The following is a 57671-nucleotide window of genomic DNA, read 5'->3' on the forward strand; positions in this document are numbered from 1 at the left end:
CACTCGCGCCCGAGATCACCTATGACGTGGAGGAGGTGCGCGAGGCCCATCAGCGTGTCACGCGGGAGAAGCTGGCGGACCCGCGCAAGCGGTATCCCGACGTGCCGGTGCGCGAGGAGCTCGCCTACGGACATCCCGTCGACGCGCTCGTCCAGGCGTCACGCACGGCGGGTCTGCTCGTGGTCGGCTCCCACGGCAGGGGCGCGGTGGGCTCGGCGATGCTCGGCTCGGTCAGCCGGGGGGTGCTGCACCACGCCGAGTGCCCGGTCGCCGTCGTACGGTCCCCGTCGGCGCCTTCAGCCCCCCTCGTCCCCTGAGCCCCCCTCGTCCCCTGAGCCGGACAAGCCTTGAGCCGGAGCCTGCTGCCGGCATTGAGACCGGAGCGAGCCCTTGAGACCGGAGCGAGCCCTGAGCCGGAGCGAGCCCTGAGCCGGAGTGAGCGCTGAGCCGCCGGGCGAACTTCGCGCCGAACGAGCGCGGGCCCGTCCGCGCGGCGCGGACGGGCCCGGTGTGAGCCGCTCAGCTCTTCTTCTTCCCCTGCTCGGCCCCCGGCATTTCGATGGGGATGCGCTTGCGCTCCTCCTTCTCATCGGCGAGTCGCACGCTCACCTCGAGGATCCCCTTGTCGTAGGTGGCCTTCACGTCGTTCTCGTCCGCGTTCGGCGGCAGCATGACCGACCGGGTGAAGGCTCCGTACCGGAACTCGGTGCGGTGCCCCTGCCGCTCCTCGTGGCGCCGCTCCGCGTGGATGGTCAGCATGCCGTTCGACACGCTGATCTCCACGTCCCTTTCCGGGTCGATCCCGGGTAGTTCGGCGCGCAGCACGTATCGGCCGTCCTCTACGTAGTCCTCAAGCCGCATCTGCTGTCCGGTCATCGGCCGGAGCGCGGCCAGCGGTGCCTCCAGCAGGTCGAACAGGTCGGGAACAAGGCCCCTGGACTCACGTCTCATCGGAAGGCTCATGCCTGTCACCTCCGTCCGGAAAACTCATCATTGAAGACGTACCCGGAAGGAATCGGGACAAATCGCCACGACTGGGCAGCTCCTGATGCAGGATGATGATCGAATCGTGGGGACCGGCGATGGGTGAGGGCGGTGGCGGCATGACGCGACCGGCCCCGGTGAAAGGAGTGCGCGATGAGGTTCGTACGCGAAGGCGACATCAAGGCCATCCGGCCGGGACCGGAAAGGTTCACCGGCGGCGTGTGGGAGGCGCCGACGCTGGAGGAGGTGGAGCCGGATGGCCTGCGCGCCCAGCGTTTCTCCTACGACCCACAGGCACGTTCGGGCTGGCACACCCACGACGGGGAGCAGGCGCTGTACGTGCTGTCGGGGCGCGGAGTGGTGACGCGCTGGGGCGAGACCACGGGCACGCGCATCGGGCCGGGCGACTGGGTCCACGTGCAGCCGGGCGAGAAGCACTGGCACGGCGCCGTCGACGACGACACGCTGGTGCACATCGCCGTCACGGCGAGCGGCGCGACGCACTGGCACGGGCCGGTGACCGACGAGGAGTATCGCGCCGGCCTCGGCTGAGCGGCGCTCCGCTGAGCCGGTCACGATCCAGGCCGTGAGGATCCAGGCCGTGAGGATCCAGGCCGTGACGATTCAGCCGGTGACGATGACGAGACCGGCCCGGGAGCGTACCTCGTGGCGGGCGTAGTAGCGCTCCTCCTGCTCGGCCCAGCGCCGCCAGTGGGGCGCGTACAGCTCGCCGTCGCGGGCGAGCGCCCGCGCCCTGCGGACCTCCTCGCGGGCCTCCAGCCACACCAGCCCGCTGAGGTACGGCTCCGCCTCGCGGGGCCCGCAGCCCACGCCCTCGATCACGACGGTGTCCGCCTCGGGGAGCTCGTGCCATTCGGCGTACCGGCCCCGCGTCCAGTCGTAGCGCCGCCAGCGCGCCCGGCACCCGCGGCCCAGAGGGCGCAGCACCCATTCCAGCAGGGCGTCCACCCCGGCCTGCAGGCCGTCCCAGCCGTCGTACAGGTCGTCCATGCGGACGACCGGCGCGTCGAGCGCCGCGGCCACGGCGGCGGCGAGCGTCGACTTGCCCGCACCCGAGCGTCCCTCGACGGCCAGGACGCGGGTGCCGGCCGCGCGGGCGGGCCGCGTGCGCAGCCAGCGCGCGACGGCGGCGGGATCGGGGGTCACGCGCGCCGAGCCTAACGGAGCATCTGCGCGCCGAGTCCGGTCGCCTCCGGCGGGGACCGGTCGCCCCCGGCATGGCACCCGCCGGAAGCACACCCGGGCCCTGGGCGGGCGGCCGGAGAGAACAGCCGGGAGCGCGCGAAGCGGCCCGGAGGGGCCGGTTTGTCCCTCCGGGCCGCTCGTGGAAGCCCTTGCCCGGCCCCGCTACACGCCGGCGCGGGTGGGGCGGCGGATGTCGCTGCTCTGCTCCTGCCACTCGGGGGTCTCCCGCCCCTTCTCCTCGGTCATCTCCTCAATCCGCAGGGCGATTCCGATCGCGAAGAAGGTCGGCGCCCACTCGCCGACGAACAGCGCCCAGCGGTCGGCGCGCTCGATGCCGGCCGCCTCGTACTTGTTGGAGATGATCCAGGAGGCGATCGACATGCCGATCGACCCCATAGCGGCGCCGTACATCATGCTGGAGCGCAGTCCCATTTTGTGGAGTGTGCTGATCATGCGTGTCCCCCTTGAGGTGTTTTGCCCCGATTCGGGGCGTACCCGGCCTGACCTCCCGTAACCCGGCCGGTCCCACGACGCCGTGCGATACTCGCGACCGCGCATGAGGCGGGGGCGGCCGGGTAGCCGTCCGGCCGGACCGGGAGGGGAGTCATGGAAGTTCTGGGCATCGACATCGGCGGTTCCGGGATCAAGGGCGCCACGGTGGACACGGCCGCCGGTGTGCTCACCCGGGAGCGCCTGCGCATCCCCACGCCGCAGCCCGCCGTGCCGGGAGCCGTCGCCCAGGCCGTTCGCGAGATCGTGACGCACTTCGACTGGTCCGGCCCGATGGGCGTCACCTTCCCCGGCGTGGTCCTCGACGGGGTCGTCAGGACGGCGGCCAACGTGGACAGGTCGTGGATCGGCGTGCGGGGCGCCGACCTGTTCGGCGGGCAGGCGGTCGTGCTCAACGACGCGGACGCCGCAGGCGTCGCCGAGATGACCTTCGGCGCGGGCCGGGGCCGGCGTGGGGTCGTGCTCATGCTGACCTTCGGCACCGGCATCGGCAGCGCGCTCTTCGTGGACGGCGTGCTGGTGCCCAACACCGAGTTCGGCCATATCGAGATCCGCGGCAAGGAGGCCGAGCACCGCGCCTCCGACCGGGTGCGCGAGGAGAAGGACCTGAGCTGGGACAAGTGGGCCCGGCGCGTGGAGGAGTACCTCAGGCGCATGCGCGACCTGCTGTCGCCCACCCTGATCGTCATCGGTGCGGCGATGGCCGCCGCGGAGACCGCGCACACGCCGCGAACATCCGCTGCGCACGCCTGAACATCCGCTGGGCACGCCTGAACCGCCGCCGCATCCCCGCATCCCCGCATCCCCGCATCCCCCGCATCCCCGGCAGGCCCCGAGCACTCGCCGGCCATCCGCGAGTATCCCCCGGGCGTTCCCCGCGCGTTCCCTGGGAGATAGAAGTCCCTTATTCCTACCTGGACAGCGGGTAATATCGCTGTCATGATGACCTCATGAACTCCTCGGGGAGGTTGACCCAGCGCCGGCACATCGACCTGCTGCGCGTCTGCGCCGCCGCCTGTTGACGACCGCGGTCACCACCGTCCGGTACGCCACGAGGCAAGGAGAGGGGCATGTCCCACCAGAACGTGATCGACTTTGTGGAGCGCAGGCGCGAGCAGGGCCACGAGCCCCCCGATCTCGGGCAGGGGTCCGTGCTCGGCGTGCTGCCGGTGCCGGAGACCGGCGCCGCGCTGATGATCGTGGGCTACCTGGTGCCCGCCGGGGGCGCGGCGGAGGCGCCGGAGCAGCCGGCCGCCGCCCTGCAGAGGCGGGCGGCCGCGGGCGAGGAGGACCTGGTCCTGGACCGCGCCGCGCGGGTGGCCCGGGCCGGCGGCGAGGAGATCGAGCTGACCTTCCGGGAGTTCGAGCTGCTCGACTATCTCAGCTCGGCCCCCGGCCGGGTCTACAACCGCCGTCAGCTCATGGCCGCCGTCTGGGACCGCTACGACGACGAGGGCGGCCGTACGGTCGACGTGCACGTCCTGCGGCTGCGCCGCAAACTGGGCCGCCACGCGGGCCGTATCGTCACCGTCCGCAACGTCGGGTACAAGTACCAGCCCGCGCGCCGCCGCTGACACCACCCCGGAAGGGCCGCCGGAAAACCGCTGGCAGATCGGCGGGGGGCGTTGCCTATCCTTGAGCATGGAATGAACACGCTCGCCGATCTCCAGGCCCGCCTCCCCGACCTGATGCTGCGCGACCAGCGCAGGCTGCGCCGCCGTCTCGACGGCATGCGCCGGGTCCGCGACCGCGCCGCCCGCCAGTCCGTCGTCCAGGAGATCGCGGGGGACGTGGAGGCCGCGGAACTCCGCGTGGCCGCGCGCCGCGCCGCCGTCCCCGCTCTCAGCTACCCACCCGAGCTGCCGGTCAGCCGGCACAAGGACGACCTGCTCACCGCGATCAGGGACCATCAGGTCGTCATCGTCGCCGGCGAGACCGGCTCGGGGAAGACCACCCAGATCCCCAAGATCTGCCTGGAGCTCGGCCGGGGGGTCCACGGGGTCATCGGCCACACCCAGCCGCGCCGCATCGCCGCCCGCACGGTCGCCGAGCGCATCGCCGAGGAGCTGTCGATCGAGCTGGGGGAGGCGGTCGGCTACAAGGTCCGCTTCACCGACCACTCCAGCGACGGGACCCTCGTCAAGCTGATGACCGACGGCATCCTGCTCGCCGAGATGCAGACCGACCCGCTGCTGCTGCAGTACGACACGCTGATCATCGACGAGGCGCACGAACGCAGCCTCAACATCGACTTCATCCTCGGCTATCTCAAGCAGCTCCTCCCCAAGCGGCCCGATCTGAAGGTCGTCATCACCTCCGCGACCATCGACCCCGAGCGGTTCGCCCGGCACTTCGCCCAGCCGGGCGGGGAGCCGGCGCCCGTGATCGAGGTGTCCGGGCGCACCTATCCGGTGGAGGTGCGCTACCGCCCGGTCGACGAGGACGACGACCAGACCCAGGCCATCGTCGACGCCGTCGACGAGCTGTGCGCCGAGGGGCCGGGCGACATCCTGGTCTTCCTCAGCGGCGAGCGGGAGATCCGCGACACCGCAGACGCGCTCAAGGGCCGTCCCGAGGAGGTCCTCCCGCTGTACGCGCGGCTGTCGGCCGCCGAGCAGCACCGGGTCTTCCAGCCCCACCGTGGCCGGCGGATCGTGCTGGCCACCAACGTCGCCGAGACCTCGCTGACCGTTCCCGGCATCAAATACGTGGTCGATCCGGGCACGGCGCGCATCTCCCGTTACAGCCACCGCCTGAAGGTGCAGCGGCTGCCGATCGAGCCGATCTCCCAGGCGTCGGCCAACCAGCGCAAGGGCCGCTGCGGCCGTACGTCGGACGGCGTGTGCATCCGGCTCTACTCGGAGGAGGACTTCCTCTCCCGGCCGGAGTTCACCGACCCCGAGATCCTCCGTACGAACCTGGCGAGCGTCATCCTGCAGATGACGTCGCTGGGCCTGGGGGACATCGCGGCGTTCCCGTTCGTGGAGCCGCCGGACAGCCGTCAGGTCAGGGACGGCGTCAACCTGCTGCTCGAACTCGGCGCCCTCGCGGACAAGGGCGCCGACAAGGGCACGGGCCAGGAGGCGGACAAGGGCGCGGACAAGGGTGCGAGCCGGGAGGCGAAGAAGGGCGCGCAGCTCACGCCGCTCGGGCGCAAGCTGGCCCAGCTCCCGGTCGACCCCCGCCTCGCCCGGATGGTGCTGGAGGCCGACAAGAACGGCTGCGCCCGCGAGGTCATGATCATCGCGGCCGCGCTGTCGATCCAGGACCCGCGCGAGCGGCCGGCCGACAAGCAGCAGGCGGCCGACGAGAAGCACCGCCGCTTCGCCGACAAGGAATCGGACTTCCTGACCTATCTCAACCTCTGGAACTACCTGCGGGACAAGCAGAAGGAGCTGTCGTCGAGCGCGTTCCGGCGGCTGTGCAAGGCCGAATTCCTCAACTACCTGCGCGTACGCGAGTGGCAGGACATCGACAGCCAGATCCGCCAGGTGGCCAGGACGCTGAACGTCGTGCCCAACAGCGTTCCCGCCGACCCCCAGCGGATCCACCAGTCGCTGCTGGCCGGCCTGCTGTCGCACATCGGGGTCAAGGACGTCGTCGAGAAGCGCAGGCAGGACGGCCGCAGGCCGATCACGGAGTACATCGGCGCCCGCAACGCCCGCTTCGCGATCTTCCCCGGCTCGGCCCTGGCCAAGGCGCAGCCGCAGTGGGTGATGTCGGCCGAGCTGGTGGAGACCTCCCGGCTGTGGGCGCGGGTCAACGCCAAGATCGAGCCCGGCTGGATCGAACCCCTCGCGCAGCACGTGGTCAAGCGCACCTACAGCGAGCCGCACTGGGAGAAGGACCAGGCCGCCGTCGTCGCGCTGGAGAAGGTCACGCTGTACGGCGTGCCGATCGTGACCGAGCGGAAGGTCAACTACGGCCGCATCGACCCCGAGCTGAGCCGGGAGCTGTTCATCCGGCACGCGCTGGTCGACGGCGACTGGCGCACCCACCACAAGTTCTTCCACGAGAACCGCAAGCTGCTCGAAGAGGTCGAGCGGCTGGAGGAGAAGGCCCGCCGCCGCGACATCCTCGTGGACGACGAGACGCTGTTCGACTTCTACGACCAGCGGATCCCCGACGACGTGGTCTCGGGCAGGCACTTCGACAGCTGGTGGAAGAAGGCGTCGCGGGAGACGCCCGACCTGCTGACGTTCTCGCCGGAGATGCTGGTCAACGACAGCGCCGGGGTCAGCGCCAGGGACTACCCCGACGCCTGGCGGCAGAACGGCCAGCGGATGCGGCTGACCTACCGCTTCGAGCCCGGCGCGGTGGAGACGGGCGAGGCCGACGGCGTGACCGTCCACATCCCGCTCGCGGTGCTCAACCAGGTCGACCCGACCGGCTTCGACTGGCAGATCCCCGGCCTGCGCGAGGACCTCGTCACCGCGCTCATCCGGTCGCTGCCGAAGAACCTGCGCCGCAACTTCGTGCCCGCCCCCAACTACGCCAAGGCCGTGCTGGAACGCGTACGGCCCGGCGGCGAGCCGATCCTGGAGGCGCTGGAGCGCGAGCTGCGGGCGCTGACCGGGGTGGAGGTGCCGCGCGACGCGTGGGCCCTCGACCAGCTCCCCGCCCACCTGCGGATCACCTACCGGGTGATCGACGACCGCAAGCGCACGGTGGACGAGGACAAGGACCTGGAGGCGCTCAAGCGGCGGCTCGCGCCGAAGCTGCGCGCCACGCTGTCGAGGGCCGCCGACGACCTCGAACGCGACGGCCTGCACGGCTGGACGATCGGCACGCTGCCGCAGGTGTTCGAGCAGGGCAGGCTGCGGGCCTATCCGGCCCTCGTGGACGAGGGCACGAGCGTCGCGGTCCGGATGTTCGAGACCGTGCGCGAGCGTGACCGGGCCATGTGGGCGGGCACCAGGAGGCTGCTGCTGCTCAACGTGGTCAACCCGGCCAAGGCCATCCTGCGCACTCTGACCACCGCGCAGAAGCTCGCGCTCAGCCGGAGCCCGCACGGCGGGGCCGCCGCCCTGTTCGACGACTGCACGGCGTGCGCCGCCGACAAACTCATGGCCCAGGCGGGCGGGCCCGTCTGGGACGAGGCCGGGTTCGAGCGCCTGCGCGACCACGTGCGCGCCTCGCTGTTCGAGACGACCGAGGAGGTCGTCTCCCGCGTGGAGCGCGTGCTGGCGGCCTGGCACGCCGCGCAGAACCGGCTCGGCGCGCTGGGCGGCGGGGCGGCCGACCTCAGGGCCGACATCGCCGACCAGCTCGACGGGCTGGTGCACGACGGGTTCGTCACCGAGACGGGCTACGACCGGCTGCCCGACGTGCACCGCTATCTGCGGGCGGTCGAGCGCCGGCTCGACAAGCTCCCCGACGACCCCCGGCGCGACCGCGAGTGGATGCACCGGGTGCATGACATCGAGGACGAGTATCGCGACCTGCTCGACCGGCTGAAGCCCGAAGAACGGGACGCCACGGCCGTACGGGACATCCGGTGGATGATCGAGGAGCTGCGGGTGAGCTTCTTCGCCCAGCAGCTCGGCACTCCCACCCCGGTCTCCGAGAAGCGCATCCGCAAGGCCATGCAGCAGGTCGAGGCCGCCGCCCGGACCGCCTGACCCGGGCGCCGGGCCCTGCCGCCGGGCCCTGCTGCCGGACTTAGCGGCAGGGATTCGGCAGCGGGGACCCCGGTGAGACGACTCAGCGGCCGAGAGCGGCGCCGATCAGCGCGCGGGGGTCGGCCGCCCCGGCGAGCACGCCCGACGGGAGCAGGTCGATCAGGTGGGCGTGGCCGAAGCCGGAGCCCCACTCCACCGGCTCGACCGTGTGCCCGCGCTCGCGCAGGCCGTCGGCCCACGGCGCACCCTCCTCGACCTCCACGACGGGCGTGGACCGCCAGGTGTCGAAGCCGGTGCCGCTGCCGAGCGCCCAGCGGGGGGCGCCGATCGCCTCGCCGGGCGTCTGGTCGTGCGCGAGCAGCCGGGTCACGAGCTGCAACAGGATCTGCGGCTGCGCGTCGCCGCCCATCGTGCCGATGACCGTGCGCAGCGCCCCGTCAGGCCGGGTGATCAGCGCCGGGCACAGCGTGTGGGGCGGCCGGCGGCCCGGGCCGTACTCCGCGGGATGGCCGGGCGTGAGCGAGAAGCCGATGCCGCGGTTGTGCAGGTTGATCCCGGTGTTGGGCTCGAAGAGCAGGCTGCCGAAGCCCGACGCGTTCGACTGGATGAGCGAGACGCCCATGCCGTCGCCGTCGACCACGCACAGGTACGTCGTGTCGCCCGGCCCTACGGGAGCGTCGGGCACGGGGGAGCGCCGCTCGGGGTCGATCAGCGCACGGCGCGCGGCGGCCGTGCCGAGCGGTGCGACGGCGGCCTCGTGCAGGACGTCCGGCCGGTCGTGCCCGGCCGCCCTGGCCGCCTCCACCAGCAGATGGGCCCAGCGCGGGTCGGCCGGGTCGGCGGGCGGATCCAGTTCGGCGAGGATCTCCAGCGCCAGCAGGAGCAGGTAGCCCTGGGAGTTCGGCGGAACGGTCCAGACCCGGTGCCCGAACGCCTCGACGCTCAGCGGCTCCACCCAGTCGGCGTTCGGCCGGGCCAGGTCCTCCTCGGTGTATTCACCGCGGCCCAGTTCCAGCAGGCCCTTGCCGAACTCGCCCTGGTAGAACGCCGCGCGCCCGTCCTCGGCGAGCGCGGTGAGCGCTCTGGCGACGCCGGGCCTGCGGATCACGTCCCCGGCGCGGCGGGCGGCCGCGAAGTCCCCGGCTCCGGGCAGCGAGCCGATGAACTCCCCGCCAGGGGCGAGCAGCGGCGAGGCGGGGAAGCCCTCCACCGCGAGGCGGATCGCGGGGGCCAGCAGGTCGGCGAGCGGCAGGCGGGCCCACCGCTCGTGCAGCGCCAGCCACCCGTCGGCGCAGCCGGGCACCGGCACCGAGCGGATGTCGTGCAGGTGGGGCATCCGGTCGAGACCCTCGGCGCGCAGCCGGTCGGGATCGGCGCCCGAGCCCGCCCGGCCCGAGGCGTTGAGCGCGCTCACGGTGCCGTCGTGGACGAGGGCGAACAGGTCGCCGCCGAGACCGCACATATGCGGGGCGGTGACCGCCAGCACGGCGTTGGCGGCGATGGCCGCGTCCACCGCGTTTCCGCCCTTGTCCAGCATGGCGACGCCCGCCGCCGAGGCCAGATGATCGACTGTGCACACCATGCCGTTCAGGGCATACCGAGTCTCGCTCACGTTGGGCGATGTTACGGCACACCGTAGAGTTGCGGCCGTAACAGGACGAAAGGGAGAGGCGGTTATGGTCCGGGCGCTCGTGTTCGACGTGGGGGAGACGCTCATCGACGAGACCCGGATCTGGTCCCGGTGGGCCGACCGGCTGGGCGTGCCGCGCCTGACCTTCATGGGGGTCCTCGGGGGCATGGCCGCGCTCGACCGCAGCCACCGGGAGGCGTTCGAGCTGATCAGGCCGGGGATCGACCTCGACGCCGAGATCGAGGCGTGGCGGCGCGAGGACCCGGACGGGCTGCGCGAGAACTTCGACGCCGACGACCTCTACCCGGACGTGCGGCCCGGCCTGGCGGCCCTGCGGGAGGCCGGCTACGACCTGGTCGTCGCGGGCAACCAGCCGCCCCAGGCGTACGACGCCCTGGTCGCGATGGACCTGCCGGTGGACGCGATCCACACCTCGGCGGGATGGGGGGTGGAGAAGCCCGACCCCGGGTTCTTCGCGAAGGTCGCGGCCGTCTGCGGCCACGCGCCGGGGGAGATCCTCTACGTCGGCGACCGTCTCGACAACGACGTCCTGCCGGCCGCGCGCGCCGGGATGCGTACGGCCCTGCTGCGCCGGGGGCCCTGGGGCTACCTGCACTCCGAGCGCCCGGAGGCGGCCCGGGCCGACCTCGTCGCCGACGGCCTCACCGGCCTCGTCCGCCTGGTCCCCACCCTCACCTGACCGCCCGGGCACCACCGAAGGGAAGCCGAACACCCACGACGTCTCCGGCCGGTGTTGCCTCCGGCGGGACAAGGTCGTCGATACGCAATCCAGCGGAACGATCTACCTGACACTGTCAGTAGCAATAGCATCACAATGTGTCAGTGGACGTCGGCAGGAACCGGCTACGCGTGAGCTTCTCCGTTCAGAGAGATGCCGCGCTGTCGATGCCTGACGGCTCACCGGCGGCTCTTCTCACCTTCTACGGCGCAGAATGCGGTATGAAAGCGGCCGTCCTGGACCGCCTCGGATTGCGGTCCACCGCGCAGCTCCCCGAGCACCTGAGAAATCATGATCTGCATCGGCTGGCCAAGGAGCTGAGACTTCCTCCTTCTTTGTGCAAGCGGATGCAACCCTGCGCGAGTCAGAACGCACATGGACAGGTGGCGTTCGCCCAGCTGCATCAGGCGTGGAGGTACGGCCGCACTCTGCGGCGGGATCACGAGAAAGAGGCTCGTGCCGTGTTGCGGGAGCTGCTGGACTGGTGTCGGCAAGAATTGAGGACATGATCGTGCCGGACGAGACATCGGTCCCTGAGCGCCTTTACACCTGGGTTGACGTCGACGCTCATCTCGCCAATCTCGCTGTACGCAACCAGTGGCCCGACTGGCTTCACGAGTGCGACGCGTTCTGGGACGGGGTGGAGCTGACCGTCGACCCGGACGCGTCGCCTGAAGAGGCACTCTCCTGGCTGGGGGAGAAGTTCGGCGTGGGCTCGATCGTGCGTGACGAGGAGGTCGCGGCACTCCGGCTCGACGATGTCCCCGGGCGGTTGTCCACCAGACTGCTTCCGATCATGGTCCGGCATCGGGAGCCGGATCTGCCGAGACGAGAGCCGCGTTGGCGTGAGCGTCGCATCGTCCGTTCCCTCGGTCAGCCGCTACCTCCCCCGGAGGGTCCGTTTCCCGGCGACGTGCGGATCGCTGCTCTGCACTCCTTTAAGGGCGGCGTAGGGCGCACACTGCATGGAGTCGCTCTCGCGGAGGCCATCGCCCAGCGTGGCGAGCGCGTGCTCCTGGTCGACGCCGATCTGGAAGCGCCCGGGATCACCTGGATGTTCAGCGCCCATGGCCGACGGGTGGACTTCTCTTACGAAGATTTCCTGTCGCTGCTGCACTCGTCGGAGGACGGGCGGCCTGACGATGCGGTGACGCTCGGGTCGGCCTATCTGCCGAACCAGGCGATCGACAACGTGATCGTCATGCCCACAAGGCGTACTCCGCAGGACATCGCCCCACCGCGCATCCAGCCCACCGACCTGCTGACCCCCGAACGGTCGATCTACTACCTGACGGAGTCCCTGGCTCAACTGGCTGTTCAGCTCGGCGCGCGGGCCGTTCTGATCGACCTGCGAGCCGGCGGCAGCGAGTTGTCGGCGCCCGTGCTCCTGGATCCCCGCGTGCAGAGGATCTTCGTTACCACGATCAGCGATCAATCGCTGATCGGTACTGCCCGCATGATTCAGGAACTCGGCAGGAGGGCGCCCTCGCGCCCTGAGGATCCGGCGAGCGTGGCCGTCATCACCCAGTTTCACCCGCAGGGGCATGTCGAGCTCGCTCTCCACACCGCGGCGATGCTGCGCGACGTGATCTCCAGCACTCTGGAGCCGGGCGGCCAGGAGGGCGAGGACCGGATCGTCGACGGGGACGTCACCCTGGAGCCGATCCTGAGTGTGTTCCAGGATGGTCTCCTGGCGCTCCCCTCATCATGGGAGGCCGTCGTCGACCTGGTGCGTGGTCAGCGACTCACCAAGACGCTCGCCCCGCTCGCGGACGAACTGAGCCGAGCGGAAGAGGTGGCATCCACGCCGCAGGAGGGCCCGCCTGGGTCGCCCTTCGGCCCGCATGAGCATCTGGCCGCACGTCGAGAGCGGCTCGGAGACTTCGCCCGGCGGCTCGCGTATGCCGAGACCGCTGACGACACGGCGTTTCTGGCAACGGAGTCACTCCGGAACCTGCTGACCTCGCACCGGACCGAGCCACCCCTGTGTGTGGTGGCGGGCGCCAAAGGTTCCGGCAAGACGTTCACCCAGATTCAGATGTGCTTGCGTCGCACCTGGCGTGATTACGCGGTCGATGTGGGCGTGCCGGGCGTCGCGCTGGAGGCACTACTGGCCCCGGTCTTCATCTCCAGGAACCTCAAGGATCATCAACGGATAAGCGCGATCCGGCGCGACGCCTGCGTTTCCTCCGAGGCGGAACCGGCGAGCCAACTGGAACTACGCGATCGCATCGACCAGGCGCTGCGGGCGCAACTTTCCGACTCCGAATGGCGTCGGGTCTGGCTCACCTGCATGGGTCGAGCCGTCGGCATCGACGCCGAGCCCTCCGACGTCGAGCAGAAGCTGGCCGACTTCGCGCGCGATGGATCGAGGATCTTCCTCATCGACGGTCTCGAAGACCTGCTGCAGGACTTCGCGCGAAGTGAGGCCCAGCGGCAGGCGCTTCGGGTTCTCATGGTGGACTGCCTGGACTGGCTGCGCAGTCTGCGAGGGCGCCCACTCGGCCTGGTGATCTTCGTCCGGAGGGATCTCATCCAGGCGGCCGTTCGCCAGAACTACAACCAATTCCTCGCCCGATACAGCGAGTATGAGCTCAAGTGGAACCCCGCCGAGGCGCTGCGACTCGCCCTGTGGATCGCCCAGCGCTCCGGAAGCCTGCCCCGTCTGTCCTCGGAAGAGGCGACGGACAGGGATTTGGGCAGGCAGCTCACACCCGTCTGGGGCGAGAAGATGGGGTCGCCTCGCTCCCGCGAGGCGAGATCGGACGGATGGTTCCTCGCCGCGCTGTCGGATTTCAACGGACAGATCCAGGGGCGTGACGTCGTCACATTCATCGCGGAGTCCGCGCACATCTCCAAGGACGACAGTCGCTGGTCAGACCGGCTGCTGACGCCCTCCGCCATGAGAAACGCGCTGGTCAGATGCAGCCGAGAGAAGATCGCGGCAATCGGGGCGGAGAGTCCGCAGATCGGAGAACTTCTCAAGCGGCTGGACGGCCTGGGTGCGGAGAAGAAGGAGATTCCCTTCAGCCCCGAAACCGTCAGCCTCTCGGGTGAGGATCTCGATCTCCTGGTCGCCAATGGAGTCGTCTTCCGCGAGGAAGACCAGTACTGGATTCCCGAGATCTTCCGTCACGGCCTGTCGTTCAAGGCCGCCGGCCGCCCCAAGATCCTGGCCATCGCGAACCTCGTCCGGCAGCGCAACAATCTCGACTGACGCGAGTCCCCGAGCTCACCCGATCAGGGGCGCAGCCGGCGGGCGAGGAGTTCGCGCAGTGCGCCGGTCTCCTCGCCGAGGCGGTTGAGGGAGGCCAGGAACTCCTCCGGCGCGTCGAGGAGGCCGAGCATCCGGGCGGACACGGCCTCGCGGGCGGCGCGGCCCGCCTTGATCGCGGCCCTGCCGTGCGGCGTCAGCTCGATCATCCGGGCCCGCTGGTCCTCGGGATCGGTCCGGCGGGCCACGTAGCCGATGCGTTCCATCTCGGCCGCCACCTTGGAGGCGCCCTGCGGGGTCATGCCGAGCAGCCCGGCGAGGTCGGAGACGCGTACGGGGCCGGTGAGCAGGTGCTGGAACACATATCCGTGCACGGTGCGCACCTGCTCGTGCCCGGCGGCGGCCATCCGGGCGCGCACCTCGGCGTCGCAGGCCGCGGCGAGGGCCGTGAACAGCAGGGTCAGGTCGCTTGACACCACCTCCGGATGCTCTAATACTCAACCTCGGTTTCGCAACTTAGGTTGAGTAATTTTGAAGGGGCACTCGATGTGGTGTGATCCGGCCTTCGCGCCCGTCGCCGACGCGTTCGGGGAGACGGACGGCGAGGGCGGGGGAGCCGCCCTCGCCGTCTACGCGAACGGGCGCGTGGTCGTGGACCTCTGGCAGGGCACGGCCGACCCCGACGGCGTACGGCGCTGGGAGCGGGACACGGTCGTCAACGTCTTCTCGGCGTCCAAGGGGGTGCTGGCGACGCTCGCGCACCTCTACGTCCAGCGCGGGCTGCTCGACCTCGACGCTCCGGTGTCCCGTTATTGGCCCGGGTTCGCCACCGGCACCACCCTCGCCGACCTGCTCGCGCACCGGTCCGGCCTGCCCGCCGTACGCCGGGAGCTGCCGCCGGGCTCCCTGTTCGACTGGGACGTGATGACCGCCGCGCTCGCGGCCGAGAGCCCGTGGTGGACGCCGGGGGAGCGGCACGGATATCACGCGGTGACCTTCGGCTGGCTCGTCGGCGAGGTGCTGCGCCGGGTAGGCGGCCGGCCGGTCCGCGACCTGGTCCGCGACGAGCTCGGCGTCCCCGGCCTGTGGATCGGCCTGCCCGCCGCCGAGGCGGCACGCGCCGCCCACCTCGGCCCGCCCAGGGCCGGGGACGCCCCGCCGGCGGCGCTGACGAAGGCCATGTCCGAGCCCGGCTCGATCACGATGCTGGCCTTCTGCAACCCGGCCGAGCAGCTCACGCCCGGCCTGGCCAACACCGCGCGCTGGCGGGCCGCCGAGATCCCCGCGTCCAACGGGCACGCCACGGCCAGGGCCCTCGCCACGCTGTACGGCAGGCTCGTGTCAGGCACGCTCCTCGCCCCGGACGTGCTCGGCCGGGCCGTCGCGCCAAGGAGCGAGGGGCACGACGAGGTCCTGCGGGCGCAGACCAGGTTCGCGCTCGGCTACATGCTGCCCTGCGAGATCCGGCCGTTCGCGCCGAACCCGCGCGCCTTCGGGCACACCGGCTCGGGCGGGGCGCTCGCCTTCGCCGACCCGGACGCGGGGATCGCCCTGGCCTACACGCCGAGCCGCTTCGTCGTCAGCGCGGCTGGCCCCGACCCGCGGTGGGAGCCCATGGTCGCGGCGCTGTACGCCTGCCTGTGACGGCCGGTTGGGGACGGCCGGTTGGGGACGGCCGGTTGGGGACGGCCGGTTGGGGGACGGCCGGTTGGGGGACGGACAGCGCCGCGCCGCGGTTCACCTCTGTGCTTGCTTCTTCTGCTTGACAGCGGCGGCCAGCTCGTCCTTGGTCATCCCTGACGCGCCCTCGACGCCCAGTTCCTTGGCCTGATGCGACAGCTCGTCCTTCGTCCGCGAGCGCGGCTTGATCGGAGCGGCGAGCACCTCGGCCTTCCGCTTGCTGAACGCCTTGCCGAGCCGCACCCGCTCCTCGAAGGGGACCGCCTTCTCCAGCACCGGGAGGATGTCGTGCTCCTCCTCCTCGACGTGGTGCGTCACCGCCTCGATCAGCTCGTGCAGCAGCGTCTCGAACTCGGGGCTCTCCGGGGAGGTCTCCAGGAGCCGGGAGATCATCTCCTCGGCCTCGTGGTGCTCCTCCGCGCCGTGATGGACCTCCTCCTTCTCGTCGGGCCGCCGCCTGGCGAGCACGGGGTAGACCTCGTCCTCCTCGCCCTCGCTGTGGGCGATGAACTTCGCCGCCAGCTCCGCGAGGAGGGCCGGCCGGTTCTCCGGCATCTTCCGGAGCCGTTCGAACAGCGACTCCACGTCGCGGTGATCTTCCTTGATCAGGCTGATGACGTCGGTTGCCATGGGTTTCCTCCTGTGCGTGGACGCGCTCGCACTACCCGAGGTCACCGCGCTCACACCGAAGGTGCCGAGATGAGCGTTTCGCAGCCGTTCGTACGCGGATGACGGCGAAGAGTGTCCCGTAGACTCGGCTCATGATCGAGGGAGGCCGGTCGCGTGGGCTCCGAGGTCCTCGGCGCGGCGACCTCAGCGTCGCCGCGATCGCCGAGCTCGCCGGGGTCTCACCGCCGACGGTCTCGAAGGTGCTGCACGGCCGGACCGGCGTGGGGGAGAGCACCCGCCGGCGGGTCGAGGCGCTCCTGCGCGAGCACGGGTTCCGCAGGCCGGCGCCCGCCGGGTCGGTGTACGGCCTGGAGGTCGTGTGCAGCAACATGCTGGGCTCCATCGCCGTCGACATCATGCGGGGCGTCGAGCAGGTCGCGGCCACCCGTCAGCTCTTCGTCGGCTTCACCGACGTACGCTCACGCGTCACGGCGGGCCTGCCCTGGGTGGAACCCCTGTTGCTGCGGCAGCCGGTGGGGGTGATCGCCGTCGTCTCCGGATTCACCACCGGGCACCGCGACCTGTTCGAGGCCGCCGGTGTCCCCCTCGTGGCGCTGGACCCCACCGGGGACGTGCATCCCACGCCGTCGGTGGGATCGAGCGGCTGGAGCGGCGCGCTCGCGGCCACCCGGCACCTGCTCGACCTGGGGCACCGGCGGATCGGCGTGATCACCGGGCCGGCCGGCTTCCTGGCCTCGCGGGCCCGGCTCGACGGCGTCCGCGCCGCCCTGGACACCGCGGGCGTCCCGTTCGACGAACGGCTCATGCGCGACGGGCCGTTCCTCTACGAGTACGGCCGGGACCTCGGGGCGGAGCTGCTGGCCCTGCCCGACCCCCCGACGGCCGTCATGTGCGGCAACGACCTGCAGGCGTTCGGCGTCTACGAGGCCGCCCGGCTCGCCGGCCTGCGCATCCCCGACGACCTCAGCGTCGTCGGGTTCGACGACATCGAGCACTGCGCGTGGGTGGCGCCGCCGTTGACGACGGTGCGCCAGCCGTTCTTCGAGATCGGCGCCACCGCCGCGCGGATCGTGCTGGCGCTGGCCGACGGAGAACGGCCGTCCGAAACGCTCGTCGAGCTCGGCACCACCCTCGTGGTCCGCGACAGTACGGCCCCGCCCCGCCGGAACGCCAGGATCAGGAATCCTTGGTGAGGGTCCCCTCGTAGGCGAACAGGCCGAGGTCGTCGGTGTGGCGGTAGGCGAGGGCGTTCCCCCGCCGGGTGAGCACGACGTCGCCGGGGACGCACTTCGGGACGTCCTCCAGCCGGAACGTGAGCGCCGAGCCGGACGCCGCCGTCAGCCGCAGCGTGCCGTCGCAGGAGTTCGCCGGTTCCTTCCATCTGCCGGACGGCTTGCCGGCCTTCAACTCGATCTCGATGTCGTACTCGCTCGTGAGGAGGCCGGCGGTGGGCGCGATGTGCCCCCGCCACTTCCCCTCGAACGCCTGGGGGATGCCCGCGGGCGCGGAGGCCGTCGCCGGGTCCGTCCCGCCCGGGTATCCGCCCCCGGCGTCCGTGGTCGTGGCGCCGGTCGGCGCCGGGCTCGCCGCCTCCGTGCTCCCCGCGTCCGTGGTCTGGGCGGGCGCGCTCGGCAGGGGAGTGGGGGACGGCCCGCCGGACATCGCGGCCAGGCGCGGGACCAGCAGCACGGCGGTGATCCCGAGAGCCGCCACGGCGGCGCCGGCCCCGGCCAGGACCCGCAGGCGCGACCCGCCCCGGCCGCCCCCGGGCACGGTGTCCGCCGTCCCGCGCCCTGCCGTCCCGCTTCCGGGGGCCCTGTTCCCAGGGGCCCTGTTCCCGCCTGCACTGTTCCCGGTGGCCCAGCTCCCGAAGGCACCGTTCCCAGGGACACTGTGCGCTTCAGCCGGGCTCGCCGGCGGCGAGGTCACCGGCGACGGATCGTACGGCTGCGCGGGCCCGGCGGAAGGGACATTCGCCGCCGCTCCCGTACGCCCCGCGACGGTCGGGGTGCCGACCAGTTCGAGCAGCAGGTCGCGGGCGGTCGGGCGGGCGGCGGGGTCCTTGGCGAGGCAGCGTTCGACCAGCGCGCGCAGGGGCGGGGGCACCGGCGTCAGGTCGGGGAAGGTCGTCATGATCCGGTGCAGCACGGCGGCGACGTTGCCGGCACCGAACGCCGCCCTGCCGGAGGCGGCGAAGACGATCGTCGCGCCCCACGCGAACACGTCGGAGGCGGGGCCGGCCTGATGCCCCGCGATCTGCTCGGGCGCCAGGTAGGCCGGGGTGCCCACCGGGCCCGCGGTCATCGTCTCGCTCTCGTCGTGGCGGGCGATGCCGAAGTCGACCACGCGGGGACCGTCCGGCCCCAGCAGCACGTTGGCCGGCTTGAAGTCGCGGTGCACGATGCCCGCGCCGTGGATCGCCGCCAGCGCGGTCGCCGTCCCCACCGCGAGCCGCTCCAGCTCGCCCCCGCGCAGCGGCCCCGAGGCGGCCACCCGCTGCTGCAGCGAGGGGCCGTCGACGAACTCGCTCACGACGTACGGCTCGCGTCCGTCCACCATCGCCGTGATCACCCTGGCGGTGCAGAAGGGCGCGACGCCGCGCAGGACGTCGAGCTCGCGCGTCAGCCGTGCCCGGACGACGGGGTCGAGCCCGGTCTTGAGCACCTTGACCGCGACCGGGCCGCCGTCCGGCGCATGTCCCAGGTAGACGACGCCTTGGCCGCCCTCGCCGAGACGGCCGCTGATACGGAACCCGCCGAGCGTGTGCGGGTCGTCTGGTTCAAGGGGGGCGACCATGGTCACACCGTAGCGACCCCGCGGCGGTTCCGGGATCAGAGCATGCGGAGGTTCACCGCGTCGGCGAGCGCGAGCCGCCCGGCGTCACTGAGGTGCAGGTGGTCGCCCGAGTCGTACGGGACGGCGAGCTGTTCGGGGAAGTCGGGGTCGCGTACGGCCCGGTCGAAGTCGAGGACGCCGTCGAACGCCTTGCTCGTGCGGATCCACGTGTTCAGCCGCTGCCTGAGCTCCTCGCGCTCGGGGGTCCAGGTGCCGAAACCGTAGAACGGGGTGAGCGTCGCGCCCAGCACCTTGACCTTGCGGGCGTGCGCCGCGCGGATCAGCCGCTTGTATCCGTACACGAGCGGCTTGATCGAGGTGTACTCGCCCCGGGAGATGTCGTTGATCCCCTCGTAGACCACCACCGTGCGCACCCCCGGCTGCGTGAGCGCGTCGCGGTAGAACCGGCTGACACCGCTCGGGCCGACGTTGGAGTGCAGCAGCCGGTTTCCGGCGATGCCGGCGTTGAGCACCCCCATTCGCCGCGACGGCGACTGGCGGGCCAGCCGCTGCCGCAGATAGTCCGTCCAGCGGCGGTTGGCGTCGGCGGCCTGGCCGGTGCCGTCGGTGATCGAGTCGCCGAACGCGACCACCGAGCCGATCGTGGTCGCGCCCGCCTCGACTGCGATCCGGTCGAGGAAGTACCACTGCGTGCTCGTGTAGGTGAAACCCTCGCCGCTCTCCTCCGCCGCGAAGTCCCCCGGCTCCGACAGGTAGGTGGTGCTGTAGGCGCGTTCGTGCCCGGTCACGCCCCTGACCGTGCCGGGCAGGTGGAGGCTGACGACCAGGGCGGATCCGCCGGCGATCCGGCCCGGGATCGGATCGCTCCAGACGGCCTGGCCCGGCGGGACCTTGACCGAGGTGCGCTTGCGGAAGGTCACCGGCCGGTTGGTGCCCGCGATGATCTCCGCGCCGTACGCCTGGACACCCACGTGGACGTCGGCGAACGTCACGGGCGCCGCCCCGAAGAGGTTGGACAGACGCAGGCGCATGCCGGCGCCGCCGACGCTGGCGCGCACGACCATCCGTACAGTCTGCCCGCCGAGGGCCGCGCTGATCCGGTCGGTCGAGGTCGTCCAGGCGCCGACCAGGCGGTGCTGTGCGCGCGAGTCGCCACCGGGCCTCGGCGCGGCCGTGGGCTGCGGGGCGGCCGCCGCCGCGAGCCCCCGGACGGCGGAGGGCGCGGCGGTCGCGGTGCGCGCGGCCGTGAGGGGCTCCGCGTGGACCGGCGCCATGGGAAGCGCGACGGTCACGCCGCTGACGGCGAGGGCGAGTGCGGCCATGGTCCACCGGTGCGCCGGCCGTGCCATCCGGGATCCTCCATCTGGGTGTCGCTGCCTGGGGGCGGTCCGTCGCGGCCACGCTTCCGATCGCTCCGCCGGGACCGTTGATCGAAAAGCGTCCGCGACGCCATACATTACGGCTGTTTGGCGACCACCGGGTGAGAAGTTGACCGTCGGCCGTAAGAGTCAGCAGCTCGTCCGCCACGGAAGGGACTTTTAGGTCCTTATCGGGATCGATGCGACCGAAGGTGCAGATATTCACTCTGCACTCATTCTTCCGTCATAGCGGGACGGTTAGGCTCGGTTCGATGAATGCATACGAGCGTTGGATCGTTCTGGAAGGCGCGGCGAACGTACGGGACCTCGGCGGCCTGCCCACCGCGGACGGCGGGACCACGGTGCCCGGCCGGATCCTGCGGGCCGACAACCTGCAGGACCTGACCGACGGTGACGTGGCGCTGCTCGTGGGCGACCTCAAGCTGCGGCACGTGGTCGACCTGCGGTCGCAGACCGAGGTGCGTCTGGAGGGCCCGGGTCCGCTGATCCGCCTGCCGGAGATCGGCATCCACCACCACAGCCTGTTCGCGGAGGGCGGGCACCTCACCGACGTCGAGGCCGACACCGTCGACGACAGGGCCCTGCCGTGGCAGGGCGAGCGGGCCGAGGAGGACCTGGCCGAGCTCCGCGTGACCGGCTACTACTACGGATATCTGCGCGACCGGCCCGACTCGGTGGTGGCCGCCCTGCGGGTGCTCGCCCGTGACGACGGCATGGCCGTGGTCCACTGCGCCGCGGGCAAGGACCGCACCGGAGTGGTGTGCGCCCTGGCCCTCGCCGTCGCCGGTGCCACCCGGGAGGCGATCATCCAGGACTACGTCGCCACCGGCCAACGGCTGGAGGGGATCCTCGCCCGGCTGCGCGCCAGCCGCACCTACCGCGAGGACCTCGACTCGAAGCCGGCCGACAGCCACCTGCCGCGGCCCGAATACATGGGGCAGTTCCTGGCGACGCTGGACGACCGGTTCGGCGGCCCCCTCGCCTGGCTGCGCACCCACGGCTGGACCGACGCCGACACCGAGGCCCTGCGCGGCCGGTTGCGCGACTGAAGTTCAGCCGTCGCCGCAGGCGGGGTCAGACGAGGGTCTCGCCGCCGTCGACGGTGATGACCTGACCGGTGACGTGGTTGTTGGCCATGAGGAAGACGGCCGTGGCGGCGGCCTCCTCGGCGGCGCCGAAGCGGCCGAGGGGGACGGACGTCCCGGCGGCGGCGACGCCGTCGTCGGAGTCCAGCCCCGGCAGCGAACGCAGGAGCGGGGTGTCGATCCGGCCGTAGCGTACGGCGTTCACGCGCACCCGTGCGGGGGCGAGCTCCACGGCGAGGGCCTTGGTGAGGGTCTCCACGGCGCCGGCGGCCGACAGCGGGACGGTCATCCCGGGGCGGGGGCGGACCACGAGGATCCCCGAGCTGAACGTGAGCGAGCCGCCCGCGGGAAGCCGGGTCGCCGCCGCGCGGGCGACGGCGAAGGCCGTCCGGAGGGAGCCCGAGCCGAGGGTCGTGCGGATGTCGTCGGCCGACAGCTCGGTCAGCGGGCCGGCGCCGCTGATGCCGCCGGCGGTGACGTACACGTGGTCGACCCGGCCCGCCCGGTCGAACGCCTCCGCGAGGGTCCGCTCGTCGCCGCCGTCGCCGGTTGCGCCCAGCACGGCGTCCTGGGGGTCCCCGGCCGGGCCCGAGCTCCGCACCTGGGAGACGGCGGCCTTCAGCCGGTCGGGGTCGCGGCCGACCAGCACGACGCGGGCGCCGATCGACCGCAGCAGGACGGCCGCCGCCAGCCCGATGCCCGAGCTTCCGCCGACGAGGACGACGGTCGCGCCGGAGAGGGCGCCCGGCAGCGGCGACCGGACGGGGATGGGTGTCGCTGTGCTCATGGGAGAGCCTTTCGGTGAAATAAACCATCTGGTTGTTTTATTGCTGACCCGATACTGCCGCTTGGACGGGGAGGAGTCAACCGGATGGTTTAATTCGTCCATGGCCTACGACGCGGAGGACACCAAGCGGAGGATCTTCGACGCCGCCATCGCCGAGTTCGCCGAGCACGGCCTGGCCGGGGCCAGAGTGGACCGCATCGCGACGGCCGCCAAGGCCAACAAGCAGGCCATCTACCTCTATTACGGCAGCAAGGAGAAGCTGTTCGCCGCCGTCGTGCGGGCGAAGCTGGAGGAGGTCCGCGACTCCGTCTCCGTCGATCCCGACGCGGTGGCCGACTCGGTCGGGCAGATGTTCGACTGGTATCGGGAACACCCGGAGCTGATCAGGCTGCTGCTGTGGGAGGCGCTGGAGGTGCGCGACGAGCCCGGCGAGAGCGAGCGGGAGCGGCGCGACGCCTTCCGCGAGAAGGCCGGCCGGCTCGCCGGCGCGGGCCCGGCCCGACACCTTCCCGAGGACGCGCGGGTCCGCGCCGCCCAGGACCTGCTGTTCACCGTCATGGGCCTGATCTCCTGGAACTTCGCGGTGCCCCGGATGTGCCGCATGGTTCTGGACGAGGAGACCGAGGAAGCCGCGTTCGCCCGCCGGCGCGAGACGGTGATCGAGACCGTCCGCAGGCTCGCCACCGCCCCGCCCGCCCCGCCCGCCTCGGCGGTGCGGCCCGCAGAGTGAGCGGGCGCTACTCTCTGGGCGCTACTCTCTGGGCGCTACTCTCTGGGCGCTACTTTCTGGGCGCTACTCTCTGGGGCGCGGTTCCTCCCGATCGGGTGCTATTCCTCCCGATCGGGGAGGCCGATCACCTGGCCGCGGGCGGCCGACAGGACGGCGGCCTCCAGGACGGCGATCGTGTCCACGGCGTCGTCCGGCTCGACCGGGGGCGGCGCGCCGTCCCGCAGGCAGGCCACGACGCCCTCGTAGAACCGCTGGTAGGCCCCGGGCTCCGTGGGGACCCGGCGGACGTCGCCCTCGGCTCCGAGCGTGCCCCAGCGGTCCGGGGCCTCCGCGCCCCATCCGGCGCCCGCATCGGCACCCCCGCCCGGGCCGAAGGCGGCGGCGTCCGGGCGCTCGCCCGCCCGCAGGCGTTCCTCCTGGGGGTCCAGCCCCCACTTCACATAGGACGCGCGGGAGCCGAGCACCCGGAACCTCGGGCCGAGGTCGGCGGCCACCGCGCTCATCCACAGGTGCGACCGGGTCCCGTTGCGGTGGGTCAGCGCGACGAACGCGTCGTCGTCGTTGCGCACCCCGGCCCGCCTGACGTCGGTCTCCGCGTACACGTGGGAGACCGGGCCGAACAACCGCAGCGCCTGGTCCACCAGATGGCTGCCGAGGTCGAAGAGGGTGCCGCCGACCTCCTCCGGGCCGCCCGACTCGCGCCAGCCGCCCTTCGGCACCGGCCGCCACCGCTCGAACCGCGACTCGAACCGGTGGACCTCGCCCAGCTCGGGCAGCACCCGGCGCAGCGTCAGGAAGTCGCCGTCCCAGCGCCTGTTCTGGAAGACCGTCAGCATCAGCCCGCGGTCACGCGCGAGCCGTACGAGGTCGCGGGCCTCCGCGGCGGCGCCGGCCAGCGGCTTGTCGACGACCACGGGAAGCCCGGCCTTGAGCGCCTCGGTCGCCAGGGGCACGTGGGTGCGGTTCGGCGACGCGATCACCACGAGATCGCAGCGGTCCCACAGGTCGTCCGCGGCGGGGACGACGGCCGCGCCGGGATGGTCGGCACGGACCCGCTCGGCCCTGACGGGGTCGCGGGTGACGACGGCGGCGAGGCGCAGCCCCGGCGTGGCGGCGATCAGCGGTGCGTGGAAGAAGGATCCGGCCGGACCGAAACCAGCCAGTCCGACGCGGATTTCGGGGAGATCTGAGGGCGGCATGAAGCGCGGGAGTCCTTCGAACGGCTCGGGAACGGCGGGTCCGGGGCGGCTCAGGCGTCGCCCTCGTCCCGTTCGGCGAGGAACGCTTCGAACTGGGCGGCGAGCTCGTCGCCCGTGGGCATCTTCGCCTCCTCGGCCAGCAGGCTCTCGCGTTCCGCGCCCGACTGGAACGCGTCGTACTGCTGCTCCAGGCCGCGGATGGCTCCGGCGAGCTCCTCGGACGCCGTGATCTGCTCCTCGATCTCGACGTTGGTCTTGTCGGCCGCGTCCCTGAGCGTGTCCATGGGGAAGACCAGCCCGCTGCCGCGGGTGACCGCCTCCAGCGCCGCCACGGCGGCCTGTGGATACTCCGCCTGGGCGAGGTAGTGGGGCACGTGGACGGCGTAGCCGAGCGCGTCGTGGCCCTTCGCCCCGAGGCGGAACTCGATGAGCCCGGCGAGGCTCCCCGGCACGCGTACCTTGCCGAAGGGGCTGGTCTGCCCGTGCACGAGGTCGGGACGGGTGGCGTGGGCCGTCATGCCGAGCGGCCGGGTGTGCGGGACGCCCATCGGGATGCCGTGGACGGTCACCAGCTTGCCGATGTTGAGCCGGGTCACCAGCATGCCGACGGCCTCGGTGAACAGCTCCCACTCCCGGTCGGGCTCCGGCCCGCTCAGGATGAGGAACGGCGTGCCCGTGACGTCCTTGGTCAGGTAGACGGCCAGCTCAGGGGTGTCGTAGTCGCTCCAGTGATCGCTGTCGAAGGTCATCGCCGGGCGGCGGGATCGGTAGTCGAGCAGCCGGTCCACGTCGAAGGTCGCGATGACCCGGTGCTCCAGTTCGGCGAGGAGGTGCCCCAGGGCGAGCCGCCCGGCGGCGCCGGCGTCGACGAACCCCTCGAAGTGGTAGAGCAGCACCGGATCGGTCAGCTCGGGCAGGTCCCCGTCGAGCCGATAGAGATCCGTGGGGTCGGACACGTGTCCCAGCCTTTCTCACGAAGTCTTTACCTACTGAACCTACGGGACCCCCGGTCGATTCCGGAGGGGTAGCGGCGACCTTACCGTTGGACCATGGGGAACATGGAGCCGGACCCGGAGATGGAGGAGTTCGCCACCAGGCTCTTCGCCCTCGCGAGGTCGGGGCGGACCGAGGCACTGTGCGCGTACGTCGACGCGGGCGTGCCCGTCGACCTGCGCAACCAGAAGGGCGACACGCTGCTCATGCTGGCGGCCTACCACGGGCACGCCGCCACCGTACGCGCCCTGGGCGAGCGGGGCGCGGACCCCGACCTCGCCAACGACCGCGGGCAGACCCCGCTCGCCGGTGCGGTGTTCAAGAAGGAGCCCGAGGTCGTGCGGGCGCTGCTGGAGCTGGGAGCCGATCGCTACGCCGGGACGCCCTCGGCCGTCGACGCCGCACGCATGTTCGGCGACCCGGAGATCGTCTCTCTCATCGAGGGTTAATCCGGCCGAATACGTCCGTCTGGTTAAATCTTTCTGGCCGGTGTGTCCGTAATTATGGCAAGGCTGGCGCCGATCATCTGGTAGGACCATGCTTGTCGGATGGCTACTGCGAAAGCGGATTCCCTCCGAGGGAGCCCCCTCCGCCTTCCCTCGCTCACCTGCCCCTTCCCGAGTGCGGTGAACCCGCACGTCGACGAGGTGGACCGGGACACTCTGGCCTGGCTGGCCGCCTCCGGCATGATCGCCGACGACGACCAATTCGAGCGTTTCCGGCTCGCCCGCTACGGATGGCTCGGCGCCCGGACCTACCCGTACGCCTCCCGGGAGCTGTGCCAGCTCGTCACCGACTGGTGCGTGTGGCTGTTCGCGTTCGACGACGCCTACTGCGAGTCGGACCGGCGGGCGGCCGAGATCGCCCGGGCCCTGCCCCAGCTCTACACCGTGGTCGAGGACAACGAGGGTGACGAACCCGTCGAGAACGTCTTCGCCCGCGCACTCCTCGACATCAAGACGCGGATCAGGAAGAACGGCACCCCCGACCAGCTCGACCGGTGGCGGGCGACGATCAAGGACTACCTGTTCGCCCAGGTCTGGGAGGCCGCCAACCGGGAGGACGACGTCGTCCCGACGATCGACGACTACATCTTCATGCGCCGCCGGACCGGCGCGATGCTCACCGTCTTCGCCCTGATCGACGTGGCCGCGGAGGTCTGCCTCACCACCGACGAGTGGCGTCATCCGGTGGTGCACGAGATGACCGAGCACGCCAACGACGTGGTCGTCTGGGACAACGACCTCATCTCGTACGCCAAGGAGCGGGGTGAGGCGAACATCCGCAACAACCTCGTCAGCGTGCTGGTCGGGCACACCGGCTGCACGGTCCAGGAGGCGATGGACCGGATCGGCGCGATGCGCGACGAGGCGGTCGCCGCGATGGCCGCGCTCGCCCCGGCCGCCGAGGCGCTCGGCTCGCCCGCCGTCAACGCGTACGTGCGGGGCCTGCAGTACTGGATCAGCGGCAGCGTCGACTACTCGCTGACCAGCTCCCGGTATTTCGGCGCCTGGCAGTGATCACCGCCGATCGGCGGCCCGGTCAGTCGAGGTGGAAGTCGTCGAGGTCGTCCAGCGCGTACTCGACGAGGTCGCCGAGGCTGAACCGGGTCCCGACGGCGTACGCATCGTCGTAGGCGGCGTCGCCGATCAGCTTCTTGCACTCCTTGACGCACTGCTCGTGCTCGGTCGTGAAGAACGGCGACCCGAACTGGGGCAGCCCGAAGGTCCGCCAGTTGGCCTGGGCCGCCCCGAGGAGGGTCGCCGTCCGTTCCGGCTCGCCGGCCTCCAGGTTCAGCGTGGCGAGGTTGTCCACGCACAGGACGATCCCGAGCACGTCGTGGAAGTGCCGCTTGATGCGCAGCGCCTCCTTGCACGCCACCAGCGCCTCGTCACGCCTGCCGGTCGCCCGGTGGACGAGGGAGGAGACATACCAGGCGTAGGAGCGCAGCCACAGCTCGCCGCGCTCCTGGCAGACCTGCAGGCAGTCGGCCAGCAGCGTCTCCGCCTCCTCGAACTCGCCCTGCGCGAACAACACCATGGACAGCTCGACGATCGCGGGCAGCAGGCCCGGGTTCAGCTCCCGGCCGCCGCGGTGGAACTCGATCGCGACGCCGAGCAGCGCCGTGGCCTTCTTCGCGTCGCCCTGCAGCATGGCCGCGGTGCCCTGCATCTTGGTGGCCAGCAGCACCGCGCCCGAGTCGCCCACGCGCACCGCGTCAGTGCTGCACTCCTCGGCCGCGGCGAGCGCGCCCGCCATGTCGCCCTGGGCGCTGCGGATGTAGGCCAGCACCCACAGGGCCTTGCAGCGCTCCTTGCTGGGCGAGGGGCTGATCTTGAGCGCGCGCTCCAGGTAGACCACGCCCTCACGGGCGAAGCCGCAGGCCACCCACAGGAACCACAGGGCCGACAGCAGCCCCAGGCCGACGCGCTCCTCACCCGGAGTCGAGAGGCAGTAGTCGAGCGCGACACGGATGTTGTCGTGCTCCTGGCGCATCCGCGTGTACCAGTGCACCTGGCGTGGTCCCGACCACGAGTGCTCGCTGCGCTCGGCGAGCTGCAGATAGTAGTCGCGGTGGCGCTGGCGCAGGTCCTGCGTCTCGCCGAGCTTGTCGAGCCACTCGCCGCCGTACTGCCGCAGCGTGTCGATCAGCCGGTATCGCTGCCCGGCCGGGGTGGGGAAGCTCAGCAGGACCGACTTGTCGACCAGGCCGCCGATCACGTCGAGGATCCGCTCGGTCGGCAGGGCCTCGCCCGCGCAGACGTTGCGGGCCGAGTCGAGGTCGAAGTCGCCGGCGAACACCGACAGCCGCGCCCACAGCAGCCGCTCGGCCGGTTCGCACAGCTCGTGGCTCCACCCGATCGCCGCACGCAGCGTCTGGTGCCGCGGCAGCGCCGTACGGCTGGCCCCGGCGAGCAGGCTGAACCGGTCGGCCAGCAGCGCGAGGATCTGCTCGACCGACAGCGTGCGCAGGCGTACGGCGGCCAGCTCGATGGCCAGCGGGATTCCGTCGAGACGGCGGCACAGCTCGGCGACGGCCGTGACGTTGTCCTCGTCCACCACGAAGTCGGGCACGACGGCGGAGGCCCGGATGCCGAACAGCTCGACGGCCTCGTTGGTGAAGGGATTCTCCGACGGGTTGTCGCCGGGCACCGACAGCGGCGGCACGGCGGCCGTGTACTCGCCCGGCGCGTTGAGGGAGCGCCGGCTCGTCGCGAGGATGCGCAGGTGCGGCGCGGTGTTGAGCAGGTCCTGGGTGAGCTGGGCGCAGGTGTCGACCAGGTGCTCGCAGGTGTCCAGGATGAGCAGGAGCTCCCGGTCGGCCAGCCATTCGGTGAGGGTGGCCGACCCCTCCCGCGGCGACTGGTCGGCGATGCCGAGCGCGGCCGTGATCGTGTGGTAGACCATCGCGGGGTCCTGCAGCCGGGCCAGCTCGACGTACCAGACGCCGTCCCTGAACTGGCGCCGCACCTGGTGCGCGAGACGCAGCGCGGTGCGCGACTTGCCGACCCCGCCGATGCCCGTGACGGTGATCAGCCGGTGCTCCTGCAGCCTCTGTCGCAGCGACGCGAGCAGCCGTGTGCGCCCGACGAAGCTCGTCAGCTCCACGGGCAGGTTGCCCTCTTGCCGCCATCCTGCTGGCGTTGCCATGCCGCCTCACGGGGGGTTCGTCCGGCGTGCTCCCTGCTCCCGCATCGTACCTTTGCGTGCGGTTGGCTGTCCGGTGGTACGGGCGTGACGTTTGCCCGGCGATGTGGTGGCGTGATCTCCCTTCGGGGAAAGGAGCCCCAGCGCCGCCCGGCAATCGCCCAAGAGTCCGGTTGTCCGGCTCGCGGGGCTCATGGGGGCGCATGGGGCGCATGGGGCGTCAGCGGTTAACACGGCTTCGCGGCTCCGGGAGGAGCCAGTAGCATTGGCGGCGTGAGTGTGCAGCATCCGGATGACATGCGTCCGGTGGACCTCTTCGACGAGGGGCTGCCGGTGCTGCCCGACCAGACGAGCGACGACACCGACCTCGGGTGGGGCGACTGGCGCTCCGACTCCGACGTCTCCCGCCTGCTGGAGGAACGCCCGCCTCACTGGGATTAGGACCGCGTCGCCAGTTCGAACCAGACCGCCTTTCCCCTGCTCGTCGGGCATACGCCCCAGGAGCGGGACAGAGCCTCGACGATCAGCAACCCCCGGCCGCCCTCGGCGTCGTCCGGTGACCTGTCGCGGGTACACAGCGGAACGGCGGCCTCGTCCTCGACCTCGCACCGCAGGACGCCGTCCCGGAGCGTGAGCGTGAGGACCGGTTCGCCCCGCCCGTGCAGCAGGGCGTTGCCGACCAGTTCGCTGACGAGGAGTTCGGCCACCTCGGCCACCTCGGTCACCTCGTCCTCCGTACCGCCCGTCCAGTCCCGCAGCGTGGCGCGGACGAGACCGCGCGCCCGGCTCGTGGAGGACGGGACGGCGGGGAGCACCCAGGAGGCCCGGCGCGTCTCCGGCACGCCGTCGCCGGCCGCGCCGTGCCGCGCGGCGGGAAGCGGTTCCCCCCGGAGGGCGCCGTACGGCCACCGGGTCACGAGGGCGAGCATCGTCGTGCTCATGGGCTCACGCGGCCTGGGCGTAGCAGGCCCGGTGGGGGAGAAGGCTCCGGCCGTCGGGCAGCAGTTCGCCGGTGTCGTCGAACACCACGACGCCGTCGCAGAGCAGCCCCCACCCCTGCTCGGGGTGGAAGGCCACGAGGCGGGCGGCGTCGCGGTCGGGGGCGTACGCGGGCGGACACGGCGGGGTGTGCGGGCACATGCGTGTCACCTCGATTCCGGGCCGTTTTCCTTGGGCGGGCGGCGGACGGTGCACGAGAGGCCGGTTCGGGCCCGCGACCACACGAAACCAACGTTCCCGCTTCGCGGCCACCCGCTCGCATTTCACATAATTGCGGGGCGAAAGTCCCGTTGTCTGCGCCGGAAGCCTCCATTCCGCCTGGGTGTCCTTGCGACTGCGGGATGGCGGCTACCTGCAATGACCCGGATGCCCGGTGATGCGACTCTGGATATGTGGCCCTGCGGTGTCTCATCGTCGATGACAGCGATCACTTCAAGGAGGCCGCCCGCCTGTTGCTGGAGGCGGAGGGCATCGCTGTCGTGGGCATGGCGGCCACCTCCGCCGAGGCTCTCCGGCGGTTCCGCAAGCTGCGGCCCGATCTCGTGCTGGTCGACATCGACCTGGGCGAGGAGAACGGCTTCGACGTGGTCAGGCGGCTCTGCGAGGAGGAGGAGGGCCGTCGCCCGCGGATCATCTTGATCTCGACGTACGACGAGCAGGACTACGCCGACATGATCGCCGCCAGCCCTGCCGTCGCCTTCCTGTCCAAGCCGAGCCTCTCCGGCCGGGCCATCGACGAGATCCTTCGGAAGGCCAACGCCTGACCGGGCCGCTACCCTGCCGCGGCGTCAGCGGGCGTCGAGGAACGCGAGCACGGCGAGCACGCGGCGGTGGTCGTCCTCGGTCTCGGGCAGCCGCATCCTCGACATGATGCTGCGCACGTGCTTTTCCACCGTGCCCTCCGTGATCCACAGTTTGTGCGCGATTCCCGCGTTCGAGCGGCCCTCCGCCATGAGGGCGAGCACCTCGCGCTCACGCTGGGTGAGCTGCTCCAGCGGATCCTGCCGGCGGCGGGCGTTGATCAGTTCCGCCACGAGGCTGGGGTCGACGACCGAGCCGCCGTCGACGATGCGTCTCAGTGTCGCGACGAACTCCGACACCGCGGTCACGCGGGTCTTGAGCAGATAGCCGATGCGATGGCCGGCCGCGAGTAACTCCATCGCCTGATCGACCTCGACGTGCGCCGACAGCAGCAGGATGCCCACCTCGGGGAACTCCGCGCGGATGACCTTGGCCGCCTCGACGCCCTCCGTTGTGTGCCGCGGGGGCATCCGGATGTCGACGATCGCGAGGTCGGGGCGCCGGCTCCGGACGAGGGCGATCAGGTCGGGTGCGTTTCCCGCCTGGCCGGCGACCTCGAACCCCGATCGCTCCAGCAGGCTCGCCAGCCCCTCGCGCAGCAAAACGTCGTCGTCCGCCAGGACCACTCGTGCCGGGGCCTCGTCCACCGTTCCGCCGCCTTTCGCGCGCGGTCACGCCCGCGCAGGGACGGCCTCGATCGTGGGGGCGATCGGACAGTCCCGTCATCCGCGGCTGACCAGCGTCTATATGGTACATATGGCCGCGTACCGTTGGGTTATGCGCGCGCGATTGCTGTCGTCGCTGCTTCGTATGAGACGTCCGCCTCTGCCGCTGGGCGTCGTCGTCGGGGTCGTATGCGTGACGGCGGAGACGCTTCTGGCTCTGCTGCTGGCCCGAGTGGCCTCCACGAGTCCCTTGGGCCTGGTTTATCTCCCCGGCATTCTCCTGGTTTCGTACCTTTGGGGTCTGCCGCTCGGCATGGTGACCGCGCTGGGGAGTGGTCTGGCCTACGACCTCTTCCTGATCACTCCGACACACCGGATCACGATCTTCAGCAGCTGGTCGTGGATCGCGCTGCTGGTCTTCCTGGTGGTCGCGCTGCTGGTCAGCGGTGCCGCGGCGCTGCTGCGAGCGCTGCTTTTGGAAGCCGACGAGCGCCGCAGCGAGGCCGACGTCAGCGCCGGCACGGCCCGTCTCCTCCTGCGTGCCGACCATCTGTGCGCGGCGCTGCCGGTCGTGGCCCGGCGTCTGGCCCAGGAGCTCGGTCTGCCGTCCCTGGCGGTCGAGCTCGGGCCGGCCGGCGACGACCGGCGCCACACCTTGTTGCCCCTCAGTGACGAGGGCGCCCGGTTCGGCTCGCTCGTCGTGCCCGCGGATCTGCCGGAGACGACGCTGCGCCGCCTGCGTGAGCGCGTGGTGCCCTCGCTGGAGGCGGCGCTGGTCGCGGCGCGTCATCGCGAGGCGGCCGCCTGCGCCCTCGCGGCGAGCCGGGACGAGCTCGCCAGGGTCGCCGAGGAGCAGGCCGCGCTGAGCCGGGTCGCGACACTCGTCGCGCGCGGAGTCCGCCCGACAGAGCTCTTCGGCGCGGTCGCCCGTGAGATGGGTCTGATCGTGAACGCGGACCACACGGCGATCGAACGCTACGAGCCTGATCACCGGACGGTCGTCCTGATGAGCTCCTGGAGCGCGTCGGACGGCGGGCCCCCGCCTCCGGTGGGCATGCGCCGGCGGCTTCACGACGAGGGCCTGTCGGCCCTCGTCCTGCGGACCGGACAGCCGGGAATGATCACGGTGGACGAGGCCACGGCCGGCGAGCTGGGCAGGTGGGCCAGAGACGAGGAGAACGGCGTCGCGATCGGCGGCCCCATCGTCGTCGAAGGGCGCCTGTGGGGCGTGATGATCACCTTCTTCCGGGGCCTGGAGCGGCGACCGGAGGGCGTGGAGGAACGCATGCGGGACTTCACCGAGCTGGTCGTGACGGCCATCTCCAACGCCCTGGCCCGCGACGAGCTCGCCGCCTCACGCGCCCGTGTGGTCGCCGCCTCGGACGAGACCCGGCACCGGATCGAGCGCGATCTGCACGACGGGGCCCAGCAGCGCCTCGTCTCCCTGGGGTTGCAGCTGCGCATGGCCGAGACCGCCGTGCCGCCGGAGCTGCCGGAGCTCAGGCGTCAGCTCTCCCTCATGGCCGAGGGCCTGACGTTGGTGCTGGAGGACCTGCGGGAGCTGTCGCGCGGCATCCACCCGGCGATCCTGTCCAAGGGCGGTCTCGGACCGGCCCTGAGAATGCTCGCGCGCCGCTCGGCCGTCCCCGTCGACCTGAAAGTGCGCGTCGGGGAACGCCTGCCGGAGCGGGTCGAGGTGGCGGTCTACTACATCGTCTCGGAGTCGCTGACCAACGTGGCCAAGCACGCACGCGCCTCCCTGGTGGGCGTCGACGTCCAGGCGACGGGTGAAGACGCGACGGTCGTGATCCGCGACGACGGGGCAGGAGGTGCGGACCCGGCCAAGGGCTCCGGGCTCATCGGTCTCAGCGACCGCGTCCAGGCGCTCGACGGGACCATCGAGATCACCAGCCCGGTCGGCCACGGCACCACCGTGACAGCCGTCATCCCGATCGGCGACGGCTGACAGGCGACGTCACGGCCTCGGGTGCCCGTCAACCGGATGGGCGAGAGGTTCCGCGAGCGGCAGGCGGACGACGAAGCAGGCACCGCCCTCCGGCGGGTCCTCCACACTGATGGTCCCGCCGTGGGCCCGCACGATCTCGCGTGCGATGGCGAGGCCGAGGCCGGAACCGCCCCGGCTGCGGCAACGGGACTCGTCCAGCCGGGCGAACGGCTCGAAGATCCTCTCCCGATCGGCTTCGGCGATGCCGTCGCCGTCGTCGGACACCGCGATCTCCGCGTGGGCGCCCTCCTGGCGCACTTCCACCAGCACCTTGCTTCTGGCGTGGCGCTGCGCGTTGTCCAGGAGATTGTCCAGCAGGCGGTGGATCTCGTGCTCGATGGCGTCGATCACCACTCCGGGGATGATCTGGAGCAGCGTGGGCGTCCGGGGCGCCCGGCTGGCGACCTGCGCCAGGACCAGCTCGGACAGGTCGGCGAGCCGTGTCCCCTGAGAGGGCTTCGTTCCCGCCTTCTGGAGTGCCAGCAGGTCGGAGACGACCCTCTGAAGGCGGTCCACGTCGCGCAGCGTGTGGACGACGAGCTCGGTGAGATCGGTCTCGTCGGGGTGCAGCCGGGCCTCCTCCAGCTGCGCCCGCAGCCCGGCGAGAGGCGTGAGCAGTTCGTGGGACGCGTCGGCCATGAAACGGCGCTGCCGGTCGGCCGTCCGCTTCAGCTCGCTCCTGGCGTCGGCGAGCTCCCTCAGCACGCTCTCGGCGGCGTCTGCAGAGAGGGAGCCGGCCGATGGGGAGATCGCGCTTTCGCCGTGCGGCTCGTGGGTGCGGCCGGCCGGATCGCCGACGGCTGGGTGAACGTGCCGGCACATGACGATCATCGCAGGGACGCCGGATCGGTGGTGGCCGTCGTCGCCGTGTGGTGCACGGAGCAGGGCGGCGCGGGGCGGCGCGGGGACGGTCGCGTCTGCCCGCACGGGGAGGGTGGCGTGGCACGGGAGTGCCGGGCGGCCGACACTATCGGTATCCGGCACGACGCGGCCCCCGCTGGTTCTACGACGATCTGCATCACGCACCTCCGGCTACACAGTCGCGTTCCGCGGCAGCGGCGTCTCGTACGTCCGTCCGGGGTGCGCCGTGCCCTTGTCGGCAGGCCGGGCCGGCGCGTGAGGGGGCGCCGTTCGGGGCCTGTGACACCTGTGAGAATCATGGGGTACCGCCTCGGATCCGGTCTGACCCGTGTGACAACTGGCCGTGGTGCCCTGATAGTGATCTGTCGACCTGGTCTGAGGTGGTGCTTGCGGTACTGCGACCGATGGGACGTGTCCCAATAGGGGCCTTAGCCGAAGCTGGCACCGTCACAGTTCTGACCGCTCCCATCGGCCCGGTGCTACCCCCAGCCCGTGTGAGGACCAGGAGCGAGACCGGTGGCCACTACTACACATCCAGCTCAGCCCGACCACACCGATCCCCACAACAGCCCGACAGTGGTTCTGGGCGTCGACACACACAGAGACGTGCACGTGGCAGCGGTGCTGGACCACCTCGGCACCCTGCTGGAGGCACGGTCCTTTCCGGCGACGGCGGACGGCTACCGAGGGCTGCTGGCGTGGGCGCGCACGTTCGGACAGGTGAGGCGCGCCGGGGTAGAGGGCACCGGCTCGTTCGGCGCCGCGCTGACCCGGTATCTGCGCGGCGAAGGCGTGCAGGTCGTCGAAGTCCATCAGCCGAACAAGGCCCTGCGTCGCCGACGCGGCAAGACCGATGCGGTTGACGCCGAGGCCGCCGCTCGCGCGGTGCTGTCCGCTCAGGCCACCGCAGTGCCCAAGGCCGGTGACGGACACGTCGAGGCGATGCGCATCTACAAGCTGGCCAGGGATTCAGCCGTCAAGTCCCGCAGCCAGGCCATCAACCAGCTCAAAGCCGTTTTGGTCAATGCCGACCCCACCCTGCGTGAGTCGCTGGCTGGCCTGGGCACCAAAACGCTGATCCGCACATGCGCCGAGCTGCCCGACCCCTCGCCGGCCAGCACACCTGCCTTCGCTGCAGCGGTCCACACGTTGCGGCTGCTGGCCCGTCGTATCCGGCAGCTGAGCGCGGAAGCCTACGAGCTGGAAAAGCAGCTGCGCGCGGCAGTGCTCGAGCACACCCCACAGCTTCTGGAGCGCCCTGGCATCGGCCCCGACAGCGCCGCCACGTTGCTCATCACGATGGGCGACAACCCTGAGCGGGTCCGTAGCCAGGCGTCGTTCGCGGCGCTCTGCGGCGTGAGCCCGGTGCAAGCGTCCTCGGGGAAGACACAGCGGCTGCGGCTCAACCGCGGCGGCGATCGGCAAGCCAACGCCGCCCTGTACCGGATCGTGCTGACCCGCCTGCGCCGGCACGACCCCACCCGTGACTACCTGGAACGACGCACCAGCCAGGGCAAAACCCGACGCGAGATCATCAGGTGCATCAAGTACTACGTCGCCCGCGAGGTCTACCACCTCGTTCGACCACAAACTGATGCGGTCGAACTGATGCAAGCCGCTTGACGAACATAGGGGCATCACCATGGCCCATCCGGGCCCATGCTGTCTGCCGTGGCAGCCGCCATCGTGCCCTGCTGCCAGCCATGCCCGGGCATTCCGGCTAGCTGGAATGCCGGGGGGCACGCTGCGCCGCGCCGCGCTGCACCGCGCTGCACCGCGCTGTGCCGGGCAGGGCCGGTCAGGAGACGACGTCGCGGCGGCGGAAGCGGCGGAAGGCCAGGGCGATGAGGACCACCGAGTAGGTCACGGAGACCGCCACGCCCTTCACCATGCCGCTGTAGTCGGGCTCCGGCGCGAGCGCGTCGAGCCACGCGGAGTTCCAGAACGTGGGCAGGAACTCGCGCAGCGAGCCCAGCGCCTCGACGGCCTGCAGGATGCTGCTGACGATCACCAGGCCGACCGCGCCGCCGACCGCGCCGAGCGGGGAGTCGGTGCCGACCGACAGCAGGAAGGCGACCGCGGCGACCACCAGCTGGCTGACCAGGGCGTAGCCGATGACGACGGCGAACTTGGGCAGCACGTCGGCGGCGGGGATCACCTCGCCGGTCCCCGGCACGGTGATGTCGTTCCACCCGAAGGCCAGCGTGCCGGCGAGCAGGGCCATCAGCGGCAGCACGGTCACCGCGGCGGCCGAGTAGGCCATCGCCACCACCAGCTTCTGCCTCAGCAGCCGGTCGCGGGGAACCGGCGCGGCCAGCAGGTAGCGCAGCGACGACCAGCTCGCCTCGCTCGCCACCGTGTCGCCGCAGAACAGCGCCACGGCGACGACCAGCAGGAAGTTGGCCGACACCGAGAGGGCGAACGCCGCGAAGTTGAGCCCGCCCGCCGTGGCCAGATCCGACAGCCGCAGACTGCCCTGGCCCCGCCCGGCCGGCCCGAACTGGAACGCCACCACGAGCACCCACGGCAGGGCGAGCAGCACGCCGAACATCGCCATGGTCCGGCGCCGCCGCAACTGCCGTATGAACTCCACTCGCAGCGGCAGCGTGCGCCCCGGGGCGTAGCCGGGCGCCCGGCCCCCCAGGTCGTCCGCACGCCGGTCCGATCCGTCGACGGCGACCGGCGTGGCCCGTCCGCCGCCGGGGACGTGTCCGGTCGGGTCCGGGGCAGGTCGCTTCGCCGGGCTCAACGGCTCTCTCCGATCAGGTCGAGGAACACGTCCTCAAGGCGGGGGCCGGCGCCGTTGGCGGCCGGCGCGGCACCGAGCAGGTCACCGACCGGCCCGGCCGACACCAGCCGCCCGCGGTGCATGACGACCACGTGGGTGCAGGTCTGCTCGACCTCGGCGAGCAGGTGGCTGGAGACGATGACGGTGCGCCCCCGCTCGGCGTACGCCTTGAGCACCCGGCGCATCTCCGCGATCTGCGGCGGGTCGAGGCCGTTGGTCGGCTCGTCCAGCACGAGCAGGTCGGGGAGGCCGAGCATGGCCTGCGCGATGGCCAGGCGCTGGCGCATGCCCTGTGAATAGGTGCGCACCGCGCGCTCCAGGGCCGCGCCGAGCCCGGCGATCTCCAGGGCCTCCTCCATGTGGGCGTCCTGCGGCGGCCGTCCCGTGGCCTGCCAGTAGAGCTCCAGGTTGGCCCGGCCGGACAGGTGCGGCAGGAACCCCGGCCCCTCGACGAACGACCCGAGCCGAGACAGCACCGGGGCCCCCGGCCGCACCCGGGTGCCGAAGATCCGGATCTCGCCCTCGTCGGGGTGGATGAGACCCATCAGCATGCGCATGGTGGTGGTCTTGCCCGCGCCGTTCGGCCCGAGCAGGCCGAGCACCTGGCCCTTCTCCACGCGGAACGAGAGACCGTCGACGGCCTTCTCACCGTTGCGGTAGCGCTTGCCCAGCCCGCTGATCACCAAGGGCACCCCGGCCGACTCGGCGTCCGCCGCCGGGTCGTCGCCGGCCTCGCCGCGGCGCCTGACGCTGCCGGTCAGCAGGAGCACGGCCGCGACCAGGATCGCGGCGAGCGGCATGGCCCACGTCCACCACGCGGGGCCGGTGGCGGGCGTCCGCAGCGCCGCGTCCACCGGCAGCTCCAGCGTGGGGGACTCCAGCGCGACCCGATAGACGGCGGGGGCGGCGGGCGTGGCGTACCCGAGGTCGGTGGTGGACACCACCAGCCGCATCCGGTGCCCGGCGTCGAAACGCCTGTCGATGGCCGGAAGCGTCACGGTGACCGGAGTGCCCGCCTCGCTCGCGGTGACCCGCAGCGGCGAGACCAGGCTCGACGGGAGCACCGGAAGCGACCCTCCGGAGACGTCGTAGAGCTTGGCGAACAGGGTGGCCTCGCCCGTGCCGTACACCTTGATCGTGACGGTCGGGCTGCCGGTGACCTGCGCGGGTTTCGTCAGCGGGGCGGACTCGAAGACGGCCGCCTGGCCGGGCATGTCCAGTGCGAGCGACGCGCCGCCGCCGTTGCCGCCGAGCAGCCCGCCGAGGCCGGGGACCGCCGAGATCGACGACGGCGACCCGCCCGCCGGGTTGGCGATCGGCTGCTGGGGGCCGTTGAGCGTGACCGTGGTGCGCTCCGCGCCCGACAGGCCGGGGTAGCGGCCGGCGGTGGCGTGGAGGAGCACGGGACGGCGTGTGCCGGGGTCGCGTCCGCCGTCCCTGGTCACGGTGAACACCGCCGGGTCGCCCCCGCCTGCGGAGGCGCCCTTGAGGTAGTGGTCGAACCAGCCGGTCGTGCGGTCGTACAGCCAGTCCGCCTCGCCGTCGCCGCCGTCGTGGCCGCCGTTGAACCAGGCGACCTCGACCGGCGCGCCGGTGGCGGCGATGGCGCGGGCGTTGGCGTCGGCGTGGGAGAGCGGGAACAGCGAGTCGCGCTGGCCCTGGAGCAGCAGCGTCGGCACCTTGATCCGGCCGGGCACCGAGATCGGGCTCGACCGCCGCAGGAGATCGACGGCCTCCTTGGTGGCCCGGCCGGTCTCGGCCACCTTCTGGTACATCTCGCAGATCTGCGGCATGAACCGCCCGCACTGGACCTGCTCGGCCCCCGGCGTCCGCCCGGCATCCAGGCCCCCGGCCGCGTCGCCACCCGGCGATGCCGTCGGGCCGGCCGCCGGAGTGGCGGGGGCCGTCGCTCCCGGGCTCTGCGCCGTGTTGCTCTGCGCCGTGTTGCTCTGCGCCGTGTTGCTCTGCGCGGTGCTGTCCTGGCCGCTGGTGCCCTGCGCGGTGCTGCCCTGTCCGGCGTTGCCCTGTCCCGTGGTGCCCTGCGTGGTGTCGCCCTGTGTGGCGTTGCCGGTCGTCGACCCGGAGCCCGTGACCGCGCCGGCGAGGCCGGCCAGGCCGCCCGCGCCGGCGCCGCCGTCCGGGGCCAGCCGTTCGGCGGCGGAGCTGAAGAAGATGCCGGCCCACATCTTCTTGAAGACGCCGTTGAGCGGGCCCTTGCCCGAGGCGTCGGGGAAGAGCGCGTCGGCGAGGTCATACCAGGTGATCTGGGGGACGATCGCGTCGACGCGGTTGTCGTAGGCCGCGGACATCAGCGCGATCGCCCCGCCGTACGAGCCGCCGGCGATCCCGACGCGCGGGTCTCCCGGGGCGTCGAGACGCACTTCGGGCCGTTCGGCGAGCCAGTCGACCAGCCGCCGTACGTCCTTGACCTCGTAGTCGGGCGAGTTGAGCGCGATCTGCCCGGTCGAGCGGCCGAAGCCGCGGGCCGACCAGGTCAGCACGGCGTAGCCCTGCTGCGCGAGCCGCCCTGCCTCCTCGCGCATGCTCTGCTTGCTGCCGCCGAAGCCGTGGGCGAGCAGCACGGCGGGAGCCCTGCCGCCGGAGGCCGGGGGATAGAAGGTGGCGTCGAGATCGACGCGCTGGTCGTCGGCCGGCCCGTCCATGACGGAGATGACCAGGTCACGCCCCTTGACCACGGGGTCGGAGGGCCACAGTGCCCACGTCACACCTCCGGCCATCAGGATGACCAGCGTGACAACGATCGCGAGGGCACGCCGCCCACCCGGAAACGCCATGTCGCGATGCTACTTGTCTCTGCTGAGAGACCGCTGAGGAGCCGCCGCGCCTGTGGACAACCGCCGCCACGGCGTACCCCGACGCGGTCCGGCGCAAATCGTGATGATGCATCGGGGTAATCCCTGATTGCGCCCCACCATGGGGAACGGCATCATTTCGCGCGTGAATGGAACGCCGCTCAAGCAGATCCCCGCTCGCGCGATCGAGTGGGCTCTTCCGTACTGGACGCGGGGGGAGGCGGGCAGGCAGACGCCGCAGGACCTTTTCCGGGTGCTCTACCTGGGCTGGCTCGCGGCGTTCGTCCTCAAGGTGCTCGGATCGAGCTGGGACGTGTCGTGGCACTTCAAGTGGCTGCGCGACGACCTGGCCCCGCCGCACCTGCTCAACACCGTCGGCACGGTGATCGCCGTGGCGCTGACGATCGTGCACTGGTACACGGGCTACGGGGTGGACCGCACGGCCTCCCGTCTGATCGTGTGGGGCACCGGGGTCTTCCTCATCGCCATCCCGCTCGACCTGATCAACCACCGGGTCAACGGGATCGACATCACCGCGTGGAGTCCCTCCCACGCGCTGCTGTACATCGGCACCGCGCTGATGCTCGCCGGGGCGATCCGCGGCTGGTATCTCGGCTCGGGCCACTACGCCGAGATCAGCCGTAGGCGGCGCACGCTGGTGCTGGGCGGCCTGTTCGCGTTCTTCCTGGAGAACGCGCACTTCCCCGAGCTGCAGCAGGAGTACGGCGTGCTGGAGCTGGCCTCCTGGGACCGCGGGCAGCCGTACGCCGAGCCGACGCTGCTGGAGTTCGCGGCCAACCAGATGGGCCGGGCCGTCGACCGCGCCATGGTGCTCAAGTTCTCGCTGCCGATCCCGGACGTCGTCTACGCCACGTACGCGGGCGTGCTGGGCGTCGCGATCCTGGTCTTCGCCCGCGTCATGGTCGGCCGCCGCTTCACCGCCACCACGATCGCCGGGGTGTACGTCGCCTACCGGTGCCTGATCTGGCCGCTGCTCGTCGGCGGCGGGTTCCCGCCCTCGACCATCCCGTTCTTCTTCCTGCTCGCCGGACTCGGCGTCGACCTGGCCTTCCTGGTGCCGATCAGGCACCTTCGGCCGCTCGTGGGCGCGGTGCTCGCCACCGCCGGGGTGTACGGCGGGTTGCTGGTGCAGGACCGGGTGCTCGAAGCCCCGCCGTACGCGCCGGAGGCCTGGCCGGTGGCGCTCGTCGCGCTGGCCGTCGTCTGGTACGCGGTGGAGTGGTTCGCCGGCCGCAGGGGGCTGACGGCCGCCGCCGCCGAGGACCGGATCGCCGCGGAGACGCGGCCGGAGGAGCGGGAGATCACGGCCGGGCCCGGCTCGTCGCGCGCCGCCGGGACCGAGGCGACGTCCGATGTCGCGGCTGAAGCGACCCCCGCGTCCGCTGCCGGGTCTGAGGCCGGGGCCGAGGCGACGCCTGCGTCCGCCGCCGTGTCCAAGCCGACGGCCTGACCACCCGCACCCGCCTCTCCGAGAGCCGCTCCCTTGCCGGGGGCGGCTCTCGGCGTTTCTGAGGGGCCGCACGGGGTGCGGCCGCCGGGCCAGGGTGGTGTGGCCCGGCTGGCGGGACGGCAGGGTGGGCGGCCTGGGTGCGGTGGCCTGGGACGGGCAGGGTGGTGCGGCCCGGCGGGCCAGGACGGGTGACCTGGATGCGGTGGCCTGGATGCGGTGCGCGGGACGGGCAGGGTGGTGCGGCCCGGCGGCCCGGGACGGGCGGGCCACCGGCCGAGCGCGTGGGGTCGCGGTGGGTCAGGCGACCGGGGTCTTGGTCAGCGCCACCGCGACGCCGTACGCGAGGCCCATCACGGTGAGCTCCAGGGCCGCCCAGGCCGCGAACGCGGTCGGGGCCTGACGCGTGACCGCCGGCAGCAGCCGCCAGCGGATGTTGCCCCCCAGCAGCGCGATCAGCGCGGTGAACACCGCCTTGGCGACCACGAGCCGGCCGTACCCCGTCGTGACCAGCGACGCGGGGAAACTCTCGCCGGGCGTGAGCAGAAGCTCCACCAGGCCGTTGAAGAGCCCGGACAGCCCCACGACGACCAGCGCGTACGTCGCCAGCCGGGAGAACCGGGGCAGTGTGCGGGCGAGCAGGTCGCGATGGCGCGGCAGCAGGACGGCGAGCGCGACCAGGCCGCCCACCCAGGCGCAGGCCCCGATCACGTGCAGCTCCATCGAGACCATGCTGAGGTCGTGCCAGTACCAGTTCGAGGCGTGGCCGGTGACCGGGAGCGGCAGCAGCCCGAATCCGGCGACGAGCACCCGCAGCTCGGCGGGCACCTTCTCGCCGAACCGCACCGCGAGCATCCCCACGGCGGCACTGGCCAGGGCGCACGACGCGCTCACGATCATGCCCTGGCCCGCGCCGATGCCGTCGACGTACGCCGCCACGTCGGGAAACGCGCCGGGGGTGAGCTCGGCGGCGCTGAGGACGGCCGACACCAGCGCGGCCGCGCACCAGACCAGGGAGAACAGCACGGCCCAGTGCCGGGCCCTGGCCGCGATCGGCTCGGTCCGGTCCGGGTCGTCGAAGCCGAGGAGCTTGGGGAGCAGGCTGAGCCCGATGGTCGCGGTGGCGGCCAGATCGAGCACGAGCCGGACGACCGGCAGGCCGTACTCCACGATCGTGCCCGGCATCGGCAGCCCCGGCACGCGTCCGGGCAGCGTGAGCCAGGTCGCGATCACGACCGCGAGCAGGGCTCCGGCGGTCAGCCCCGCCGCCGGGACCCGGGCGCGGGCATGCTCGGTGCCGGTGCCGGTGCCGGTGCCGGTGCCGGTGCCAGGCCGGCCCGCCGAGACGTGGGGTTCCGAGGTCGTGGTCATGCGGCGCCGCCCGAGGCCGGGGAGCTTCCGGCGCCGGTCCCGGCGGCCGTGGAGCGTCCGGTGGCCGGGCCGTCCGCGCCGGAGTCCGCCGACGACGTACCGGCCGCCTCTGCCCCTGACCCGGGTGAGCCCGACGCCTCAGAGGCCGCTCGGGGCGTCCCAGCGGCAGGGGGAGCCGGGATCGTGCCGTCGCGCAGGCGACGGTCGTGCCGCACGAGCACGCGCGTGCACAGCGCCAGCAGGGCGGCGGTGACAGCCAGCAGCCCCCATACCCAGCTTCCGCCGCCCTGGCCGGTCGTCCCCGTGCCGGTCGTCCCAGCCCCGGAATTCGCCGTGCCGGTTGCGGCGGTGGCCGTCGGCGTGGTGACCGCACCGGGAGCCGCGCCTCCGCCGGTCACGGTGAACTTCACGGCGCCGGTGACCGGGTGACCGTCGTTGGACACGATCCGGTAGCCGATCGCGTAGGCCCCCGCCGGGATGCCCGCGCGTACACCGATGGAGACGTTCCTGCCGTCCACCGTGATCTCACCCTGCTCGTAGTGCGCGCCGTCCGGCCCGGTGACGGCGATCCGCGCGAAGTCGCGGCGTACGGCCTGGTCGAAGGTGAGCGTCACGGTGGAGGGCATGGTGCCGAGAACCGCGCCGTCCTTGGGATCGCTGCCGACGAGCACGTCGTGGGCCCGCGCGGGCGTCGCGATCAGCAGCACCGAGAGCAGGGCCAGCAGCGGCATGGCCAGCACCCGCAGGCGGCGGCGTGATGCCGTGATCGCGCCAGTGCGGCCGTGCGGTGCGGCGAGCACCCGCGGACGGCGGCGACCGCCGCGTGTAGGTCGGGTGTCCTTGTCCATCCGGGCGACCTGGTCCACCTGCCTTGCCTTCCTTTTTGCCGGGCGCCGACCCAGCCATGGTCCCACTGATCGCGGCCCGCCCATGCCGCGCGGCCACCCGGCGGCGGCTGCGGACCGTGCGGAAATGATCGTTTCGGGTGATCCTCCGGGTGGCGTACGCATTTCCCTGATTGAGTGGACGACGGACGGATCCGGCATCCGGCGCCGTGCCTGCGTCGTGGCGACCGCCGTGGAGGAGAGCTGATGACCCCCGACCGGACCGTGGGCGGATCGGAGCGCGACGAGGTGCCGGCGCGGCGCTCGCCGTGGCTGACGATCATGGTCATCTACCTCACCGGAGTGGTGGTGGCGATGAGCTTCGGCAAGTTCTCCGCGGTCGGTCCGTCGATGGCCGGCGAGCTCGGGCTGTCGCTGTCGCAACTGGGCTGGGCGATCTCGGCGGTGGTCGGGGTGGGCGCCGTCGCCGGGCTGCCGGCCGGCTATCTGGTCCGCCGGTTCGGTGCGGGCAGGTCGCTGATCGCCGCTCTGGCGCTGATGGTGGCGGCGAGCGCGCTGAGCGCGGCCGCGGGGAGCTTCGGCTGGTTGCTGGCCGCCCGCGTCGCCGAAGGCGTCGGCTATCTCGTGGTCACCGTCGCCTGCCCGGCGCTGGTCCTCCATCTCGCCGAGGAACGGGACAGGGGATTGGCACTGTCGATCTGGGCGACGTTCGTCCCGGTGGGCATCGGCGTGAGCACCCTCGTGGGCGGCGTCGCCGGCGAGACGCTCGGCTGGCGCGGCTGGGTGCTGCTGATCGCGGGGCTGACGGTGCTGATGACGGTGGCCGTCCGGACGCGGCTGCCGCGGACGTCCGCGTCCGAGGCCGCCGCCGGGCCCGTGCCCGGTGCGCGGGCGCTGGCGTGGCCCGCGCTGCTGACCGCGTGTTTCTGCCTGATGGTGCTGGTGACGATGCCGGTGGTCGTGCTGCTGCCCACGCTCCTGATCGACGAGCACGCGAGCTCCGCGGGAGCCGCGGGCGCGCTGACTTCGGCGATCTCGTTCGTCGGCGTCCTCGGCGGGCTGTCGGTGGGCGTGCTGCTCCGGCGGGGCGTGCCGCTCGCCGTGCTCGCCGTGTCAGGGCTGGTGGTCGTGCCGGCCGCCTGGCTCGTCTACGGCGCGGGCGCTCCGCTGGCCGCCGCGGCGACCGGCGCGGGGATCGTCTCCCTGGAGAACGGGCTGCTGGGCGCCTTCGCCTTCGCCGCCCTTCCCCTCGTGCTCGAACGCCTCGACCACGCGGACGTGGGCACCGGGATGGTGGCCCAGATGGGCAGCATGGGCGCGCTCGTCGGGCCGCCGCTGTTCGGCCTCGTCGCCGGGGCCTCCGGGTTCGGCGCGGTCGTGCCGGTCGTCGCCGCCGGCATGCTGGCCTCGGTCGGCGGGATGCTGCTGGTGACCAGGCACGTCGCCCGCCGTTCCCGGGGCCTCGCCGCGGACCGATGAGCACGCCGGCAGATGAGCACGCCGCCGGCTGAGAATCTCCCGGGCGTGCGCGACGCCCGGCGGTCTCCCGATTCGTGATCGGACGAGACCGCCGGGGCGCCGGCTCCAGGCCGCACCGGTGTCACCGGTCCGGGACGGCCCGGAGGCTGTGCCGTATGTCCGGGCGAGTCGCCGCGGGACGTCCGGACGTGGGTCAGCGCCTCGCCCGGAGGGACGTCGGGCGGCTCCCCGCCCGCCAGGGCGGTGTGCGGCTGCCCCCCAGAGGCTCTGATCGGAACGTAAGCCGCCGGACCAGCCGCGTCAACGTTCTCTATTAAGAAACTTTCCTTTTAATCAGCCCTTAAGGCGGGCTTGATCAAGACAGCAGCCAGCCGTACAGCCAGGCGAGGAACGCGAGGCCGGTCAGGGCGGGGACGATCCGGGCGGCGGCGGCGTTCAACCGGAACGCCTCGACGATCGACAGTCCCGTGGAGACCAGGGCCAGCAGGCCATACCAGGCCAGGGCGTGCGGCACCCCGATCGCGAACGAGGTCCAGTCGCGGACCCCCGACAGGCTCAGCGCCGACAGCGCGCCCAGCGCGATCCCCGCCAGGCCCGCGAGCGCGCTCAGCCCGCCGCCGCGCCTGCGCAGCAGGGAGACCAGTCCCGCGACGAGCTGGACGGCCGACACGAGCAGGAACGCCGCGGGGACGGCCAGCGGGATCGGCGACCGCGACAGCCGGTAGGCCGACGACGTGAGGAGCAGGTCACCCGGACGCACGACGGAGTACGGCGCCGCGCCGGGGTCGCACACGGGCTGCGTCGCGGCCGGGTCGTCGAGGAACGCGGCGATGGTCTGGCGACTGCAGGCGCTCGACAGGAAGACGGCGTGCCCGGCCCCGGCGAACTCGGCGAACCGCGCGCCCGGCACGGCCGACACCGCCTTCTGCGCGGCCTCCGGCGGGGTGGTGGGGTCGAACTGGCCGCCCAGGACCAGGACCGGCGGCGTCGCCCCCTCCGACGACGCTTCCTCCGGCGGCGCCCCTTCCGACGACGCTTCCTCCGGCGGCGCCCCCTCCGATGTCGCTTCCGGTGTCGCTTCCGGTGTCGCTCCGTCCGGCGACGCGGGGTTCGAGGAGGCCGGCGTGACCGGCGTGTGCGGGGTCAGGAGGTCGGCGTCCGGCCGCGCGGCGGGCAGGTCCCAGGCATCGCAGACCGCCTCGTCGACGACCCCTGTGAACAGCCGGGGGCCCCGCGCGTTCCGGAAGGTGTTGTACGGCGTCTCGTCCTGGCACTGGACGGCGTAGTAGAGGCCCCACTCGTGCGAGGTCAGCGCGTCGCCGGCCGCGTCCACCAAAGGCTGCAGCAGTTCGGTGCGCCCGGAGGCGAGCCCGTCCACCAGGGCGGGCACGATCGCGGCCACGCCGGCCTCGTGCAGCGCCTCGCCGAGGATCGTCGCGACGTCGTCCCCGGTGAGCTGCACCGTCAGCCGCTCCCGGGTGAGCGGGTCGCGGGTCTCGTACGTCGCGGGGTGCGCGTTGAGGGCCTTCACCATGGCGTCGAACCGGGCGGCGACCCCCAGCTTGGTCATCGTCGCCGAGAGCGCGGCGGACGACTCGTCGTACCAGCGGGCGCCCGCGGGAAGCAGCGAGTCGAGCACGACACCCCGGGTGCCCTGCGGGTCGCGCGCCGCCGCCAGCAGCATCGGGCGGGTCGAGTAACTGACGCCGAACAGGTACCACCGCGGGTAGCCGAGCGCGGTCCGCAGGTCCACGACGTCGGCGGCGATCTCGGCGGTCCGGTAGCCGCGCAGGTCGACGTTCTCGGCCTCCAGGCGCGACTGGCAGGCCAGCGCCTGCCGGGCGAGCGGGGCGGTCTCGGCCGACGCGGGGCCGGGCGTGCTCAGGGTGTCCACGACCCCGCGGACGATCTCGGGGCAGCTCAGCCTGGGCTCGGAGTAGCGCCCGCCGCGCTGTTCGAGGACGACCACGTCGCGGCCGGGGAACATCCGGGTGAGGAACCCGGTGAGCTGGAGCGAGGCCGATCCCGGCCCGCCGCTCATGTAGACGACGGGGTCGGCCGCCTGTTCCGCGGCAGGCGACGCCCGGTGCACCGCGTAGCCGACCTTGATGGTCCTGCTGTTGGGGACGTCACGCCGCTCGGGGGCGAGGAGATATCCGCAGGTCGTGCCGGACGGCACGGCCACCGGGCAGGGGTGCTCCTCGACCGACGACCCCTCCGCCGACGTGGCCACCCGCCTGCCGGGATCCGCGGACGCCAGAGCGGTCAGCCGTCCACTGGGGACAACGGACGCCGGCGTGATCGACGATCTGCCCGAAACAGCCGACGCCGGGGCGGTCGGCGCGTGCTCCGCGTCGCGTTCCGGCGTGGTCCACGCCGCCACAGCACGCACTGTTCCGGCCTGCACTGTTCCGGCCCGCGCCGTCGCGGCACCGTCGCGGACCGGCGCCGCGAGGGCCGCCGACCCGGAACCTCCCAGAAGCATGAGCGCCGCGGCGAATGCCGTGACGGCCGCTCCACGCGAACTCCGCAACCGTCAGCCCCGTCCCGCGAACCCGGCGATATCCGCAGAAACCTTAGCGTGTTCGTCGGTCATCCCGCCCCCATTCGTCCAAGCCCTCCCATTTTGGACGATCATGGGGGCGTCTCGGCCTCATCGGGGACGTGCGGTGCTCTCCCGGACCACCAGGTCGGTGGACAGCTCGACGCGGCGGGCCTCGGTGTTCTCACCCCGGCCCATGGCGAGCACCATCCGCGCCGCCAGCGCGGCCATCTCCTCAAGGGGCTGGCGCACGGTGGTCAGCGGCGGCCACGCGGACCGGGACAGCGGCAGGTCGTCGAAGCCGACCACGCTGAGGTCCTCGGGCACCCGCAGGCCCCGCTGCCGGGCCGCCTCGAACACGCCGAACGCCTGCATGTCGCTGCCGGCGAAGATGGCGGTCGGGGGCTTGTCCAGCGACAGCAGCGCGTGACCGGCGTCGTGGCCCGAGTTGACCAGGAAGTCGCCGTAGCGGATGAGCTCGGGGTCGATGGACACCCCGGCGGTCTCCAGCGCGGCACGGTAGCCGTCGATCCTGGCCCGGCTGCACAGCATGTCGGGCGGACCGCCGATCATCCCGATCCGGGTGTGGCCGAGGTCGAGAAGGTGGCGCGTGGCCGCGAGGCCGCCGTGCCAGTTGGTCGCGCCGACCGACGCCACACCGGGCGGCGGCTCGCCCTCGGGGTCGACGACGACGAACGGGATCGATCGGGCGCTGAGCTGGCCCTGCTGACGCACCGAGAGCCGGGAGCTGACGATGATCACGCCGTCGGTGCGCCGCGCCGCGATGCGCTCCAGCCAGTCACGGCCGGGGCCCGCGTGCGTGTGCAGCACGGAGATCACCACGCTCGCGGCGGCCTCGTGCGCCGCCTGCTCGGCCCCGCGCACCAGCTCCATGGCCCACGGGCTCTCGATCTCGGCGAAAACCAGGTCCAGTAAACCGACCGGGCCGTCGCCCTGTCCCGTCCTGCGCTGGTAGCCGTGTTTCTGCAGGAGGCGTTCCACTCGCTGACGGGTCTCCGGCGCCACCTCGGGACGGCCGTTGATCACCTTGGACACGGTCGGAACGGAGACTCCGGCCTCCTCCGCTATCTGGGCGATGGTCACCCGCCTCTTCACTGGCATGATGCAGATCGTAGCCGAAAGTTTCGGGATACCTGAACCGGTTCCCCCTGATGAGACGTCAGACTGCTGTGATCAAGCCGTGAGCGCCCTTGACGCTTAACCTCAGCTTTACTTATTCTCCGGACCACGAAACATTCGGATATTGACCGAAACTTTCAGCGTGACTGCCAACGGCGGGTAGCGGGGGAGGAGACGGGGCCGACGCCCTCCGGCCGCGCCGCCCGAACTCGAGGATTCGCCGGTTTCGGGGATTGAGGAGAGTCGATGACGCTGCTGCGCGTGTCCGGATCCCGGCTGGTGGACGAGGCGGGCAACACGGTCAGGCTGCGGGGAACCGGCCTGGGCGGCTGGCTCAACATGGAGAACTTCATCACCGGCTACCCGGCCGACGAGTCCTCGATGCGCGCGGCGGTGCGGGGGGTGCTCGGCGAGGAACGCTACGAGATGTTCTTCGACCGCTTCCTGACATCGTTCTTCACAGAGGCCGACGCCGACCTCCTGCGGGACGTCGGCGTCAACTGCGTGCGGATCCCGGTGAACTACCGCCACTTCGAGGCGGACGACCGGCCGATGGAGATCAACGAACGCGGCTTCCGCCACCTCGACCGGGTGATCGGGATGCTCGGGGAGCGGGGCGTCTACAGCGTCATCGACCTCCACGCGCTTCCCGGGGCCCAGAACCAGCACTGGCACTCCGACAACCCCACCCACGTCGCCTCCTTCTGGCGGCACCGGCACTTCCAGGACCGGGCGGTCCACCTGTGGGAGGTCATGGCCGACCGCTACAAGGACGACCCGTGGGTGGCGGGCTACAACCCGATCAACGAGCCGGCCGACCCGAGCGGCCAGGTGGTCGGGCCCTTCTACGACCGGCTGGTCAAGGCGCTGCGCGCCGTCGACCCCGCCCACGTGCTGTTCCTCGACGGGAACACCTACTCGACCGACTTCTCGGTGTTCCGCGAGGTCTACGAGAACACCGTGTTCGTCTGCCACGACTACGCGCTGGCCGGTTTCGCCCACGGCGGGCCGTACCCGGGGTACACCCGGGGCGAGTGGTGCGACCGCGAGGAGCTGGAGCGCGCCTTCGCCCGCCGCACCGCCTTCCAGCGGGAGACCGGCACGCCGATCTGGGTCGGCGAATTCGGGCCCGTCTACTCCGGCGACCCACTGGTGGACGAGCAGCGCTACCAGATCCTGCGCGACCAGCTGGAGATCTACGACGCGCACGAGGCCGGCTGGTCGATCTGGACCTACAAGGACGTCGGACTGCAGGGCCTGGTCGGCGCGGGCGGGTCCTACATGGAGCGGTTCGGGCCGTTCATGGAGAAGAAGAAGCGGCTCGGCGCCGACCGGTGGGGCTCGACGATGGAGGAGACGGCGAGCGAGCTGGCGCCGCTGCACCGGTTGATCGACACGGAGTTCCCGTCCTGGGACCCTTACCCGTGGGGCGCCCGCTACCAGACCGACGACCTCATCCGGCACATTCTGATCGCCCAGGCGCTGCTGCCGGAGTATGCCGAGCTGTTCCGCGGGCTGGACGACGACGAGCTGCTCGCGCTCGCCGACTCCTTCGCCCTGTCGAACTGCACCCGGCGTGAGCCCCTCATCCGGCTTCTCACCGACAACCTGGCCGCGCGCTAGCGCGGAACGAGGAGACCCCCCGATGCGCAGCCTCCTTCACCGGGCGGCCGCGGTGGTCCTGCGTTCGCTTGCAGTACGGCCCGCTGCCGCGGCCGTCCTGTGCCTGTTCGCGGGACTGCCGGTGGTCGCGGCGAGTGCGACATCCGCTCACGCCGCGGCCGTGCAGGTCGCGAAGTACGACTTCGAAGACGGCACCACCCAAGGATGGGGGCCCAGAGGCGACGGGGTCGAGGTCGGCGCGGCCTCGGACGCCGCGCACTCGGGGTCGGGCTCCCTGCTCACCTCCGGCCGCACCGCCACCTGGCACGGGGCGTCCATCGGCCCGCCCTTCCAGAAGGGCGTCACGTACCAGGTCACGGCGTACGCCCGGATGGTGAGCGGGGAGCCGTCGAGCACGATCGCGCTGACCGTGCAGCGCACACCCGACGGCGGCGAGACCACCTACGAACGCGTGGCCGCCGCGACCGTGACCGACGACGGCTGGGCCGAGCTGTCGGGCACCTACTCCTTCAGCGCCGACTCCACCGGCCTGCAGCTCTACGCCGAGAGCTCCGAGGCCACCGCCGCCTACTACATCGACGACATCGTCATCACCTCCGACACCGATCCCACGCGCTCGGGCCTGAGCACCGACTTCGAGACCGGCACGGCGCAGGGCTGGTCGCCGCGCGCCTCGGCGTCCCTGACGGCCACGACCGACGTCGCGCACGGCGGCGCCCACAGCCTCGCGGTGACGAACCGGTCCGACACCTGGGACGGCCCGGCGATCAGCGTGCTCGGCAAGATGGCCAAGGGATCGAAGTACACGCTGTCGGCCTGGGTGCGGCTCGGCCCGGACACGTCCTCGGGCAACCTCGGCCTGTCGATCGAGCGCCGGACGAACGGCACCCCGAGCTACGAGCGGGTGGCCGCGCCCAAGGCGATACCGGCGGGGCAGTGGGTGGAGCTGACCGGCACCTACACGCTCGCGTACGACGTGGACTTCCTCAGCGTCTACGTGGAGTCCGACGCCGGCACGTTCCCCTTCAATCTGGACGACTTCACGCTGACGTACGTCGAGCCCAAGCCGATCCAGACGGACATCCCCTCGGCCAAGGACGAGGTGCCGTTCACGCTGGGGGCCGCGATCTCCCGCGCGCAGACGCTCGGCGAGCACGGCGACCTGCTGCTCAAGCACTTCGGCGGGGTCACCCCCGGCAACGCCCTCAAGTGGGACGCGACCGAGCCTAGCGAGGGCGGGTTCACCTTCGGCGAGGGCGACTACCTGGTGAACTACGCCGTCGAGCACGGCCTCACGTTCCGCGGGCACACGCTCGCCTGGCACAGCCAGACGCCCGACTGGGTGTTCAAGGACGGCGACCGCGACCTCACCGCCTCGCCGGCGGACAAGGCGCTGCTGCTGACGCGGCTGGTGAACCACGTGAAGACGCTGGTCGGCCGCTACAAGGGCAAGATCGCGGTCTGGGACGTGGTCAACGAGGTGGTGGACGAGAACCAGCCCGACGGCCTGCGCCGGTCGAAGTGGTTCCAGATCACCGGCCTCGACTTCATCCGCACGGCCTTCCGCGTCGCGCACGAGACCGACCCGGCGGCCAAGCTGTTCATCAACGACTACAACACCGAGTTCCCGCGCAAGCGTGAGGCGCTGTACGCCCTGGTGAAGAAGCTGAAGGCCGAGGGCGTGCCCATCGACGGCGTCGGCCACCAGCTCCACCTCAACATCGAGCAGCCGCCCGCCTCAGAGGTCGAGGCCACCATCGAGAAGTTCGCCACGCTCGGGGTGGACCAGCAGGTCACCGAGCTGGACGTGAGCGTCTACCCCGACTTCGTCTCCACCTACGACGAGGTGCCGGCCGAAGTGCTCGCCGAGCAGGGCTACCGCTACAAGGAGCTGTTCGACGTCTTCCGCAGGCACAAGAGCCAGATCAGCTCCGTCACCGTGTGGGGCCTGGCCGACGACGACACGTGGCTGTCGACCTTCCCGATCACCCGGCTGAACGCCCCGCTGCTGTTCGACGACGAGCTCCAGGCCAAGCCGGCCTACTGGGGCGTCGTGGACCCGGCGAAGCTGCCGCCGCTGGTGCGCCGGCTGGAGGCCCCCGCGGCGAAGCCGAAGGTGGACGGCAAGCGCGAGCTCGAATGGGACCTGCTGCCCGACACCCCGATCGCCCGCGTCGGCGACGTGTCCGCCGCGTTCCAGGCCCGCTCGTCGGCCACGTGCCTGTACGTCCTGGCCGAGGTGCGCGACGCGAGCGACGACCGCGGCGACAAGGTCACGTTCACCGTGGACGGCACGCCGTACGCCGTCCGGCGCGACGGCGGCCACCCGCACGGCGTCGAGGCGGCCGTGAAGAAGACGAAGGACGGCTACCTGGTGGAGGCGCGGCTCCCGATCGGGACCGGCGTCACCGTGGCGGTCGCGGACGCCTCCGGCGGCTCGCAGACCTCCTGGACCGGGAAGATCACGGCCACGCCCGCGGTGAAGCTGACCGCCGCGCCCAAGGGCCGTCCGGTGGTCGACGGTGTCGTCGACCCGGCCTGGAAGGCCGCGCCGGAGATCCGCACCGCCACCTGGATCCAGGGCACGTCGGGGGCGACCGCGCGGGCCCGGGCGCTGTGGAACGGCGACACGCTCTATCTGCTGGCGCAGGTCGCCGACCCCACGCTCAGCGAGCAGTCGGCCAACCCGTGGGAGCAGGACTCCGTCGAGTTCTTCGTCGACCCCGGCAACGGCAAGACCAGAGGCTACGGCGACGACGACGGCCAATATCGGATCGGCTTCTCCGGAAAGACGTCGGCCGGAGGCCCGCTCGACCCCGCCGCCATCGCGGGCAACCTGACGGCCGCGGCCAAGGTCGTGCCCGGCGGCTACGTGATCGAGGCCGCCGTGAAGCTGCCCACGATCACGCTGCGGGACGGCACGCTGCTCGGCTTCGACGTCCAGGTCAACGACGCCACGGGCGCCGCCAGGACCGGCGCGGTCACCTGGAGCGACGCCACCGGGCAGGGATACCGGGACACGAGCCACTGGGGGGTGCTCCAGCTGCGGCACTGAACCTTACAGACCGAGCTCGCACACCTGAGCTCCGGCACGGGACGGGAGCCCGGAGCCCGGCAGACGGGGCCTGGCGCAGGGAGGCCCCGCGCTGAAAGGCTCTGGCGCACCATGCCGGTGCCGGACGGCCCGGTTCCCCGCTCGGGGAACCGGGCCCGTCACGTTTCGAGGAAGGGACGAATGATCGACGAAGTCGGCGGGTGGGAGTACCGGAACCCCGTCATCCCCGGATTCCACCCCGACCCATCGGTGTGCCGGGTGGGTGACGACTACTACCTGGTGACCTCCAGCTTCGAGTGGTTCCCCGGCGTGCCCGTCTTCCACAGCCGCGACCTGGTCAACTGGCGGCAGCTCGGGCATGTGCTCGACCGCCCGTCGCAGCTCGACCTGGACGGCGTGCGGCCCTCGGGAGGCGTCTACGCCGCCACGATCCGCCACCACGACGGCCTCTTCTACGTCGTCACCACGCTGGTCGACGGGCGGGGCAACTTCATCGTCACCGCCGCCGACCCCGCGGGCCCCTGGAGCGAGCCCCGATGGCTGCCGGGCACCCGCGGGATGGACCCCTCGCTGCTGTTCGACGACGACGGCCGGCTCTGGTTCACCGGCACCAGGGAGAAGGAGGCGGCCCGCTATCCGGGCGAGACCGAGGTCTACCTCCTGGAGCTCGACCCGGCCACGCTGGAGCCGCGCGGCGAGGAGCACGTCGTCTGGGAGGCCGTCCAGCGGGGCGCCGTGTGGTGCGAGGGACCACACCTCTACAAGATCGGCGGCAGGTACCACCTGCTGACCTCCGAGGGCGGCACGTCCTACGACCACGCGGTCGTGGTCGCCAGGGCCGACCACGTCACCGGGCCGTACGAGCCGAACCCGCGCAACCCGATCCTCACCCACCGGCATCTCGGCCTCGCACACCCCATCGCGTGCACGGGCCACGCCGACCTGGTGGAGACCCAGAACGGCGAGTGGTGGATGGTGCTGCTGGCCACGCGCCCGTACGGCACGCCGGGCGACCTCGGCACCGGCAACCTGAGAGGCGACAACCTGGGCAGGGAGACGTTCCTCACCCGGGTCCACTGGGAGGACGGCTGGCCGGTCGCCGCGCAGGTCGAGCCCGTGGCCGCCGGACCGGCGCTGCCCGAGCACCGCTGGCCCGCCGTCCCCGCCTGCGACCACTTCGACGGCGACCGGCTCTCGCCCGTCTGGAACCACCTGCGCACGCCGCGCACGCCCTACTGGAGCCTGGGCGACAGCCGCCTGCGGCTGCGGCTGCGGCCCGAGACGCTGGCCCAGCGGGTCAACCCGAGCCTGATCGTCCGCAGGCAGCAGCACATGGACTTCGCCGTCCACGCCGCGCTCGACTTCCTGCCCGGGGCGGGGGAGTGCGCCGGGCTCGCGCTGGTGCAGAACGACGACCACCACGTGCTGCTCGTGCGCACCGCGCGCGGCCTGGAACTCGTCCGCAGGAAGGCGGGCGGCGACGACCTGCTCGCCTCCGTACGGGTGCCCGGGCAGCGGAGGCTGTATCTCGGCGTGGAGGCGCGCGGGCAGGCCTACCAGGCCAGGTACGCCGTGGCGGCGGGGGAGTGGATCGACCTCGGCGACCCCGTGGACGGCAGGATCCTCAGCAGCGCCGTGGCCGGCGGCTTCACCGGCGCCTACGTCGGCATGTACGCCAGCTCGAACGGCCGCCCCAGCTCCAACATCGCCGCGTTCGACTGGTTCGAGTATCTGCCGCTCTGCCCGTGAACCGGCCGACGCCGCCCTGGCGATCCGGCCGTGATTCGGCTGTGCTTCAGCCTATGACGCGGCGCAAGGCGGAGCCGGCCGCCCGCACGGCCAGGGCGGGCGAGAGCCGTACGGCCCGCCAGGTGGCGCGGGCGGACGCGGGCGCGACGATGAGCGCCTGGTTCCTGGCCACGCCGCGCAGCACGTCGCCGGCGAGCGACTCCACGGGATACAGGCGCCCCTGGGCCCGCACGGCCACCGTCCGGGCGTGCCGCCCGATCTCGGTCTGCGGGAGCCCGGGGTTGGCGTTGTCCAGCAGCGGGGTGTCGGTGAAGCCGGGGCAGACCACGCTGACCCGCACGCCGTGCGCCGCCGCCTCGGCCCGCAGCGCGAGCGACAGCCCGACGACGGCGTGCTTGGTGGCCGTGTAGGGCAGCATCATGGGCGCGGGGGTCAGTCCGGCCAGCGACGCGGTGTTGACGATGTGCCCGTAGCCCTGCTCGACCATGAGCGGGTACGCCGCGTGCACGCCGTGGACCACCCCGCGCAGGTTCACGTCGATCGTCCGGTTCCAGTGGTCGAGCGTGAACTCCTCGGCATGGCCGCCCACCGCGATGCCGGCGTTGTTGAACAGGAAGTCGAGCCGCCCGTGCTCGGCGGCCACCCCGGTGACCAGGTCCCGCACGGCCTGCGCGTCGGAGACGTCGCACACGGCGCCCGCGCAGCCGAGCTCCGCGGCGGCGTCTTCGGCTCCCCGGACGTCGGCGATCGTGACGTGGACGCCGCGCCGTACGAGCCCGGCGGCGACGGCCCGCCCGATCCCCGACGCCCCGCCCGTGACGACGGCGGTCTTCCTCACGCGTTTCCCCTCGCTTGAGCCTTCGGCTCATCCCGGATGCCCATCGACCGCCACAAACGACGGCTGGTCGGGTTCATCATGCCCAGATCGGTGCAAAGCTCTCGTGCCGGCGCGTCGCAGGTCTTGCGCGACTCGGCGGATTTCCCCGCCGCCAAGATTTTCGCGCGGTACAGTTCGGCGAGGTCACCCGTGTGTGGCCTTCATGAACGGCCCTCCCTCGCCTACTGTCGAAGCGAGGGGACGGCGAATTGGAGCCCGCGTGCCTGAGTCCTGTGACGTCGTGATCATCGGTGGTGGCGTGGTCGGCTGCGCGATCGCGCACAGGCTCGCCCAGCGCGGCACGAGCGTGGTGCTCGTGGACGCGGGGCAGCGTCTCGGGCTGGGCGCCTCGGACGGCGCGATGGGCGGCATCCTGACCCAGACGGAGCCCTCCTGCCTCGGCCCGCTCAGCAGCGTCATCAAGCGCAGCCGCGACGCCTACCCCCAGTGGCTGGAGGAGATCCACGCCGCCTCGGGCGTCGAGGTCCCGGTGCTGGACGGCGGCGACATCCAGGTCGCTCTCGACGAGGCCGAGATGGAGCGCCTGGAGACCAGGGTGCTGCCGCAGTGGAAGAACTCGCCGTTCGCCGTCGAGCGGCTGACGGCGGCCGACGCCAGGAGCCTCGAACCGCTGCTGAGCGAGCGCGTCGTCGGCGGCTTCCTGCTGTCTGAGGAGCTCGCGCTCGATCCGAGGGTGCTCATGGCCGCCCTGGCGACGGCCGTGCTGTCGGGGAGCACGCCGATCCGGGTGCTCTGTGCGGTCCGCGCCACCGCCCTGCGGACCGGGCCCCGCGGTGTCGAGGTGGAGCTCCACGACGGCCGCCGGGTGTCGGCGGAGCAGGCCGTCGTCGCGGCCGGCCACCTGAGCGGGGTCTTCCTGCCGCGCCACCGCGACCACCTGTTCCCCATCAAGGGCGTGGCCTTCGACGTCCGCCCGCCCGGGGCCGTCACCTACCCGCTGCGCCACCACATCTTCGCGGAGATCAAGGAGGACGGCCGGGAGTACTTCCCCTATCTCGTCCCCCGCCACGACGGCAGGGTGGCCGTCGGCGTCACCTACGAGGAGAACGTGGGGGACGTGACGGTGACCGCCGCGGCGATCGAGGAGATCCGGCGAGGCGTCGCCGCCCTGATGCCCAAGGCGGCCACCTGGCCGGTCGGCCGGCGCTGGGCCGGACTGCGGCCGGGCAGCGCCGACCACATGCCCATCATCGGCCACGTGGACGACCACGGCCGGGTCGTGGCGGCGACCGGCCACAGCGGCCTCGGCATCACGCTCGCCCCCGTCACAGCCGAGCTGGTGGCGGCCCTGGTCGGCGGGACCCCCGACGCCCGCGAGAAGGACCTGCTCGCCGTCTGCCGGCCCGACCGCCCCTTCCCGCCCGCGCCGGCTCCGTCCGCTCCGCCCGCGTAAACGTCGCCCGCGCCGCCGGTGTCGTCCGCGCCGCTCCTGCCCCCGTGAGTGTCGCCTACGCCGCCGGTGTCGCCCGCCTAAGCGTCGGCTACGCCGCCGGGGTCGCGGCCTCCCACAGCTCGGCGAACCGTTCGGCCCGCTCGCGCACCCGCTCCTGGTCCTGTACCAAGACCGTGCTGTGGATCACCGGGGCGATGCCGTCGCCGACCTGGGGGGCGGGGTTGGACTCGTAGTAGACGACCCCGTCGAACAGGATGAAGTCGGACAGCGAGCCGCGCAGCAGAGGCGGCGCGTCGGAGAGCAGGAGCGTGCGCACCTCGATCCCGACCGTGGTCTGCCACTTCC

The 57671-nt window shown here is 71.9% G+C and carries 47 protein-coding genes (2 of these 47 only partly in view); 23 read left to right on the plus strand and 24 right to left on the minus strand.

All coding sequences use genetic code 11. From position 1 onward, the window contains the following. On the plus strand, positions 1–317 hold the final stretch of the coding sequence (locus tag FLX08_RS16070) for a universal stress protein (RefSeq protein ID WP_142619657.1). It extends 562 nt beyond the left edge of the window; 317 of the gene's 879 nt are visible here — the last part of the coding sequence; its start codon lies beyond the left edge, outside the window; its stop codon occupies positions 315–317. Positions 318–519: 202 nt separating this feature from the next. On the opposite strand, the gene FLX08_RS16075 is transcribed toward FLX08_RS16070, so the two are convergent. Beyond that, a complete protein-coding gene (locus FLX08_RS16075) occupies positions 520–951 on the minus strand; it encodes an Hsp20/alpha crystallin family protein (RefSeq protein WP_244312682.1) in 432 nt (143 codons plus the stop codon). A gap of 186 nt (positions 952–1137) precedes the next feature. Here FLX08_RS16075 and FLX08_RS16080 point away from each other — a divergent pair, with 186 nt between their 5' ends. Then, positions 1138–1536, plus strand: coding sequence for a cupin domain-containing protein (locus tag FLX08_RS16080; protein ID WP_142619659.1), 399 nt, complete (start codon positions 1138–1140; stop codon positions 1534–1536). A gap of 72 nt (positions 1537–1608) precedes the next feature. Here the strand turns inward: FLX08_RS16080 and FLX08_RS16085 are convergent, their stop codons facing one another. After that, positions 1609–2151, minus strand: a complete 543-nt coding sequence (locus FLX08_RS16085) for a nucleoside/nucleotide kinase family protein (protein WP_142619660.1) — start codon at positions 2149–2151, stop codon at positions 1609–1611. A gap of 201 nt (positions 2152–2352) precedes the next feature. Next, positions 2353–2643, minus strand: coding sequence for a hypothetical protein (locus FLX08_RS16090; protein ID WP_142619661.1), 291 nt, complete (start codon positions 2641–2643; stop codon positions 2353–2355). Between the two features lie 153 nt (positions 2644–2796). Here FLX08_RS16090 and ppgK point away from each other — a divergent pair, with 153 nt between their 5' ends. The 3 genes from ppgK (at position 2797) to hrpA (ending at position 8321) form a co-directional block, all read left to right on the plus strand. After that, positions 2797–3453: a polyphosphate--glucose phosphotransferase gene (ppgK, locus tag FLX08_RS16095; RefSeq protein WP_142619662.1), complete on the plus strand. Its 657-nt coding sequence runs from the start codon at positions 2797–2799 to the stop codon at positions 3451–3453. A gap of 317 nt (positions 3454–3770) precedes the next feature. Next, entirely contained in the window at positions 3771–4274 is a 504-nt protein-coding gene (locus FLX08_RS42940; RefSeq protein WP_142619663.1) for a winged helix-turn-helix domain-containing protein, read from the plus strand. 72 nt (positions 4275–4346) lie between these two features. After that, the gene (hrpA, locus tag FLX08_RS16105) at positions 4347–8321 is read left to right on the plus strand and encodes an ATP-dependent RNA helicase HrpA (protein ID WP_142619664.1); all 3975 of its coding nucleotides are present in this window, start codon (positions 4347–4349) and stop codon (positions 8319–8321) included. An 82-nt stretch (positions 8322–8403) separates the two neighbouring features. Here hrpA and FLX08_RS16110 read toward each other — a convergent pair whose 3' ends face one another. Further along, complete coding sequence (locus FLX08_RS16110) at positions 8404–9933, minus strand: gamma-glutamyltransferase family protein (RefSeq protein ID WP_142619665.1); 1530 nt, start codon at positions 9931–9933, stop codon at positions 8404–8406. 64 nt (positions 9934–9997) lie between these two features. On the opposite strand from FLX08_RS16110, the gene FLX08_RS16115 reads away from it, so the two are divergent. Further along, complete coding sequence (locus FLX08_RS16115; protein WP_142619666.1) at positions 9998–10651, plus strand: HAD family hydrolase; 654 nt, start codon at positions 9998–10000, stop codon at positions 10649–10651. A gap of 544 nt (positions 10652–11195) precedes the next feature. Further along, entirely contained in the window at positions 11196–13907 is a 2712-nt protein-coding gene (locus tag FLX08_RS16120; RefSeq protein ID WP_142619667.1) for a KGGVGR-motif variant AAA ATPase, read from the plus strand. A gap of 23 nt (positions 13908–13930) precedes the next feature. Here FLX08_RS16120 and FLX08_RS16125 read toward each other — a convergent pair whose 3' ends face one another. Next, positions 13931–14383 (minus strand): MarR family winged helix-turn-helix transcriptional regulator, encoded by a 453-nt coding sequence (locus FLX08_RS16125; protein ID WP_208761492.1) that lies wholly within the window; start codon positions 14381–14383, stop codon positions 13931–13933. Positions 14384–14450: 67 nt separating this feature from the next. On the opposite strand from FLX08_RS16125, the gene FLX08_RS16130 reads away from it, so the two are divergent. Further along, positions 14451–15548, plus strand: coding sequence for a serine hydrolase domain-containing protein (locus tag FLX08_RS16130; protein WP_142619668.1), 1098 nt, complete (start codon positions 14451–14453; stop codon positions 15546–15548). 93 nt (positions 15549–15641) lie between these two features. On the opposite strand, the gene FLX08_RS16135 is transcribed toward FLX08_RS16130, so the two are convergent. Then, complete coding sequence (locus FLX08_RS16135) at positions 15642–16214, minus strand: hemerythrin domain-containing protein (RefSeq protein WP_142619717.1); 573 nt, start codon at positions 16212–16214, stop codon at positions 15642–15644. Between the two features lie 131 nt (positions 16215–16345). Here FLX08_RS16135 and FLX08_RS16140 point away from each other — a divergent pair, with 131 nt between their 5' ends. Beyond that, on the plus strand, positions 16346–17407 hold the full coding sequence (locus tag FLX08_RS16140; protein WP_142619669.1) for a LacI family DNA-binding transcriptional regulator: 1062 nt from the start codon (positions 16346–16348) through the stop codon (positions 17405–17407). On the opposite strand, the gene FLX08_RS16145 is transcribed toward FLX08_RS16140, so the two are convergent. Beyond that, complete coding sequence (locus FLX08_RS16145) at positions 17391–19010, minus strand: serine/threonine-protein kinase (RefSeq protein ID WP_142619670.1); 1620 nt, start codon at positions 19008–19010, stop codon at positions 17391–17393. The two genes, FLX08_RS16140 and FLX08_RS16145, sit on opposite strands and share 17 nt — an antisense overlap. A 35-nt stretch (positions 19011–19045) precedes the next feature. Next, positions 19046–20359, minus strand: a complete 1314-nt coding sequence (locus tag FLX08_RS16150; RefSeq protein ID WP_142619671.1) for an SGNH/GDSL hydrolase family protein — start codon at positions 20357–20359, stop codon at positions 19046–19048. A gap of 281 nt (positions 20360–20640) precedes the next feature. Between FLX08_RS16150 and FLX08_RS16155 the strand changes: the two genes are divergently transcribed. Next, positions 20641–21438, plus strand: a complete 798-nt coding sequence (locus FLX08_RS16155) for a tyrosine-protein phosphatase (RefSeq protein WP_142619672.1) — start codon at positions 20641–20643, stop codon at positions 21436–21438. Between the two features lie 25 nt (positions 21439–21463). Here the strand turns inward: FLX08_RS16155 and FLX08_RS16160 are convergent, their stop codons facing one another. Continuing rightward, positions 21464–22261: an SDR family oxidoreductase gene (locus tag FLX08_RS16160; protein WP_142619673.1), complete on the minus strand. Its 798-nt coding sequence runs from the start codon at positions 22259–22261 to the stop codon at positions 21464–21466. 100 nt (positions 22262–22361) lie between these two features. Between FLX08_RS16160 and FLX08_RS16165 the strand changes: the two genes are divergently transcribed. Next, positions 22362–22991 carry a TetR/AcrR family transcriptional regulator gene (locus FLX08_RS16165; protein ID WP_142619674.1) on the plus strand — a complete coding sequence of 210 codons (630 nt, stop codon included), beginning with the start codon at positions 22362–22364 and terminating at the stop codon, positions 22989–22991. Positions 22992–23089: 98 nt separating this feature from the next. Here FLX08_RS16165 and FLX08_RS16170 read toward each other — a convergent pair whose 3' ends face one another. Continuing rightward, positions 23090–24190: a Gfo/Idh/MocA family oxidoreductase gene (locus FLX08_RS16170; RefSeq protein ID WP_142619675.1), complete on the minus strand. Its 1101-nt coding sequence runs from the start codon at positions 24188–24190 to the stop codon at positions 23090–23092. Positions 24191–24240: 50 nt separating this feature from the next. Further along, positions 24241–25146: a proteasome assembly chaperone family protein gene (locus tag FLX08_RS16175; RefSeq protein ID WP_142619676.1), complete on the minus strand. Its 906-nt coding sequence runs from the start codon at positions 25144–25146 to the stop codon at positions 24241–24243. A gap of 93 nt (positions 25147–25239) precedes the next feature. Between FLX08_RS16175 and FLX08_RS16180 the strand changes: the two genes are divergently transcribed. Both FLX08_RS16180 and FLX08_RS16185 read left to right on the plus strand, forming a co-directional pair. After that, positions 25240–25632 carry an ankyrin repeat domain-containing protein gene (locus FLX08_RS16180; RefSeq protein ID WP_142619677.1) on the plus strand — a complete coding sequence of 131 codons (393 nt, stop codon included), beginning with the start codon at positions 25240–25242 and terminating at the stop codon, positions 25630–25632. Between the two features lie 177 nt (positions 25633–25809). Then, the gene (locus FLX08_RS16185; protein WP_142619678.1) at positions 25810–26703 is read left to right on the plus strand and encodes a 4-epi-cubebol synthase; all 894 of its coding nucleotides are present in this window, start codon (positions 25810–25812) and stop codon (positions 26701–26703) included. A 22-nt stretch (positions 26704–26725) separates the two neighbouring features. Here the strand turns inward: FLX08_RS16185 and FLX08_RS16190 are convergent, their stop codons facing one another. Further along, entirely contained in the window at positions 26726–28834 is a 2109-nt protein-coding gene (locus FLX08_RS16190; RefSeq protein ID WP_142619679.1) for an ATP-binding protein, read from the minus strand. 270 nt (positions 28835–29104) lie between these two features. Here FLX08_RS16190 and FLX08_RS40665 point away from each other — a divergent pair, with 270 nt between their 5' ends. Next, positions 29105–29272, plus strand: a complete 168-nt coding sequence (locus FLX08_RS40665; protein WP_167530435.1) for a hypothetical protein — start codon at positions 29105–29107, stop codon at positions 29270–29272. On the opposite strand, the gene FLX08_RS16195 is transcribed toward FLX08_RS40665, so the two are convergent. Continuing rightward, positions 29269–29772 (minus strand): ATP-binding protein, encoded by a 504-nt coding sequence (locus FLX08_RS16195; RefSeq protein ID WP_142619680.1) that lies wholly within the window; start codon positions 29770–29772, stop codon positions 29269–29271. The two genes, FLX08_RS40665 and FLX08_RS16195, sit on opposite strands and share 4 nt — an antisense overlap. Before the next feature lie 4 nt (positions 29773–29776). Further along, positions 29777–29971, minus strand: a complete 195-nt coding sequence (locus tag FLX08_RS16200) for a DUF5999 family protein (protein ID WP_142619681.1) — start codon at positions 29969–29971, stop codon at positions 29777–29779. A 251-nt stretch (positions 29972–30222) separates the two neighbouring features. Here FLX08_RS16200 and FLX08_RS16205 point away from each other — a divergent pair, with 251 nt between their 5' ends. Further along, positions 30223–30594, plus strand: a complete 372-nt coding sequence (locus tag FLX08_RS16205; RefSeq protein WP_208761493.1) for a response regulator — start codon at positions 30223–30225, stop codon at positions 30592–30594. Between the two features lie 24 nt (positions 30595–30618). On the opposite strand, the gene FLX08_RS16210 is transcribed toward FLX08_RS16205, so the two are convergent. Next, positions 30619–31278 carry a response regulator gene (locus FLX08_RS16210; protein WP_142619682.1) on the minus strand — a complete coding sequence of 220 codons (660 nt, stop codon included), beginning with the start codon at positions 31276–31278 and terminating at the stop codon, positions 30619–30621. 163 nt (positions 31279–31441) lie between these two features. Between FLX08_RS16210 and FLX08_RS16215 the strand changes: the two genes are divergently transcribed. After that, positions 31442–33262: a sensor histidine kinase gene (locus FLX08_RS16215; RefSeq protein ID WP_167530439.1), complete on the plus strand. Its 1821-nt coding sequence runs from the start codon at positions 31442–31444 to the stop codon at positions 33260–33262. A 9-nt stretch (positions 33263–33271) separates the two neighbouring features. Here the strand turns inward: FLX08_RS16215 and FLX08_RS16220 are convergent, their stop codons facing one another. Next, entirely contained in the window at positions 33272–34228 is a 957-nt protein-coding gene (locus FLX08_RS16220) for a sensor histidine kinase (RefSeq protein ID WP_142619684.1), read from the minus strand. A 510-nt stretch (positions 34229–34738) separates the two neighbouring features. Between FLX08_RS16220 and FLX08_RS16225 the strand changes: the two genes are divergently transcribed. Continuing rightward, positions 34739–35785, plus strand: coding sequence for an IS110 family RNA-guided transposase (locus FLX08_RS16225; protein WP_142619685.1), 1047 nt, complete (start codon positions 34739–34741; stop codon positions 35783–35785). Positions 35786–35960: 175 nt separating this feature from the next. On the opposite strand, the gene FLX08_RS16230 is transcribed toward FLX08_RS16225, so the two are convergent. Both FLX08_RS16230 and FLX08_RS16235 read right to left on the minus strand, forming a co-directional pair. Further along, positions 35961–36911: an ABC transporter permease gene (locus tag FLX08_RS16230; protein ID WP_341874332.1), complete on the minus strand. Its 951-nt coding sequence runs from the start codon at positions 36909–36911 to the stop codon at positions 35961–35963. Continuing rightward, entirely contained in the window at positions 36908–39745 is a 2838-nt protein-coding gene (locus tag FLX08_RS16235; protein ID WP_244312684.1) for an alpha/beta fold hydrolase, read from the minus strand. Before FLX08_RS16235 ends, FLX08_RS16230 begins: the two co-directional genes overlap by 4 nt. A gap of 163 nt (positions 39746–39908) precedes the next feature. Between FLX08_RS16235 and FLX08_RS16240 the strand changes: the two genes are divergently transcribed. Then, positions 39909–41234 (plus strand): hypothetical protein, encoded by a 1326-nt coding sequence (locus tag FLX08_RS16240; RefSeq protein ID WP_208761495.1) that lies wholly within the window; start codon positions 39909–39911, stop codon positions 41232–41234. A 297-nt stretch (positions 41235–41531) separates the two neighbouring features. Here the strand turns inward: FLX08_RS16240 and FLX08_RS16245 are convergent, their stop codons facing one another. Both FLX08_RS16245 and FLX08_RS16250 read right to left on the minus strand, forming a co-directional pair. After that, positions 41532–42602, minus strand: coding sequence for a copper resistance D family protein (locus FLX08_RS16245; RefSeq protein ID WP_142619686.1), 1071 nt, complete (start codon positions 42600–42602; stop codon positions 41532–41534). Continuing rightward, on the minus strand, positions 42599–43468 hold the full coding sequence (locus FLX08_RS16250; RefSeq protein ID WP_244312685.1) for a copper resistance CopC family protein: 870 nt from the start codon (positions 43466–43468) through the stop codon (positions 42599–42601). Before FLX08_RS16250 ends, FLX08_RS16245 begins: the two co-directional genes overlap by 4 nt. 225 nt (positions 43469–43693) lie before the next feature. Between FLX08_RS16250 and FLX08_RS16255 the strand changes: the two genes are divergently transcribed. Further along, complete coding sequence (locus FLX08_RS16255; protein WP_142619687.1) at positions 43694–44926, plus strand: MFS transporter; 1233 nt, start codon at positions 43694–43696, stop codon at positions 44924–44926. A 355-nt stretch (positions 44927–45281) separates the two neighbouring features. Here the strand turns inward: FLX08_RS16255 and FLX08_RS16260 are convergent, their stop codons facing one another. Beyond that, complete coding sequence (locus FLX08_RS16260) at positions 45282–47309, minus strand: alpha/beta fold hydrolase (RefSeq protein WP_167530441.1); 2028 nt, start codon at positions 47307–47309, stop codon at positions 45282–45284. 270 nt (positions 47310–47579) lie between these two features. Further along, positions 47580–48590, minus strand: a complete 1011-nt coding sequence (locus FLX08_RS16265) for a LacI family DNA-binding transcriptional regulator (RefSeq protein ID WP_142619689.1) — start codon at positions 48588–48590, stop codon at positions 47580–47582. A 264-nt stretch (positions 48591–48854) separates the two neighbouring features. On the opposite strand from FLX08_RS16265, the gene FLX08_RS16270 reads away from it, so the two are divergent. The 3 genes from FLX08_RS16270 to FLX08_RS16280 all read left to right on the plus strand — a co-directional run bounded on the left by FLX08_RS16270 (position 48855) and on the right by FLX08_RS16280 (position 55035). Beyond that, entirely contained in the window at positions 48855–50231 is a 1377-nt protein-coding gene (locus FLX08_RS16270; RefSeq protein WP_142619690.1) for a glycoside hydrolase family 5 protein, read from the plus strand. Between the two features lie 22 nt (positions 50232–50253). After that, complete coding sequence (locus FLX08_RS16275; protein ID WP_167530442.1) at positions 50254–53286, plus strand: endo-1,4-beta-xylanase; 3033 nt, start codon at positions 50254–50256, stop codon at positions 53284–53286. Between the two features lie 180 nt (positions 53287–53466). Then, positions 53467–55035, plus strand: coding sequence for a glycoside hydrolase family 43 protein (locus FLX08_RS16280; RefSeq protein ID WP_142619692.1), 1569 nt, complete (start codon positions 53467–53469; stop codon positions 55033–55035). A 46-nt stretch (positions 55036–55081) separates the two neighbouring features. On the opposite strand, the gene FLX08_RS16285 is transcribed toward FLX08_RS16280, so the two are convergent. Further along, entirely contained in the window at positions 55082–55873 is a 792-nt protein-coding gene (locus FLX08_RS16285) for an SDR family NAD(P)-dependent oxidoreductase (protein ID WP_142619693.1), read from the minus strand. A 259-nt stretch (positions 55874–56132) separates the two neighbouring features. Here FLX08_RS16285 and FLX08_RS16290 point away from each other — a divergent pair, with 259 nt between their 5' ends. Then, the gene (locus FLX08_RS16290) at positions 56133–57326 is read left to right on the plus strand and encodes an NAD(P)/FAD-dependent oxidoreductase (RefSeq protein ID WP_167530443.1); all 1194 of its coding nucleotides are present in this window, start codon (positions 56133–56135) and stop codon (positions 57324–57326) included. 88 nt (positions 57327–57414) lie between these two features. Here FLX08_RS16290 and FLX08_RS16295 read toward each other — a convergent pair whose 3' ends face one another. Beyond that, on the minus strand, positions 57415–57671 hold the 3' end of the coding sequence (locus FLX08_RS16295; protein ID WP_142619695.1) for a phosphatidylserine/phosphatidylglycerophosphate/cardiolipin synthase family protein. 724 nt of this gene lie beyond the right edge of the window; the window shows 257 of its 981 coding nt (coding positions 725–981); its start codon lies off the right edge, out of view; it ends in the stop codon at positions 57415–57417.

It is taken from the genome of Microbispora hainanensis (assembly GCF_006874475.1).
In the GTDB taxonomy this organism is placed as follows: Bacteria; Actinomycetota; Actinomycetes; order Streptosporangiales; family Streptosporangiaceae; genus Microbispora; species Microbispora hainanensis.

What these genes read in the sequence shown, in the direction of transcription:
- FLX08_RS16075 (WP_244312682.1), bottom strand. Translation starts at nt 951, where the DNA reads ATGAGACGTGAGTCCAGGGGCCTTGTTCCCGACCTGTTCGACCTGCTG.
- FLX08_RS16080 (WP_142619659.1), top strand. Translation starts at nt 1,138, where the DNA reads ATGAGGTTCGTACGCGAAGGCGACATCAAGGCCATCCGGCCGGGACCG.
- FLX08_RS16090 (WP_142619661.1), bottom strand. Translation starts at nt 2,643, where the DNA reads ATGATCAGCACACTCCACAAAATGGGACTGCGCTCCAGCATGATGTAC.
- ppgK (WP_142619662.1), top strand. Translation starts at nt 2,797, where the DNA reads ATGGAAGTTCTGGGCATCGACATCGGCGGTTCCGGGATCAAGGGCGCC.
- FLX08_RS42940 (WP_142619663.1), top strand. Translation starts at nt 3,771, where the DNA reads ATGTCCCACCAGAACGTGATCGACTTTGTGGAGCGCAGGCGCGAGCAG.
- hrpA (WP_142619664.1), top strand. Translation starts at nt 4,347, where the DNA reads ATGAACACGCTCGCCGATCTCCAGGCCCGCCTCCCCGACCTGATGCTG.
- FLX08_RS16115 (WP_142619666.1), top strand. Translation starts at nt 9,998, where the DNA reads ATGGTCCGGGCGCTCGTGTTCGACGTGGGGGAGACGCTCATCGACGAG.
- FLX08_RS16120 (WP_142619667.1), top strand. Translation starts at nt 11,196, where the DNA reads ATGATCGTGCCGGACGAGACATCGGTCCCTGAGCGCCTTTACACCTGG.
- FLX08_RS16130 (WP_142619668.1), top strand. Translation starts at nt 14,451, where the DNA reads ATGTGGTGTGATCCGGCCTTCGCGCCCGTCGCCGACGCGTTCGGGGAG.
- FLX08_RS16135 (WP_142619717.1), bottom strand. Translation starts at nt 16,214, where the DNA reads ATGGCAACCGACGTCATCAGCCTGATCAAGGAAGATCACCGCGACGTG.
- FLX08_RS16140 (WP_142619669.1), top strand. Translation starts at nt 16,346, where the DNA reads ATGATCGAGGGAGGCCGGTCGCGTGGGCTCCGAGGTCCTCGGCGCGGC.
- FLX08_RS16145 (WP_142619670.1), bottom strand. Translation starts at nt 19,010, where the DNA reads ATGGTCGCCCCCCTTGAACCAGACGACCCGCACACGCTCGGCGGGTTC.
- FLX08_RS16150 (WP_142619671.1), bottom strand. Translation starts at nt 20,359, where the DNA reads ATGGCACGGCCGGCGCACCGGTGGACCATGGCCGCACTCGCCCTCGCC.
- FLX08_RS16155 (WP_142619672.1), top strand. Translation starts at nt 20,641, where the DNA reads ATGAATGCATACGAGCGTTGGATCGTTCTGGAAGGCGCGGCGAACGTA.
- FLX08_RS16160 (WP_142619673.1), bottom strand. Translation starts at nt 22,261, where the DNA reads ATGAGCACAGCGACACCCATCCCCGTCCGGTCGCCGCTGCCGGGCGCC.
- FLX08_RS16165 (WP_142619674.1), top strand. Translation starts at nt 22,362, where the DNA reads ATGGCCTACGACGCGGAGGACACCAAGCGGAGGATCTTCGACGCCGCC.
- FLX08_RS16170 (WP_142619675.1), bottom strand. Translation starts at nt 24,190, where the DNA reads ATGCCGCCCTCAGATCTCCCCGAAATCCGCGTCGGACTGGCTGGTTTC.
- FLX08_RS16180 (WP_142619677.1), top strand. Translation starts at nt 25,240, where the DNA reads ATGGGGAACATGGAGCCGGACCCGGAGATGGAGGAGTTCGCCACCAGG.
- FLX08_RS16190 (WP_142619679.1), bottom strand. Translation starts at nt 28,834, where the DNA reads ATGGCAACGCCAGCAGGATGGCGGCAAGAGGGCAACCTGCCCGTGGAG.
- FLX08_RS16195 (WP_142619680.1), bottom strand. Translation starts at nt 29,772, where the DNA reads ATGAGCACGACGATGCTCGCCCTCGTGACCCGGTGGCCGTACGGCGCC.
- FLX08_RS16200 (WP_142619681.1), bottom strand. Translation starts at nt 29,971, where the DNA reads ATGTGCCCGCACACCCCGCCGTGTCCGCCCGCGTACGCCCCCGACCGC.
- FLX08_RS16215 (WP_167530439.1), top strand. Translation starts at nt 31,442, where the DNA reads ATGAGACGTCCGCCTCTGCCGCTGGGCGTCGTCGTCGGGGTCGTATGC.
- FLX08_RS16235 (WP_244312684.1), bottom strand. Translation starts at nt 39,745, where the DNA reads ATGGCGTTTCCGGGTGGGCGGCGTGCCCTCGCGATCGTTGTCACGCTG.
- FLX08_RS16245 (WP_142619686.1), bottom strand. Translation starts at nt 42,602, where the DNA reads ATGACCACGACCTCGGAACCCCACGTCTCGGCGGGCCGGCCTGGCACC.
- FLX08_RS16255 (WP_142619687.1), top strand. Translation starts at nt 43,694, where the DNA reads ATGACCCCCGACCGGACCGTGGGCGGATCGGAGCGCGACGAGGTGCCG.
- FLX08_RS16265 (WP_142619689.1), bottom strand. Translation starts at nt 48,590, where the DNA reads ATGCCAGTGAAGAGGCGGGTGACCATCGCCCAGATAGCGGAGGAGGCC.
- FLX08_RS16270 (WP_142619690.1), top strand. Translation starts at nt 48,855, where the DNA reads ATGACGCTGCTGCGCGTGTCCGGATCCCGGCTGGTGGACGAGGCGGGC.
- FLX08_RS16275 (WP_167530442.1), top strand. Translation starts at nt 50,254, where the DNA reads ATGCGCAGCCTCCTTCACCGGGCGGCCGCGGTGGTCCTGCGTTCGCTT.
- FLX08_RS16280 (WP_142619692.1), top strand. Translation starts at nt 53,467, where the DNA reads ATGATCGACGAAGTCGGCGGGTGGGAGTACCGGAACCCCGTCATCCCC.